Here is a 57,671-nt window from a genome sequence, read left to right on the forward strand (position 1 = left end):
TTTTAGCTTTTAGCTTTTAGCTTTTAGCTTTTAGCTTTTAGCTTTTAGCTTTTAGCTTTTAGCTTTTAGCTTTTAGCTTTTAGCAAAATAGTGTCGTTTTTATTTTCGGTGTGGGAATCGTTCTTTTGGAGGGAGTGATAGTAATATAGATACGTTTTACTGCTTAAAAAACGAAAACAAACTCCCTCTACATGTAAAACCAAATAGTTCGCGCTTTCGCCCAACGCGCTAGCAAGCTAAGCGCCTACAATAAATAACATTGTATTTATCTTTAGCTGTGGCTATTACATTGGCTATGCGTTGGGTTTCGCTTCGCTCAAACCAACCTACGGTTGTTGCATAGCCACAAGCTTGCGTATAATGCCCGCATTCTGGCTGTATGTATTAGCCGCTAATTTGGATTTTAATAATGAAAAAACTCTCTGCAGTGCAAGTAAAACAACAAGCACTTGTGCTTAACGTTGCCGATAAACTAGAAGCACAAGGGCGCGAAGAAATCCCTGGTATGTTGCAGTGCTGGTTTGATGTGGAATATCACTTATTTCCAAGTTCACTACTGCTTTGTTTTCAGTTTGAAAACGAACAAGCTTTAGCAGCCGCAGAGCCTGATTTATTAAAATGGCAAAAGCGCTTAAGCGCCGCAATGCTTAAAAAAGGCGTGATTTTAAAAGATATGCGTAAACACTTAGTGTTTACTTTAAAAGGGCCTGATGATTAAAGAAGGGTTTTAGTTAGCTAAGAGCTTAGCGTTGCCGCAAGCTTGTTAAAACATACGAAAAGCCAAAAATTCACAGCCTTTTATCATGCTATAAAAATACTTAACCCCTCGCAGGGCGCTGAGCTTACGGGTAGCGGGAGGGGTGTTGTTACGCGTAATTATAGAGCTTAAAAGTATAATTTCAAGATATTTATAGCTTGGCTGATATTGGCACAAAACGATGACTGAAATGCAAACCTAGGGCCTTAATTAATCATCAAAGATACTCAAATAAAACGCTTAAACTCATATGGCGCTCTTTATTCAAGCCACGGTGCATATTCACACCAATCGACGTCATTACTCGTTGTATAAGGTACAGTGCGTAGTCATATTTAAATTGAGTTTAAATAATAAGAACACTTGGTTTTTGAATAAAAGATCAAGGAGATAGAGCAGCCTGCTTGACGGGAGTTATCTAATGGGTGCCCCCTTTGCTTTTCAATCAAGTTTTTTCAAAAAGATCCTCGATTTCATTAAACTCAATTTCTGGCGAGGCTGTTGTAGCTTTCTCGTTATCAGCTTCATAGTAATAGTCATCTCTAAACTCTTGTCTTATAGAATCAAAATCTACATGTTTCATAAGGTCTATCGCTGAAAAATCCATTTCAATTTTATATTCTTCAATCATTTCATCGGCAAGCTTTACAGCATCACTATCTAAACTTTCAAAATCAGTAGCACGTTCAGATACATAGTCACTTATATTGTCCACACAATATTCCCATACACACTCCTGAACAACTGTTATTATTTCATCACAGTCAATATCATGCCTATCAGTAAACTCTTCAATCAACTCAGAAATTACTTTGAGAGTATCACTTGACGGAAGGTAATCTAAAACGCCTTGGATTAAACCTAACCAATCTAAACTTTCTATAGTTAAGTCATCATATTCAATTAAATATTTTAATAGCGAAATAGTTTCACTATCAACTTCTTCAAGGATACCTTCAGCCTTAATAATTTTAATTAACTCATTTATAGATGATGCTTTAACATCATCATTTATGTCATTTAAAGCGACATCTTCAAAAACTAGAACGAACAGATAGAAATGCGATGAAAAAGCTTGTTCCTCATTAATTTTCTCTAAAAGCTTTAATTTTACTCTGTTATCAGGTGTTGGTGAATTACTGAGAAATGAAAATACATAAGATGATTTATAACTTTTATATGCTTTCAAAGAGTTTAGTTGAAATAAAATATCTACTATTAAATCAACATCACTTTTACAAATAGAAATAACATAATCATTAATTGATGGATTAAATAGCTCAAAGACTATAGATTCCCCACCAATAACTCTCGTAATTAATGAGCCTGATAACGTTTGAATTGCTTTATCAAATTGAATGTTGGTAGTAAGTATGTTCTTACTTTTGAAGTATTTTTTTACTGTAGTTTTAAGCACTTCCTCTTCTATTTTATTACCAAAATAAACAATAATAAAGATGAGTACTCTTTCATACTCTTTTAATTGATTATGGAAGACATGTTCCCAGATATCTTTAGGGTTATTAATACTTTCTTCAACCTTATCCCAATATTCTGTCGAACTTATTAGATCAAAACGCTGCACATCAGTTATAAACTCGATTAATCTAGGGTTAAAGTTTTTGTGGTTAATAATTTCGAGGTATCTTTTATCAATGTAGAGTTGTTCGATATAACTTTCGTTGAGTTGCGAGAAATATATATGGTTATAGAGAATTCTTGCTTTATCAATGCCCTCAAGTTCTGTTACATCCAGAACATATTCGCGTTGTTCTAAATTTTTATTTTTAAATATTGCTGAAATATTTCTACCTTGATTAAGTATCGAAGATCTTGATGTTAGAATGAACCTTTTGTTATCATCACCTTTGATAGCTTCAATAAATTTCATGATCTTGGAATCTTCTTTATTCTCTATTCCTTCTAGGTAGTTACTACCTAAAAAATCATCAAAATAAAAAATTTGCTTACCCATTTTATTAAATACGTTTTTGGCATCTTTAATGTCATCTTCTATAATAACTAGCTCAAACCCACTAAGAACATATTCAAGGCATAATTGCTCTGCTAGAGTCGTTTTTCCTGCTCCTGGTTCACCTGAAATAATTATACTATGAACTTTTTCCAGTAAGTCCTTTGCCTCATCATGATTACTCGTTCTAGCATAGTATTTACTAAATTTTTTAATTTTTTCTAATCCCCATTCACTATCTAAATAAGTACTTTGGTTTAATAAAATTTGTAACGTATTTATACTTGTTAACCATAATTTATAATGATTTCGTTCAATATCAGGGAAGGCTTTTAAGTAATCATTTAAGTCTTCTTTGCCATAAACATTACTTTCTTTGAGGTATGGGAAAAATGCGCTTGCTAGCTCTTTCTTTTGCATGCGACTTAGTGATTCGGAGCACACAAAAATATAATCAGATGGGTTAAGTTTGTGTACCTTAGCTGCTTCAGTATTCTGACAATGACGTAATAACTTAGTATAACCAGATTTCAAATAATGCTTTGACTGAATAATAACCTCATTATCTGAACTTTGATAAAACCGCCCATCAACACCACCATCTTTACCTGGTTTAAATCGTTCAACTTTAATATTTTTTACTCTGGAAATTACATCATTTGCAAGTTCTTCAAACTCTTTATCATGAAGAGTTTCAAAATTATAATCTGGCATTTAATTTATGTTTTTTATATGAAAAATATACTATATATTACTCCCCTTAACATCAAAAGCACTAGTGAAAATCATTAGATTTAACACCTAAGACACTTTAATTGTACTTTTTTATTACAAAACAACACCGCATCGTTATCATACTTTTAGGCTAGATTAATTTAGCAATTGCCTTATACCTCATTTACTTTAAAAGTAACTAAAGAACAAAAATCTGGTTTTGAAAGAATCTTCCCAAGTCCAGAGAGGGGTCAGCGACAGGCCACCTTTGGCTGCTGTCGCCAGCGCGACAAAACCTTGAATAAGGTTTCTAATCTTTAAAAGTACGAAACGCATTTACATTATCGGTGATGATAACCTCAAACACCTATTCAAATACTTATTCGGGCTGCCGCCCGCGCGTCAGCAAGCTAAACGCCTACAACTAATAACACATACTCTTGGCTTTTGAGCGAGTAAGTATATTTGTGTTTCGTTGGGTTTCGCTTCACTCTACCCAACCTACGTTCATATAATTTATGGCGAATCACCACACACAAAAAAGCCGTTGCATTGCTGCAACGGCTTTTATAATTTTGATAAACTCCCAAACTATAATGGAACTTACTACCCATTAAAGTTCAAAAGTTAGTCTCAATTCTTAGTCGCGATATGTCTCAACCGCTGGGCATGAACATACCAAGTTACGGTCGCCGTATACGTCATCTATTCGTGTAACGGTTGGCCAGAACTTGTCTTTTGCTACTGAAGGCACTGGGAATGCAGCGTAAAAACGGTCGTACGCGCGGTCCCATTCGTTACCTAACACGTCAGCTTGTGTATGCGGTGCAAATACAAGTGGGTTGTTTTCAATTGACCATTCGCCAGAGATTACTTTGTCGATTTCGCCTTTAATTGACACCATTGCTTCGATAAAGCGGTCTATCTCGCCCTTTGACTCAGATTCAGTTGGCTCAATCATCAATGTGCCCGCTACTGGGAACGACATAGTGGGTGAATGGAAGCCGTAATCTTGCAAGCGCTTAGCTACGTCCATTTCAGTAATACCTGATTGCTCTTTAAGTGGGCGTAGGTCAACAATACATTCGTGCGCAACGCGGTTGTTACGGCCACGGTATAAAATTGGGAAGTGCTGGCTTAACTCGTGCGTTAAGTAGTTAGCATTCACAATCGCCATTTCAGTGGCTTGTTTTAAGCCCTCTGAGCCCATCATGGTAATGTAAGCCCATGAAATAGGTAAAATAGCGGCTGAGCCGTAAGGCGCTGCTGATACTGCACCGTTGTTAATGTTTGTACCCGGTACGTTAATTACGCTGTGGTTTGGCATAAATGGCGCAAGGTGCGATTTAACACCAATTGGGCCTACACCTGGGCCGCCGCCGCCGTGCGGAATACAAAACGTTTTGTGTAAGTTTAAGTGCGATACGTCTGAGCCTATAAAGCCTGGGCTTGTTACGCCTACTTGCGCGTTCATGTTTGCGCCATCCATGTAAACTTGCCCGCCGTGCTCGTGCACAATGTCACAAATTTCGCGAATGGTTTCTTCGTAAACGCCGTGTGTAGATGGGTATGTGATCATAATACACGATAAGTTTTCAGACACTTCTTCCGCTTTCGCTTTTAGGTCGGCCATGTCTACGTTACCGTTTTTATCGCAATCAACCACTACAATTTTCATGCTGGCCATTTGCGCAGATGCAGGGTTAGTACCGTGCGCTGAGCTTGGAATTAAACATACGTTACGGTGCGCATCGCCGCGCGACTCGTGGTATTTACGAATAGCAATTAAGCCTGCGTATTCACCTTGTGCGCCAGAGTTTGGCTGTAGTGAAACTGCATCGTACCCAGTAATGTTAACTAGCCAGTCGTGCAGCTCGTTAATCATTATTTGGTAACCTTCGGCCTGATCGAGCGGGCAGAATGGGTGCAAGTTTGCAAATTCAGGCCATGTAATTGGGATCATCTCAGCGGTCGCGTTTAGTTTCATGGTACATGAACCTAACGAGATCATTGAGTGGTTAAGCGCTAAATCTTTGTTTTCTAGGCGCTTAATGTAGCGAAGCATGTCTGTTTCGCTGTGGTAGCTATTAAAGTTTGGATGCGTTAATACTTCGTCATCACGTACTAAACTAGCTGGAATAGAGTCGCTACCGTTTGCTTCAATATCGGCTGCAATACTATCTACGCTTAGGCCATGGCCTTCACCTAATACAATATCAAATAGCTCAGCTACATCGGCGCGGGTGGTGGTTTCTGAAACCGAAATTGAGTATTCACCGTCGTGGTTGGTGGCAAAGTTAACGCCTTTGGCAAGTGCACGCGCTATTACATCATCTTTGCTGTCGCTCACTACTGTTAGCGTATCAAACCAGGTGCTGTGTTTAAGTGCTACACCTTTAGCTTTTAGGCCAGTTGCTAAAATATCAGCAAAGCGATGTATACGCTGCGCGATAGTTTTTAAGCCTTGTGGGCCGTGGTACACCGCGTAAAACGCGGCCATGTTGGCAAGTAGTACCTGCGCTGTACAAATGTTTGAGTTCGCTTTGTCGCGGCGAATGTGTTGTTCGCGCGTTTGCATGGCCATACGTAGTGCGTCGTTACCTAAACGGTCTTTAGATACACCAATAATACGCCCTGGTAATGAGCGTTTGTATGCGTCACGTGTTGCAAAAAATGCAGCGTGTGGTCCGCCGTAACCCATAGGTACACCAAAACGCTGAGCCGAACCAAGTACTACGTCGGCACCTAATTTACCCGGTGCTTTTAATAGTAATAAGCTCATAATGTCGGCAGCAACACAGGCAATGGCCTTTTTGCTTTGTACGCCAGCAATTAGGTCGGTTATATCGACTACTTCACCTGTTGTAGATGGGTATTGGAAAAGTGCGCCAAAAATGTCGTGGTTAACGGCATCTTCTGCTTTACCTACAATTATTTCAAAACCAAACTGCTCAGCACGGGTGCTTACTACGTCAATAGTTTGTGTGTGTACGTCGTCGGCAATAAAAAAGGCATTGGCTTTTTTAGCTTTAGATACGCGTTTTGCAAGGCCCATAGCCTCAGCAGCAGCGGTTGATTCGTCAAGTAACGAGGCACTTGCTAAATCTAGGCCTGTTAAATCTAGGGTCATAGTTTGAAAATTTAATAACGACTCTAAACGCCCTTGCGCAATTTCTGGCTGGTATGGCGTGTACGCAGTATACCAACCTGGGTTTTCTAGTACGTTACGTAAAATTACGTGCGGTACGTGCGTTGGGTGGTAGCCTTGGCCAATGTACGATTTGAAAACTTTATTTTTGCTTGCTACCGATTTTAAGTAGCTTAGTGTTTCAACTTCAGTACGGCTTTCGCCAACTGTTAATGGCTGCGCTAAGCGAATGCTTGCAGGTACAGTTTGGTCGATCAGCTCTTGCACACTTGATACTTCTAAAGCACTTAGCATATCGCTTACTTGTGCCGGGCTTGGCCCAATGTGGCGGCGAATAAAATCTTGCTTTTGCTCTAACTGTTCAAGAGATTTGGCGTTTGACATGCGTCTAGATTCCTATGATCCTAAATACTAACGGGTAATTAGTATTGATTAAAATATGTGATGATTTAATAACGTACTGTGTATGGGAAGTAGGCCGTTAAATCATAAAAGCCCCAAAAACAGTGAATGGGGCTTTTGTCATCTACTTAGAGTATTACTCTTCGTCGATTGTGTTAGCGTAGTCTTCTGCGCTAAGTAGGTTTTCAAGCTCTGACTCGTCAGTTGCTTTAATGCGGAATAACCAGCCGTCACCGTATGGGTCGTTGTTAACCGTTTCTGGTGCGTCTTCTAGCTCTTCGTTAATCGCTACAATTTCGCCGCCAACTGGTGCGTAAATGTCTGATGCAGCTTTAACCGACTCTGCTACTGCACAATCTTCGCCCGCATCTACTGCATCGCCTACTTCTGGTAGTTCTACAAATACCATGTCGCCAAGCAGCTCTTGCGCATGCTCAGAAATACCCACAGTAAATGTACCGTCACCTTCGTTGCGAACCCACTCGTGAGAAGAGGCGTATTTTAAATCGCTAGGGATATTGCTCATTATTTTGTTCCTTTGGTTTAGATTGGGAGGATACCAATCACAATAATTATTGTGATTGGTATAACCAAATTTTTAAATGATTGATTTGCCGTTACGTACAAAGCTAGGCTTTACTACTTTAACGTTAACTAATTTTTTGCGCATTTCTACTTGGGCTGTATCCCCTGTTGAACGCGGTACACGTGCAAGGGCTACACTAAAACCAAGTGTTGGTGAGAAAGTACCTGAGGTAATTACCCCTTCACCACCTTCAACAATTACTTTTGAGCCGCTACGCAATACGCCTTTTTCTTCAAGCACTAAACCAACAAGTTTATGGGTGCTTTTTTCGGCGCGTTGCTTAACAAGTACGTCACGACCAATAAAGTCACGATCTTCTGGTTCCCATGCAATGGTCCATGCCATGTTAGCTGCAAGTGGCGATACGCTTTCGTCCATATCTAGGCCGTAAAGGTTCATACCTGCTTCTAAGCGTAGCGTGTCGCGTGCACCTAAACCGGCTGGCGCTACACCTGCATCTAGCAGTTGTTGCCATAAATCGGCTGCTTGCTCGTTCGGTACTACTATTTCGTAACCGTCTTCGCCAGTATAACCCGTTGTGGCAATAAATAAATCACCTACTTGTACACCAAAAAATGGCTTCATGCCTTCAACGGCTGCTTGTTGCTCGGCATTTAAAAGAGTGGCTGTTTTTGCTTTTGCGTTAGGGCCTTGTACTGCAATCATTGCAAACTCTGGGCGCTCAGTTACGGTTACTGTAAAGTCGGCAGATACTTTAGCTAAGTGAGCTAAATCTTTTTCGCGGGTGGCAGAATTTACCACTAAGCGATAAAACGTTTCGCTAAAGTAGTAAATAATTAAATCGTCGATTACGCCGCCTTGCTCGTTAAGCATGCCCGTGTAAAGCGCTTTACCTGGTACGGTTAATTTTGCTACGTCGTTTGCTACTAACTTACGTAAAAATGCTTTTGCTTGTTCGCCTTCAATATCAACAATGGTCATGTGTGATACGTCAAACATACCTGCATCGGTACGCACTGCATTGTGTTCTTCTATTTGTGAGCCGTAGTTGATTGGCATTTCCCAGCCATGAAAATCAACCATTTTTGCGCCTGCTTCAAGGTGCTTAGCATGTAGTACAGTTTTAGAAGTCATAACATTCCTTCACTTTTAAATTAACCCTGTGCGGGCGTGGCTTAAATAGATTTAACTCAACAGGCAAACACGGTTATGTTTACCGGTTATTTTATGTATTAGGCAGCTTCGTTTTGCATTAGGGCAAAACCTTGTGCTTGTAAGTGCTGTTGCCACTTTTGTAGTTCTTGTTGCTTGGCTACTAGCACAAAGTGCTGTTCGTCGTTTTTATCTATGGCGGTAATAAATACTTCGCCGCTTTGCGCGCCATAGCATAGTTGCGGGTTTGATAAACGCAGCCCTGGCGTTAATTTAAACGCGCTAATTAAGGTATCAAATGCGTTTGCTCCACACAGCGCAAGAGTTGCAAGGTCGCTACGTAGTACATAATCAATATCAAAACGAAGTTGCTGCTCGTTTATCAGTGCTTGTAATTGCAAGCTTGCGCTGTGCGGTAATACAAATCTAAATGCGGTTTCGCTAAAGTAATAAACGGCAAAGCTGTAATCAGAATTTAAATCGCCATCAAGCGTGCCTTTTAGGCCTAAGCCGCTGGCTGTAAGCTTTGTGAGATCTAACCCTAAAATAGTGCTTAAAAATACACTGGTTTCACTGCCACTAAAATCCATTACAACGAGGTTGTTATTTGCTTGCACGGCATTGGTAACTGCACTTGCAGCATTGCTGTGGCGGGCAAACATTATTGGGTTAAAAGTCATAACAAACACCTGTGTATTTTTGATACCAAAAGTATATTGCGCCACTGTGACAACAACAAATTGTAATTATTTATCAATTGATAAATAATACTTATATATGTAGCTATATAAATTGTAATTTTAAATATGAAAAACATATCAACCGACAGTTTGCGTACCTTTGTAATGGTTGTTGAGGTAGGTGGATTTGCAAAAGCCGGCGACCTACTGGGGTTATCGCAACCTGCGGTAAGCTTGCAAATTAAACGCCTTGAAGATTTACTCGGTTATAAATTATTTAAAAAGCAGGGCCAGCGCCAGGTGCTTAATCAGTACGGTGAGCTACTTTTGCCTATGGCAAAACAAATGATGCAGTATAACGATGCTATTTTGCAGCAGTTCACCTCAGAAAGCATAACCGGTAAAGTGCGCTTGGGTATTCCTAGCGAATTTGCAGCACGTATTTTGCCCTCTATTATTGGTGATTTTGTCTCGCTTTATCCTGAGGTATCGCTGGAGGTTAAATCGCGCTTAAGTAAACATTTACTGTCAGCCTCAAGGCAAGATCAATTTGATCTTGTTTTAGCACTTAACGAGCGCCTTAATTCAGACAAGTTCCCTATTTTTATGCAAGACGAACTAGTATGGGTGGGCGATTTAGCACAAGCAAAAAATGAGGTAGTAACCTTAGTCACCGCGCCCGAAGGCTGTATTTATAGGCGCCGCGCTACAGATGCACTTAAAAGTGCCAATATCAAATACCGTATTGTTTACAGTAATGCCGATTTAACCGGATTAATAGCCGCCATAAAAGAAGGCTTAGGTATTACTGTACTGGCTAAAAGTACGGTGCCAAGCGATCTTAATTTTCAGGCGCAAAGTAAATATTTACCAGCTCTTGGTAGCATAGGTATTAGCTTAATAAAAAGCGGTGGGGAGTCGGAGCACGCAGTAGACAAACTCGCTGAGTTTATCGCATTACGTTTAGGCTATTAATGCGCGTTGGCGAGTTGCTTAATCTGTAAAATTACAAACTACGCTACATAAAAAACGCCGAGGTTAAAATAACCTCGGCGTTTTGTAAGCTAAACCTGGCGCTAACTAAAACCCTCATTTAAACGATTAAATAACGAGTTTTTGTCTATCGACACGCTTAGCTGCCTAAAAATAAATATATTAATTAAGCAACTGGATATTAGTTATTTACGTTACGTTGGCGTAGCACTTCAAATAAACAAATACCGGTGGCTACCGATACATTTAAGCTAGAAACACTTCCTGCCATCGGAATTTTAACTAACACGTCGCAATGCTCACGCGTTAAACGGCGCATGCCCTCGCCCTCTGCTCCCATTACTATTGCCATTGGCCCAGTAAGGTTTGCATCAAACACGTGGGTGTCTGTTTCACCTGCGGTGCCCACAACCCATACGCCTGCGTCTTTAATTTCGCGAAGCGTACGCGCCAGGTTTGTTACCTGAATAAGCGGTACAGTTTCGGCTGCGCCACAGGCTACTTTACGTGCTGTGCCGTTAAGCTTGGCCGACTTATCTTTAGGTACAATTATAGCGTGTACACCTGCTGCATCTGCGCTACGTAGGCAGGCACCTAAATTGTGTGGATCGGTTATGCCATCTAGTACTAATAAAAACGGCGTGTCTTCGCGAGCAATGATCTCATCTAAATCTTTTTCGTTGTAAACACGCGCAGCTTTTACATTGGCAATAATGCCTTGGTGCTGTTCATCGTTTGCTTTGTTATCTAGCGCTTTTCGCTGCATAAATTGTACAGAAATACCAAATTTACGTGCTTCATTAATAATCGGGGTTAAGCGCTTATCATCACGACCTTTAAGGGCATAAATTTCTAAAAAACGCTCTGGCTCTTTTGCTAAAATTGCTTCAACAGAGTGAAAGCCAAAAATTAATTCATTACTCACGTATTGTTTGCTCCTGGGCTATTACGTTTACGGGCATTTTTGCCTGGTCTTTTAGGCTTTTTAACTGCCTTTTTTTTCGGTTTTTTCTTAGCGGTGGTTTCAGCGGCTTTTTTACCGGCTGGCTTTGCGCCAGACTTACCCGCTGGTTTGCCTTTACTTTTACTGGCTGGTTTTTTACCAGCTTTGGGTTTTTCATCGCCTGATGTGTTTTTTCCAGGGATTTTACCCGCTTTAAGCTGCGATCTTACACTTGCTGGTGCATGGCTTGATTTACCGCGCCCTGCTCCTTTAGCTGAGCCACGGCGACGCGCGTATCTATCTTGAGCTACATCACCACTGAGCGTTAAATTTATACGGCGCTCATCTAAACTTACCGAAGCAACTTGTACCGTTACTTTATCGCCAAGGCGGTAAACGGTATGTGTATGCTCGCCAATTAGGGTGTGTTTTGCACCATCATGATGGAAGTATTCATCACCTAAATTAGTAACATGGATCAGGCCATCAATTTGTAAGTCGTCTAGGCGTATAAATAAGCCAAAGTTAGTAACGGATGAAATAACCCCGTTAAACTCATCACCCACGTGATCTTGCATAAACTCACATTTAAGCCAGTCGGCAACTTCACGCGTTGCGTCGTCTGCGCGGCGCTCGGTGGTTGAACACTGCTCGCCTAGTTGGTCTACTTCATCATCGGTGTACGCGTATGCGCCCGATGTTTGCTGACCTTGTGCTTTTATTACCGCTTTAATTGCACGGTGTACCACTAAATCAGGGTAACGGCGAATTGGTGAGGTAAAGTGTGCGTACGCAGGCAGCGCTAAGCCAAAGTGGCCTATGTTGTCTGGCTGATAAACCGCTTGCTTCATTGAGCGAAGTAGCATGGTTTGAATAAGCTCGGCCTCTGGGCGGTCGCCTAAACGGGCTAACACTTGGGTAATTTCTTTCGGTGTAGGCTCATCACTTAATGTACTTTGAATGCCAAGCTCACTTAAAAACTGAGTAAAGTTACCTAGTTTTTCTTGATCTGGCTCATCGTGCACACGGTAAAGCGCACTGGCTTCGTGTTTTTCTAATAATTTAGCCGCCGATACATTGGCTAAAATCATACATTCTTCAATCAATTTGTGCGCGTCGTTACGAACAACTGGCACAATTGATTCTATTTTACGGTGTGCGTTAAATACAAAACGCGTTTCGAGCGTTTCAAACTCAATAGCACCACGGGTTTGGCGCGCCGATTTAAGCGCCATATACATTTGCTGTAAGTCAGTTAAATGTGGCACTACGGGTGCGTATTCTTCGCGTAGTTTTTCATCGCCTTGTAAAATGGCATTTACTTTGGTGTAAGTTAAACGCGCATGTGAGTTCATCACCGCTTCGTAAAACTTATAACCCGAAAGCTTACCTGCGTCTGATACCGTCATTTCGGCCACCATACAAAGGCGGTCTACTTTAGGGTTAAGCGAACATAAACCGTTCGACAACACTTTTGGCAGCATTGGAATTACTTGCTCAGGAAAATACACTGAGTTACCGCGAGCAATCGCTTCTTTATTTAGCGGCGTGTTCATACCTACATAATGTGATACATCAGCAATGGCTACCCATAAGCGCCAGCCGCCAGATTTTTTACGCTCACAATATACGGCATCATCAAAGTCGCGGGCGTCTTCACCATCTATGGTGACCAGTGGCAGGTCGCGTAAATCTACACGGCCTTGTTTGTCGGCTTCATCAACAAACTCACCTAAATGAGCTACTTGTTCTTCTACTTCTTCTGGCCAAACATGAGGAATATCGTGATTGCGCAGTGCCACCTCTATTTCCATACCTGGCGCTAAATGCTCGCCCAGAACGTCAATAATTTTACCTACCGCGTTCATGTTGCGGCTAGGGTTTTGAGTGATTTGCACTTGCACCATTTGGTTATGGCGCGCGCCGTTTTCACTGCCTGGCAGAATAATAATATCTTGAGTAATACGTGGGTCTTCTGCTACAACAACTGCAATACCATGCTCAACAAAGTAACGCCCTACAATAGGTGCGCGCTCGTTGGTGAGTACTTTAATTATGCGGGCATCACATTTTGAGCCTGAGCCACGTTTTGTGCCTTTAGCAAGTACGATGTCGCCGTGCAGCACCATGTTCATTTGATGCTTGGCTATAAACCAATCTTTGCTCTCGCCTTCAACTTCTAAAAAGCCAAAACCGTCTCTGTGGCCAATTACTTTGCCTTTGGTTAAACCGGCTTCGTCAATTAGGGCGTAACATTTAAACTTATTAAAATACAATTGGCCATCGCGCTCCATGGCACGAAGGCGGCGCTTAAATGCAATTTGGCGTTCGGTATCGTTTACAGCTAATTCATCACAAAGTTGCGTGAAGTTAGCAGGTTTTGAACGCTCTTGAAGGTGAGTAAGTATAAACTCACGACTAGGGACTGGGTTTTCGTACTTTTCTTGTTCTCGGCTGAGATTTGGATCTTGGTTTGACATTCACTATCTTGTTAGTTGGTTATGTAGGTATTTTAACCCATATACGTAAAATGAGACAGGTAAAAGCGTATGAAACTTTTAATAAACCGCTTTAATAAGTAAAACATACGCTTAATGGCCTTAATCATCACTTAATATAAGCGCAATTATAACCAGCCTTTTTGCTTTGCAATACGCGCTGCATCTACGCGGTTAGTGGCATTGAGTTTTGCGATAGCATCGGATAAATAATTACGTGTTGTGCCTTCACTTATAAACAGCTGTTTGGCTATGTCGCTTGTTTTTAAGCCATCGCTTGCAAGCTTAAGTGCTTTGCGCTCTTTATCGGTGAGCGGGTCGGCATCATCAAGCGCGTTAATGGCAAGCTCTGGGTCTATAACCTTTTGCCCTTGCATTACTTTTTTAAGTGCATTGATAAGCTCATCACTTGGCGCTTCTTTTAAAATGAAACCTTTAACGCCTAGGGCGAGCGAGCGCCTAATATAACCAGCTCGCGAAAACGTGGTCATAATAACCATTTTAATGGTTGGGAACGTGGCCGCTATTTGCTCACTTAGCTCTATACCGCTCATGTGTGGCATTTCAATATCGGTTAAAATTATGTCTGGCAATGCCTCATCGGCCAGTGCTTTTATTGCATTAAGGGCATCTTGGCCGTTACTGGCTTGGCCTATCACTTCAATATTAAAATCAAGGCTTAACAATGCCCCTACTGCGTCGCGCACGAGTGCTTGATCTTCCACTAAATATACTTTGATCATTGTTAATCCTTAGCTGAAATTGGCAGCATTACGTTTAAAGTAAACTTCTCGCCACAGGTAAACGTGGCATGGCCATTAAGTTGCTCTGCGCGCTCTTTAATACCATTTAAACCGTTACCTGCGTTTAACGTGCTGCAAGGTGCGTTATCAACCACATTTATATGCAGCTGATGCTGTGTTTGCTCTATACTTATTTCGCCGTTTTTATTACTGCTATGGCGTAATAAATTAGTTACCGCTTCTTTAATTATAAGCCCTGCGATCCCTTCTACTTTAGGAGGCAAGGTATTTAATACAACATTAAAGTTAACGTTAAAGTCTTGCTCTATTAGCCTTTGTTTAAGCTGGGCTATTTGGCTTATTAAATTAAGTTGTTTTAAATCGCTTACGGCGTTTCTTACATCGCTAAGTAACTGCCTTGCTAGATCTGCTACTTGTGCTATTTCGTTATTGGCTTGTTCGTAGCGCTCTCCTTGATTTAGCTTATTAGCAAGCTCAGCTTTTAAAGCAATAGATGATAGTGAGTGGCCTAAAATATCGTGTAGGTCGCGCGCTATTCGTTCGCGCTCAGCAATGGCGGCCAATTGCTCTAGTTGGTTAGCGCTTTCTTGTTCGCGCTTTTTATGCAGGCGCTCTTTTTGAGTTGCTATGCCAAAGGCCAACAGCGCCCCTGAAATTAATAAAGTGCCGGCTAAAAAGTATTTTATGTTTGCTATATCTGCCAAGTAGGCGCTTAACGCCACCGTAAATATAAGGCTAAAAACGGCATATAATCTGCTTTTTTTAGCGTATGACTCACCAGCTATAAACGCGATAAAACCAAATAATGTAGAGGTACCTGTGGTATAAAATGTGGCGCTAAAACACACCACTAACATAATAACAAACAGCGTTGTTATACGCTTTGTTTCACAGTGCATGGCTTTTATGTAAAGCAAAATAAATACAATATAAAACGCCACGCTCATTACAATGGTATTGACTGGCAAGTTAGATAGATTAAAAAGAGTCGGAAGCAAATAAAACCCAGTAAAAATTAAAGGTGCGTATTCCCAAAACTTTTTATTACTGGGCTTTGAAAGCGTATTTGTTGTACTCATGCCAGAGCCCCTAGTTCATTGTTATTGCTTATAACATTATTTTTATTAATAAATATAAATAACACAAAAATACTAATGAGTATAAAGTAATCATTTATTGAAACACTAAAGCTAAGTGATTCTAAAAACTCGCTAATAGCGAGACTTATTAAAATTAACGTATTCATAGCCACCTCCCATTAAGATAAGTTAACTATGCCAAAGCCAAAAAATAATAAGAGTGTGAAATGTCATTAACTTTGCTGACATTTGTCATGTTTTTAAAATTTCATCCTGTGAGTTCGCACCCAGTGATAAGATAATAAAAAAAGGAGTTCTCATTTAAATGCAGCCACAACAGCAAAGCCTGATTTACTTACATATTGCCGTGTTACTTTTTGGGGGCACCGCCCTTTTTGCAAAGTTAATAGGGTTAAATGCAATTGATATTACGGTGTATCGTACCGCTATTGCTGGTATGGCAATATTGGCTATGCTGTACTTTCAAAAAAAACAAATTAAGTTAAATAAACCAAAAGATTACCTCATTGCGTTATTTTTAGGTGTGGCAGTAGGCATGCATTGGGTTACTTACTTTGCAGGCATGCAAATGGCGGGCGTAACTGTGGGTATGCTGGCTTTTTTTAGCTACCCAGTAATGACGGTATTTTTAGAGCCCTTGTTTAATAAAAGCAGGCCCCAAGCAAAAGATATTATAAGCGCAGCTGTGGTTGTATTAGGTATATATTTACTCGTACCCAGCGCAAATTTAGGCGACGATGTAACCTTAGGGGTTATTATGGGTGTGGTTTCGGCTTTGTTTTTTTCGATTAGAAATATTACCCATAAGCGTTTTTTTAGCCAGTATGGCGGCCCACAAACCATGTTTTATCAAACCTTAGTGGCAAGTGTTATGCTTTGCGCATTTATTAAGGTCCCTGTGTATGAGGTGAGTAACCACGACCTTATTTTAATTGCTGTGGCGGGTATTATTTTTACCGCTACACCGCACTCGCTGTTTGCAGCGAGTTTAAAGCACTTATCGGCAGCTACTGCGGGGTTAATTTCGTGCTTGCAGCCGCTTTACGGCACTTTGTTGGCTATTGTTATTATTCATGAGCGCCCAACGCTACTAACACTTATTGGCGGTGCACTTATAGTCAGTGCAGCCTGTTTTGAAACATGGTCTATTACTCAAAAGGCTAGAAAATGAAAATATTTGCGCACCGAGGGGCAAGCGGCAATTACCCAGAAAACACTAAAAGCGCTATTTTAGAAGCGTTAAATGTAGGGGTAGATGGCATTGAAGTTGATATTCAAAGTGCGCTTGATGACTATATGCTCATACACGACTCGTGGCTAGATAGAACCACCAGCGGGCACGGTAAAGTAAGCGACTTTACGGCGCAGCAACTTAGTCTGTTGGATGCCGGTAACGGCGAGCAAATCCCCACTCTACAGCAATTACTTGATTGGAATAACAATAAAACATTACTCAATATAGAGCTTAAACATACCTTTGAGCTGGAAAAGTTTGCCACTATTTTAAACAACAATATTGCTAAAGGCGTTATTACTAAAGGTAATATTTTAGTGTCGTCGTTTGATCACCATCAAATTCATTGGCTTAAAAATAGGTTACCGTGGTTACACATTGGCGCGTTAACCTCATCAATTCCATTAAATTATGCACAGTTTGCTCAACAGTTAAATGCGTATAGTGTTCATGTAGACAAAAGCTTTGTAAATAAAGCTTTTGTAGATGATGCCATAGCGCGAGGCCTGCAAGTTTATGCCTACACCGTAGATAGGCCAGAAGACATGGATTTTATGCTAAAAATTGGGGTGCATGGTATTTTTACTAATTACCCCGCTCGCTCTAAAAAATATTTAGCAAACATTATTACTTGAGTTAACGGTAACTTAGTCGATAATCTAGCTAGGGCGTGATGATCTTTGCGGATTGAAATTTGTTCAATCTAGGGGCGATTAAATCGCGGCGCGAGGCTTGTAACCTAGTGGGCTAAGTAAAAACCGAGTAAAGCTTCCGTGTCCTGCTCACGCCCCTTACCTACATCCATGTAGGCAACAAAGAGTTTATCGCCCTTAGGCAGAACCCAAAGGGCAGCGCATGTTTGGCATTTATGCAGCGTTATCGCCTATTTATGGGGAATAACCACACTTCATAGGCTCTGCCTTGCCTAAAAGCCAAACATACTGCTGCAAATTCAACCATCAAAGGTCAACACGCCCTAGATGGGTACGCAAAAAATGAGTGGTGTAATGCAATTTTATAATTATATTGAGCAAACATTTTTTTATACGCTTACGCGTAAAATAGTGGGCAACTTAAGCTTTGTTTTTTTGTTTCAGGCCATTACCTTATTTTGGTTATATCAAAGCTTAAGCGAGCAGCACAGTACTAGCGCATTTTGGTTGTTAACCTTGGTTATTGTAGCGGGCTTTGCCTTTACTATTTTTTATATGCGCTATTTAATAGTGCGCCCTGTAAAAGCTATGTGCGACACTTTAGTAAACATAAACCAGCAAGAGGCTAATTTAGCCGCCAACTTACCGCAATTTTCTTTTGACGAATTTAAAGAACTAAGTACGCAATATAACTTATTTACTAACCACTTAAGTGATTTACTAAGTACAACTCACGCCAGCGCTAAAGCCAGCGAGCAAAGTAATGTTGATGTAAATACCGCTATGCAAAATACGCAGCACTTAAGTGAGCAGCAAACTCAGCTAAGCCACAATATTATTAATGCGAGTAACCAAATAGTGCAAAGCTTAGAGGGCATAGTGAGCAATACCGACAGCGTGCATAGCGTTAACAGCGAGCACTTAGACTTTGTTAAGCTTTCGTCGCAAGAGCTTGCAAGCTTAGTCGATAAGGTGTCGCTTATTGGTACCTTGCTGCAAAGATTTTCTAAAACGGTGTCTGGCCTTAAAGAAAACAGCGAAAATATTCGCAGCATTTTAAAAATGGTTGAGGAGTTTTCGGATCAAACTAATTTACTGGCACTAAACGCTGCCATTGAAGCGGCACGCGCTGGTGAAGCTGGCAGAGGATTTGCTGTTGTTGCTGATGAAGTACGTACATTATCGGTAAAAGTAAGTGGTGCAACCCGACAAATAAGCGACTTTATTAACCAAATGAATGAGCTGGTTAACGAAACCAATCAAGAAAGTGAGCAGTTAATTAGCCACTCAAGTACCGCACAAAGCGCCATTAGTAATACCTCTGAAGGGTTTAAAACAATGCTAGGTGAGTTTGAACAAAACCAACAGCAGCTACAGCAAATAGCGGATGCGGTGCATACGCTAGAGCAAGCGCAGCAGCACACTCACCAATCGGTAGAGCAAATTGTTACCTTAGGCGAGCAAGCTAAAAGCGCTATTGATCATGCACTAAGTAATAGCCAGCAATCACATGCACTTAGCCAACAAACACAACAGCAATTAAAGCGTTTTGTGCAATAAGCAATTACAAAACAAAAGCCGAGCGGTATATTGCCTTAATATTTTAACTGGCAACATTCAACAGCGCTTTATAAATATGGTAAATTACGCAGCTAATTATTTAAGTGTGTAATGTGTGTGAGTAACTCAACCCCTAACTATCAACAGCTAGCCAAAAATATTAAAGCCTGGGGCCAAGAACTCGGCTTTAGTGAGGTAGGTATTACCGATATAGACCTATCTAAACACGAAGCACAATTACAGCGCTGGTTAGATGCGGGCTACCATGGCTCTATGGATTATATGGCAGCCCACGGCATGAAACGCGCACGCCCTGCTGAACTAGTCCCTGGCACCCAGCGGGTTATTTCGGTAAAAATGAACTACCTGCCCCCTGATGCTAGTTTTGCCAAAACACTAAAAAACACCGAAAAAGCCTATATTAGCCGCTACGCATTAGGGCGTGACTATCACAAATTAATGCGCAACCGACTAAAAAAGCTGGGCCAAAAAATAGAGCAAGAAATTGGCGATTACGGTTTTAGGCCATTTGTAGACTCTGCGCCTGTGCTTGAGCGCCAGCTTGCTGAAAAAGCGGGATTGGGCTGGCGAGGTAAACACTCTTTATTAATAAACCAAGAAGCTGGGTCGTGGTTTTTTTTAGGTGAGCTTTTTGTTGATTTACCCCTGCCAATAGATAATGAAAACACGTTTGAAGGCTGCGGAAAATGTGTAGCTTGCATTACGCTTTGCCCAACAGGCGCAATTGTAGAGCCGTATGTGGTAGATGCACGCAAATGTATTTCGTACTTAACCATTGAGCACCAAGGCCCTATACCTGAGCAATACCGTGCATTATTGGGGAACCGAGTTTATGGCTGCGACGATTGCCAATTGGTTTGCCCATGGAACCGTTATGGTCAAATTACCGATGAGCAAGACTTTCACCCCCGTACGCAATTAAAAAACAAAGACTTACTTGGGCTATTTACCTGGGACGAACCTACTTTTTTAAAAAATACCGAAGGCAGCCCAATTCGCCGTATTGGTCACGAACGTTGGCTGCGTAATTTAGCGGTGGGTTTAGGCAATGCCGATTTTAGCCCTAGCATTATTAACGCTTTAGAAAGCAAACATGAGTCTAGCTCGCAGCTAGTAAAAGAGCATATAGAGTGGGCGCTTGAGCAACAAAATAATAAACAACGAGAACAACTTCGTAAAACACAGCGCCTAATTAGAATTGTCGAAAAAGGCTTACCTCGTGATGCGTAAATCACTCAGGTGAGCCTTATTGTGAGAGGTTTATTTTTTAAGTAACAAAGATAAATCTTGTTCAATTTCAGCAAAGGCGGCTTTAACTTGTTTAACCGACTCTTCTCTGGCAATTGAATTTTGAATAGTTTCGTCCACTTTTTTATAAATAAATACCTCTTGGTCTTCATCTAACCCCATTGTGGGTATGCGTACTTCTAAGTCTTCTTGTAATTGCTTGAATACCTTTTCGTTACTTTCGCGGTTTTCGTTTAGTAACCCAATCAAGCCATGAAACTTACTATGCACTGTGCTGGCTACATCATTTAGCTTTTGCTGCTGCGACTCAAGCATTTGCTTGGTCATAATTGCACGTAACTGCTGTTCAGTCACACTGACAATAAAGCAAACGTGGTCACGAATACGCCCGTGTTTATCTGGGTCGTGATCTGGCATATTCAGAATTAATAAGCTTATCATCTCGTAGTTAACTAATATTCGGTGAGAAAACTCATGTAAGCGACCTTTGTTTTTAAGCATATCAAACAGCTCAATTACAATAGGCGAACACACTCCGCTAAGAGCAAAGTGCTCTATTGTATCGCCATGTCTAAATTCAACATTACTTTGTAGGTCAAACGTTTGTAAGCAGTCTATTAAGGCTTTACCTAAATCTTGCGGATTATTAATAAAACCAATGTTTTCAATGTAATTAACTATTTGCCCCATTTCGCTACTGTTTGCCATAGCGTTAAATGCCGTAGATGTTGCATCTTCTACTTGTTTTTCAAGGCTTTGTTTTTCTATTAATACTTGGTTTAAGTTTTTAAGTTTTGATTTAAGCTCATCATGCCCAAACGGTTTTACAATGTAATCCTCAGCACCGACTGAGTAACCTTCCATACGCTCTTCAACCGTTCCTCTGGCGGAAACAAACATAACAATTATATGCGCGGTATTCGGATTCGCCTTTAATGCTTTACACACTTCGTAGCCATTCATTTGCGGCATACTTACATCAAGTAAAATAACTTGGGGCATGTAGCCTTCAACCATGGCTAAACACTCAGGGCCGCTTGTGGCAACTTGTAATTCGAAATCAAGATCTTCTAAAATTTCTTCAATAATTTCAAGGTTGAAAGGTTCATCATCTACAGCAAGAATTTTAGTTAAGGCCATATTTTCATCATCCAATTAAATATCATTTAAACATTACTTACACATATAATTAGCTATCTTGCACTGCTAGCTTATCATCGGCTAAATGCTCATCTAAATCTATTTCTAGGGGTACCTGAATCCTAATTGTTGCACCACCATCGCTATTATTACTTGCCGTAATTTCGCCTTGATGAAGTGCTACAAACTCTCTACAAAGCGCAAGCCCTAAACCAGTACCACCAGCGCCACTGTTCGTTTTGCTGCTTTGTACAAATTTAGTAAACACGTGCTCTAATTCATCCTCAGGTATACCTATTCCATTGTCTATTACATCAATAATAGCGCTATCTTGATCAGCCATTAAGTTCACTTCAATACGACTTTTAGGTTCGCTAAATTTAAGTGCGTTACCTAACACATTGCGCAATAGCTGATTAATTTGCTCTTCATCACACTGCACAACCACTGGCCCGGGTTTTGAAAAAACAATTTCAATTTCTTTTTCCATAGCCGTACCAGAGACATCATCAATACTGGTTTTTATAATACTTTCTATATTGTATGGGCGTGGATTAAATGGAAATTTCCCCACATCCAATTTAGATAAATCAAGTAAGTTGTTTAATAACGACAGTAAACGCTCGCCGCTGCTTTCAATACGAGATAAATATTTTAAGAGTTTATCTTTAGCAAAATCGCCCGCTTCTAACTTACTCAAACCAAATCGAGAAAAGCTTAATATAGAGTGCATAGGGGTGCGTAACTCGTGCGACATGTTAGCCAAAAATTCCGATTTGCTTAAATTGGCAGCTTCAGCCACATTTTTAGCATGCTCTAGCTGTGAAGTACGAGCTCGCACTTGCTCCTCAAGTAGGTCTTTGGCTTCAAGGAGTAATTCTTCTTTTTGTTTTAAGTGAGTTACATTTTTAAATATAACCGCCAACGCAATTTCGCCATGGTGGTCTATTTCGTTAAACGAGCCAACCAGCGGAATATACCCGCCGTCTGTTTTTTGCAAACGTAGGTCGCTACTAAATTGGCGGTTACGATTAAGTGTGCTGATTTTATTTTTTATTTCAGCACTTGATTCCTCATCTAAAAATTCAAATACAGAAAAGCCCGCAAGTTTGTCAAAGGGTAGCTTAAACAGCCTTAAGCAGGCATCGTTTGCTTCTATTACTTTGCCGCTGCGTTCAAATAGCATAATGGCGTCAGGGGTATTTTTATAAATAACTTGTAGTAGGCTGTCTTTTTCGATTAATGCATCAACGGTATCTTGTAAACGCTCAACTAGCTCAGCGTTACGGCGTTTTAAAAGCTCTGTTTGCCACAATTTATGTACCGATTGCAGCAGTACGCTATCGGTTAGAGGCTTTATTAAAACATCTTCAACCCCTTTACGAATTGCCTCAATCATTGAAACTTGCTCAGGGCGTGCGGTAAACAATAAGCATCGGCAATCTGGCTGAGACATTTTAATAGCAGAAAAAATATTTAAACCGGTGCCATCTTCAAAGCTAAAATCGCTAATTAAAATATCTATACTGTTTTCATTAGCCACTGCCACCGCTTCGGTTGCGCTGGTTGCGGTTAGCGTTTTGATATGCGCCCCGACTAAATTACTTTTCATTTTTTCAAGGCGCTCAGGCATATGATCAACAAGTAAAATAGTGGGGAGTTTTAAAACGTGGCTAGAGCCAAGCTCTAAGAGATTTTCGAGTAATGAGGTAATTTCTTTATTTGAAAAAAACGGATAAATAACCGTTGCATCTGGGACTAACTTATTAAGCTCGCTAAAGGCGCTAAGTTGCTCACCGCTTTCGGCTTTAGGGGCAAGTAATACACAGCGGTCTTGTGAGATTTTTTGAGCTATCGACTTTACTACTTCACACGGCACTCCGTAAGCACCAATTACCAAGTCATACTGGCTGGTGTTAGAGTATAAATCAATCATAGAGTAATGAACGAGCTCAGCCTCACAACCTATTAATTCTAGTAAAACTTTCACTCTCATTGCGATAACACTGCTGCTATCTACAATTAAAATTTTTCGACTCATTAAGCCACACTATCGTAAACACTTTATATGTTAATAGCGTAGCCTATAATTTCTTAGTTGGTATAGGTTGTTAGACTTAATTTTGATTTTTTTACCGATAAGCTCCACAACTATTTTGGTAGATGCTTACCGAATATTGTTAAACTGTAGCGTGTGTTATCCATTACCGCGATATTAGGCAACTCACCCCATACGCTAAAACCAAAGTGCTTGAATAACTTAATACTTGGTAAGTTGTGGCTAAATATAAAACCAAGCAATACATCAATTCCTAGCTGTTTAGCCTCTATTTGGGCAAACTCCATCAGCTTTTTGCCAAGTCCTTTACCTTGCGCCGCTTTGGTAATATAAATGCTCATTTCGACGGTGCCATCGTATGCGGGGCGCCCGTAAAACGATTTATAACTTAGCCAGGCAAGTACTTGGTCATTTTCGCAATAAACATAAATAGGCCGTTTATCGGTGTGGCTATTAAACCACTCACGTTTGCTCTGTACCGATACTTCTTCGGTATCGGCGGTCACCATACGCGAGGCGATCGTTTCGTTGTATATTGCGACAATGGCAGGTAAATCTTCTATAGTGGCTAAACGTGTAGTCATAACAGCTTAATATTGTTGATCACTTTTGTGCATATTAGCGTAAGATAGACTAGTCAAACAATTATAAATTTAGGCGTTGAGTATGTTAAAAAAAACGATACTAGGGCTCAGTATTTTTATTACGAGCTTAGCTGCCCAAGCAAATGACACGTTACCCAGCAAACAACAGCAGCAACAATGTAAAGACTTTACAAATGTAGAGATACGTAAGCTGCGCTCAAAAGAATCCTTAAACTTATGCCAATTTAAAAACCGCCCTTTGCTCATTGTAAATACGGCTAGCAATTGTGGTTTTACATCTCAATTTGAGGGCCTTGAAAAAGTACACCAACAATACAAAGATAAAGGTTTAGTGGTATTAGGTTTTCCATCTGATGATTTTTTTCAAGAAGAAAACGATGAAAAAGACATAGCAAAAGTGTGTTTTATTAATTACGGCGTTACTTTTACTATGTTTACTACCAGCGAAGTTCGCGGCAGTGATGCAAATCCAATATTTAAACACTTAAACGCGCAAACCAGCTCACCTAACTGGAACTTTTATAAATATTTAGTTTCAGCTGATCGTAAAACAATTAAACGCTTTAACAGTAAAGTAGCTCCTAATTCAAAAGAATTAATTGATGCAATTGAAAATACGCTACTCATCAATTAAGTTTATACTGGTACTGCGAGTTAAAACTAACTAGACTGGCTTTAATGGTTAAATACACCAACTTTAAACAGGAGATTTTATGGCAGTGGCAAGTGCAAGGCACATTTTAGTAGACAGCGAAGCAGAGTGCTTAGATTTAAAAGCTAAGATTGAACAAGGCGAAGACTTTGCAGAGCTTGCAAAAACATATTCAAACTGTCCTTCTGGTCAAGACGGCGGAGCACTTGGCGAGTTTGGCCCAGGTATGATGGTACCTGAGTTTGATAAAGTTGTATTTTCAGCACCAATTAATCAAGTGCAAGGCCCTGTACAAACACAGTTTGGCTATCACTTACTAGAAGTGACAAGCCGCTCAGAATAACGTTGACTTATCGCAACACAAAAAGCCGCTTATGCGGCTTTTTTTAGGAGCAATTATGAAACTTATAGGATCTAACCCTTCTCCATTTGCGCGCAGAGTAAGAATGTGGGCAGCACAAAACAATGTTGACTTAGCGCTAGTAAACCTAGATATTTTTTCTGAGCAAGACCGCCCTACCTTAGCCAGTAACAACCCAGGAAGAAAAATACCGGTTTTAATTGATGGTGATTTAACGCTAAGCGATTCAACTATTATTTTACGTTACCTTATCGCCAAGGCTGGTAAAACACCACTAAGCTGGTCGCAAGAGCACCTACTTAATATTATTAACGCCTGTAACGACTCGTTAGTAGAATTAGCACTTAGCAGACGCTCAGGATTTGATACTAGCGACGATAAATTATTTTTTAATCTGCAAAACGAACGAATTGCACAAACATTAAGCTATTTAAATAGTCATTTAAACGATGATGAATTTAAAGGCTGTGAATGCCTTAACATCAGTTTATACTGCCTACTTGATTGGATTTGCTTTCGTGAATTAACAGACTTTAGCCAACACGCTGCTTTAGTCAGTTTTTATAAAGACTATGGCACGCGTCAAGCTGCAGTAAGCACCGATCCCAGACTCTAAACAAATAAGGTAAACACATGAGCGATATTGAAATTGAATCACAACTAGTTAGCTTTGTAGAAAAAGTACGTTTAAGCGAGCAAGTGTGGGCGTTAGGTGGCGACGACGGCGGCTTTGTAGTGTGCGAATCTAACCAGTTTGCCGAAACGGATGTACTGCTTTTATGGGAAAGCGAAGACGCAGCAAAAGCCCAGTGTAAAGAAGAGTGGCAAGAATTTACGCCTGTAGAAATTAATTTAGATGAATTTTTAGATGAGTGGGTAGAAGATTTAAACGAAGACAGCGCATTAGTTGGTTTAAATTGGAATGACGACCAAGTGTGTGTAGAAATAGAGCCTGTTGGCTTAGCACGCGCACTTAGCGAATAACTGCCACTATAAATTAAATAGTGAATACAACACCTGCTTTTTAAGTGGGTGTTTTTGTTTTGTAGCTAAAAACATAAATACTAAAATCGATACTCGCATGTTTATCTGTTTTAAGTATAAAATATAACATGTCATTAATTTCAAGGGATTACGTTGAAAACCCATCTTGGCCGCCGCCCTTTTTCAGCAATGGAACTGCATACGCTTTATAACGGCTATATTTATGGCGACTTTAAAGTAGCAAGAGAGCAAGCAAAGCATTGGCATTTTTGGTTGCCTTTAATTGCCTATTACAGTGGCGCATATAGCGATGAAATTGGCTGCTTAACGCTTGACGATCTTGAGCTTAAAAATGGCATTTTATGTTTTAATTTTCATACTAATGGAAAAATAAAAGCGCGCTTGGTTCCGGTGCATCAAGCCTTAGTTGATGCAGGGCTTAACGACTTTATTGCCTTTGTTAAAGCACATAATCACACACGTTTGTTGTTTGATTTACCGGCTAAGTCTGGCCGTTACAGCGAAAAAGTACGCATTTGGTTTACTGGTGAAGGTGAACGTGCGGGTTATTTGCAAAAATGTGCCATTCCCACTGTTGATCAACTCGGTATGAAAACCGCTATAAGCAGCCTACGGCTTAATTTTGAGCAACAAGTACGTATTTACGCATTACAGGCTAATTCAAAAGACGCCTTTAATTATTTAATGGGGTTTAACGAATACCCCAATGATAAATTTGACGATACCGCCTTACTAAACAACGTAATACAGCAAATTCGCACCATTAACCCACAGCTGCATTGGCAGCGCTTTAAGCAGCGCCAGAGCCACTGACACTATTTGTTACTATTTTAAATCCAAGCAGCCACTTTATTAAATTACTCTCATAAAAAAAACTGCTAGGATATCTAAATCTCAATTTTTAAGGGCATAGAAATGCCTGTTTGAGTCAGTTTCTAACAACAACAATCTAGGGATCACTATGTTTTTAAAAAGCCTATTAACAGTAAGTGTTGCTTTAGCAATGACTACTGCCAACGCTAACGAGTTCGTTATCGAAAAGCTTGCTAAACCAAGTTCACAAAAGGTGTCGTTAACACTCGACCCAAGCCAAGACACCTTTACAGGGATGACAGAAATAGCCCTAGAAGTGTTAAAACCCACTCATTACATTGAACTTAACGGCGTGGCTTACGCTGTTAAAATGGCGCAGTTACTAGGCGATGAAAACTGCGACTTAAATAACGAAATGCTAAAAACAGAAAAAGTAAAATTTAGCTGTGATGAGCAAATTCAGCCGGGTAAGTACACCCTAAAAATAGATTTTTCTGCGCCGTATAATCGCCAAAGTGTGGGCTTATACAAAACAATTGATCAGGGCACACCTTATTTATTTACTCAGTTTGAAATGAATGATGCACGCCGTGCATTTCCAGTATTTGATGAGCCAAGTTATAAAATACCGTTTCAGTTAACAATTACAGCGCCAACGTCTCAAAAGGTTTATGCCAATACGCCAGAGCTTAAAACCACAGTTAACGGCGAGATGACAACGCATTACTTTGATAAAACGCCACCTATTCCTTCTTATTTAGTGGCTATGGCCGTGGGCCCTTTTGAAGAGCTTGAAATAAAAGACATGCCAATTCCAGGGCGTGTTATTACCCCGCAGGGTAAAATTCATTTAGCTGATTACGCAAAAGAGAACATGCCAAAAGTACTTGCTGCACTTGAGGCGTATTTTGGTATTCCTTATATTTATAAAAAGCTCGACTCGGTAGCAGTACCCGAGTTTCCTTTTGGCGCAATGGAAAACTCAGGCCTAGTAACCTACCGCGAAGATATATTACTGGTTGATTTAGCAGCTGCTACACGCAGTAAAAAACAGCGTAATGTGTCGATTATTGCTCACGAGCTTGCCCATCAATGGTACGGTAACTTAGTTACCATGAAGTGGTGGAACGACTTATGGTTAAACGAAGCATTTGCCAGCTGGATGGCGGCAAAAATTACTAAACAGCTTAATCCAGAATTTGAATCTCACCTTGATTTACCACAAAACAACGTAATGGCATTAGATGCTCGCTTAAGCACTAAGCCGATTCGTAAACCGATTAAAACCGAAGCCGATATTATGGATGGTTTAGGGCTTGCCTACAGTAAAGGCAGCGCTGTACTGGCTATGGTTGAAAACTGGATTGGTGAAGACGCATTCCAAAAAGGGATTCAAAGTTACTTAAAAAAATTCTCGTATAAAAACGCCGAAGCAGCCGATTTATGGGAAGCACTAGGTAAAGCTTCTAATAAAGATGTTGCGAGTGTTTTAAAATCATTTATTGAACAGTCTTCTTTTCCGCTTGTAGATGTAAAACAAGACGGTAAAAAAATTACTATATCGCAAAGTCGCTTTGCTAATGCCGGTGTAGATGCACCCGCACAGCTTTGGAATGTCCCTGTTGGGATAAAATATGGCGCTGGCGATAAAGTAAAAACAGCCAGTATTTTACTCAATAAGCAAAGCCAAACCCTAACACTTGATTTTGAGCCACAGTGGATTTATCCCGATGAAGGGGCGCTAGGTTATTACCGCTGGGTAATGGACGATGCGCAGTTTGATTCACTTATAAAACATGCTCCGCAAGCACTTAATGATCGTGAGCGTTTAGCGCTGCTCTCTGCCACTGATGCACTACTTGATGCGGGTGTAATATCGGCGGCTAAGTTAATGCAAACCTTAGAAGTATTTGTGAGCGATGATCATCCTCGTGTTGCAAATACAGCACTGGGCTATTTGGTATCGCAAAAAAATACCTTTAAAGATGAAAGCAACGAAGCGTTATGGCCTGAGTTTATTCGCAGCGCAGTAATGCCTGCAGCTAAAAAATATTCACTTGAAGCACAAGCTGGCGAAGACGGTGCAGTATCGCAACTACGTGCAGGTGTTGTGTCCTTGCTAGGTTTTGATGGCGAAGATCAACGTGTGATCAGCAAAGCAAAAGAGCAAACACAAGTATACTTAAACGATCCGCAAAAAGTGGATCCGTATTTAGCAGCTACCTACTTAAAACTTGCCGCCTATAATGGGGATAAAGCCTTACTTGATCAATTTATGGCAACCTTTAAAACCACTAAAGATCCACAAGTACGCACAAACATGCTGGCAGCAATGGGCTTTATGGGTAAAGCGCAGTTACAAAAGCAGGTATTAGCGTACACCTTAACCGACGAAGTCACCGCATCTGATATGCGCACTATTTTAGCAGGTCAAAGTTATAGCGAGCCACGCCAAGCATTATTTATTGAGTGGATATACAACAATTACGACAAGGTAACACAAAGCTTACCGCCGTTTTTTGTGCCTAACTTACCGTACTTTACAACCGCGCGTTGTGATGAACAAAGTTTAGCAACCACGCAAGCATTCTTTAAAGATAAAATTGAAGAAACACCGGGCTACGCGCGTACGCTAAGCAAGCTTGAAGAAAGTACCCATGATTGTATTGCGCTTAAAGAGCGTGAACTGGCATCAGTTAATGACTTTTTAAAAAGCAAATAAGCTTAATTAAAAGTAAATATGCATAATTAAAAAAGCCGCTGAGTTATTCACTCAGCGGCTTTTATTTACCCGTTAATAATCTGTGTTAGCTTGGCAATAAAGTCTTTTGCTGCTTGCTCTGAGTTAATTTTAAAGGCCACACCATAGTGAATCGGCTGCGCACTTTTGTGAATACGTGTAGGAAAGCGTGTCATCTCGCTACTATGAAAATAACCTTGTACTCGTGTTACCTCATCAATTGTTGCAAAATCATCGCTAAACACCTCAAAGGCTGGGCGAATAATTATTTTGCCTTTACCCGCTTCGCTGTGGGTATAAATTGCTTCTTTAGAATTTGCTAACATGTACTCAGCAATGTTTTTAATTTTAAAGTTGCTTCTGCACTTTAACTGAATGAGCTGCTCTGTTAACTCATCTGCACTATAAGCCACGTGGTGATCCCTTTAATGTTTAATTGTGCATTACATTAGCCTATACGCGCTGCAAAGTCCGAATTATTTTACATCGCATACAAAGGCAAGTTTGTCGTTTTTATAACTCATTCGCGTTATGTTTGTCTCGCAATATGGGCTTAAGTTAAGCCATTGAGAAACCTCATCGGTGCCACTTAAATTACGCATATATACACGGTTTTTAACCGCATAAGCCACTGTATTAGCATCTTTTAAAATAAAGTCTTGTACTTGCTCTGGCAATCTAAGTAAATCTTCTACCTGTTTAGATTGCGGGTTAAAGCTTGCTAAAGTATGCTGATCATTTTTTGTGTAACTAAATAAAAATGTTGCGGTTTTACTGTTATAAATAAGCGTACGCCCTATGTTACTTGCTACCACCTCGCCTTTTGCCGCAGCAACCGAAGTATATTGCAATGTATGTGGCTCACCTAAAATAAACATCACTAAGTCGCTTTGAGCGCCCCACGCGTGGTAGCCAACAGGTTCAATCCAATCAAAAATACGGCTCGGTGCTTGCTTAGTATCAAGTGGGTATTGCCACAACTTTTGTTTGCTATCTTGCTCTACCACAATAGCCGATAAACTTTGTTTTGAGGGCATAACAGTGGGCGAATATTCGCTCACTGGCGTATTTGTTATGTTGCTTATTTGCTTGGTTGCTAAATCATAATAGGCAATATCGGTTTGACTTTGCTCGCTTGAAATAACTTCATGGGTGAAATAAATACCCTTGTTTGTTAAATTAGGTTGGTTGTTATAGCTATTTTTGTCGCTCACTATACTCACTTGCATACCGTAGGGTGTATTTAAATCAGCAAGTAATATTTGGCTTTTAGGCATGCTAGCCTGCGCTGTAGCAAGGCTTAGCGCCGCTAAAGAGACTAGCCCAAGCCATGGTTTAATAAGTTTCATGCTTTCTCTCGTTTTATTTTTAAGCACCTCATGATAACGTTATTTGCCGATGGCGTCACTTGACCTAAGTCAGTCAACTCTTTATAACTAACTTGGTCCTAAAAAAGAGAAAATACATGTCAGCTAAACATCCTATCATTGCTATTACAGGTTCGTCGGGTGCGGGAACTACCACTACCACCAATGCAATTAAACATATTTTTCGTAGCCTCAACATTGATGCGGCTTTTATCGAAGGAGATAGCTTTCATCGTTACACGCGCCCAGAAATGGATAAAAAAGTACGCGAAGCACAACAAGAAGGTAAACACATAAGTTATTTTGGCCGTGAAGCCAATGACTTTGGCGCATTAGAAACCTTATTTGGTACCTACGGCGAAACAGGCCAAGGCAAATTGCGCCGATACTTACATACCTTTGACGAAGCAGTGCCATACAATCAATTACCGGGGACCTTTACCCCTTGGCAAGATCTTGAAACAAACACTGATTTAATGTTTTACGAAGGCTTGCACGGTGGCGTGGTTGATCAGGATCATGATGTAGCTAAGCACGTGGATCTGCTTATAGGCATGGTGCCTATTATTAACCTTGAATGGATCCAAAAATTGATCCGCGATACGCAAGACCGTGGCCACTCTCGCGAAAAAGTAATGGACTCAATTGTACGCAGTATGGATGACTACATTAATCACATCACACCGCAGTTTTCGCGCACCCATATTAACTTTCAACGTGTGCCAACGGTTGATACGTCAAACCCATTTAGCGCAAAAGATATTCCTTCGCTAGATGAAAGCTTTGTGGTTATTCGCTTTAGAGGAATTGATGACGTTGATTTTCCGTATTATTTACAGATGATTGAAGGCAGCTTTATGTCGCGTATAAATACCCTTGTGGTGCCAGGCGGTAAAATGGGTTTAGCAATGGAGCTGGTGCTTACTCCGCTAATTAAAGACATTATTGTTAAAAAGCGTGCTCTTGAAAACCTAGCCCCTTTAGATATACCCATTTAGCCCCTCTTTTATGATTTACACTTCTGACGTACACTGCTGCTTTTGCTAACAGTGAGGGAAAACGTGTCGCACTCATTAAAAATTATTGTGGGCTCTAAAAACCCAGTAAAAATTAACGCTGCAAAACATATTTTTGCAATGTACTTTCCTAGTTACGAAATTGATTGCCAAGGCGTTGATGCTCCCTCAAATGTTCCCGATCAACCAATTGGCGAGGAACAAACCCGTATAGGCGCACAAAACCGAGTTACTTACTGTAAAAGCATGTACCAAGCAGATTACTACTGTGCAATGGAAGGCGGTGCAGAGCAATTTAGCTATGGTGCTGCCACCTTTGCCTATGTTGTTATTAATAATGGCTCTGAGCAAGCGATAGGACGCAGCAGTAACCTGCCGTTACCGCAAGTGTTATATAACGCGCTGCTAAGCGGAGAAGAGCTTGGCAATGTAATGGATAAAGCATTTAACACCCATAATGTTAAGCAAAAAGGCGGCGCGATAGGGCTTCTCACAAACAATCATGCCACTCGCCAAAGCACCTACACCCAAGCGCTTACCTTAGCTATGGCTCCTTTTTTACACCCTAGCCTTTATCAGGAAAATTAATGAAATACAGTTATGTACTGTTTGATGCAGACGAAACACTATTCAGGTTTGATATTTTAGCGGGGATGACCCGCATGTTTAAAGCGTACAATATTGAGTTTACTCAAGCCGATTACATCCATTACCAAAAAACTAATAAGCAGCTGTGGATAGATTATCAAGATGGAAAAATTAGCGCCGATTACTTACAAGTAACCCGCTTTAACGAGTGGGCTGTAAAATTAGGGGTACCCGCTAAAGAGCTAAACGATGCATTTTTAGATGCTATGGCACAAATTTGTGAACCACTCCCCGGCGCAATCGATTTACTAAATGCACTCAAACCGCATGCACAATTGGGTATTATTACTAATGGCTTTGCCCGTTTGCAAGCCCTGCGCCTAGCGCATACCGGCCTTGAAAACATGTTTGATTGGCTGGTTATTTCGGAACTGGTAGGCATTGCTAAGCCTAACAAGGCTATTTTTGAGCACACATTTGAGCTTATGGGTAACCCAGACAAGAGCAAAATATTAATGGTGGGCGACACTGCCTCTAGCGATATTTTAGGAGGCAATAATGCCGGTATTGATACCTGTTGGCTACAGCACCCAGGCGAGCAGTTACCAGCAGGCATAAGCCCAACCTACACCATAACTGAACTGGCACAGTTACCAACAATTTTAGCGCTTTAAGCTGCGCGTTAATTATTAAAAATTAATAGTAATTAGCTGCAACTCGCTAATTTAAGGCAAAAAAAATGACGCTATTAAGCGTCATTTTTTATAACTGTTTGTGAGCGTGTATTTTTAAAAAATACTAAATTAGGCCGTCGCTAATTCAAGGCCGGGTGCAGGCATCGTAACAGGCGTTTCAAATGTTGCCCACTCCCATGCTGACTCTGTTGCCATAATTTTGCGAAGTAACTTATTATTTAAATCGTGACCCGATTTATAAGCCGTTACTTTACCTAGTAGGTTATGACCTGTCATAAACATGTCGCCCACACAGTCTAATATTTTGTGTTTTACAAATTCATCGCTGTAGCGCAAACCATTTGGGTTTAGTACTTTAAAGTCATCAAGTACTACTGCGCTGTCCATGCTGCCACCAAGTGCTAGGTTATTAGCATGCATGTATTCAATGTCTTTCATAAAACCAAATGTACGTGCACGGCTAATTTCTTCAGTAAAGCTTTGCGCAGTAATATCTAAACCAATGCGCTGGCGGCTTTCATTAATGGCCGGGTGATCAAAGGCAATTTCAAAGTCGATATGAAAACCATCATATGGTTCTACTTCGGCCCATTTATCACCTTCTTCAATACGTACTTTTTCTTTTATACGAATAAAGCGTTTCGCAACATTTTGCTCTTCAATGCCGCCTTTTTGTAACAAATAAATGAACGGTAATGCACTACCATCCATAATCGGCACTTCTGAGCTGTCTAATTCAACAATTAAATTGTCGATACCCATTGCAGCAACCGCTGCAATTAGGTGCTCAGTCGTTGATAAGCGAACGCCATCTTTGTTAATTAAACAGGTACACAGCTGCGTATCACCAACGGCTTCAGGTGTTGTTTCAAAATCAACAACCGGATCAAGGTCGACACGACGAAATACAATCCCGGTATTTGCGCTCGCAGGTCGGAGAGTTATTGTGACCTTCTCACCTTTATGAAGTCCAATTCCTATGGCTTTGACTACTTGTGCAATCGTACGCTGTTTAATCATAGGTTCGCTCACTTTTAAATCAGTTACAGTTAGACGGCGGAGTTTAACATAAATCCTTTTGCCTTTCAATATTTGTACATATTTCAAACAAAAGCATTAGTAAATGTTAATCAGCCTGCTTACGTAAAAAAGCCGGAATATCAAAATAATCTCCGCCTTCTGATTTATCCGCTTTTTTACTGTTTTGCGCTGATGAACTTGCCGTGTTGCTTGAGCTTGTAGATGGCGCTTGTTCTTTGCTTTCTACTTGCGTGCTTGGCGTCGTTTCTTCAGTGCTTGTGCCTTGGCTTGCAAAGCTTGGTACGTACATGCTGCTAGATTGGTTTGATGAACTTGCTACATCAGAACCTGATGCCTTTTTAAAGCCGTTATCAACAATACCAAACTGCGGACGACGATCGCCACCTAAACCCGTAGCAACAACAGTTACACGTAACTCGTCGCTCATTTCTGGGTCAATAACTGCACCTACAACCACAGTTGCATTTTCAGACGCTAGCGCTTTAACGTGGTTACCCACAATTTCAAATTCTTCAATCGCAATGTCCATACCCGCGGTAATATTAACCAAAATACCTTTAGCACCGGTTAAATCAACGTCTTCTAGTAATGGGCTTGAGATAGCCGCTTCTGCAGCTTCTTGAGCACGATCTGGGCCTGATGCAGAGGCTGTGCCCATCATGGCAGTACCCATTGCTGACATTACGGTACGTACGTCGGCGAAATCCACGTTAATTAAACCAGAGCGTGTAATTAGCTCCGCAATACCTTGAACCGCACCAAAAAGTACATCGTTTGCTTTAGCGAAGGCATCTAACAGTGTAGTCCCTTTACCTAAAACTTTAAGCAATTTATTGTTCGGAATTGTAATAAGTGAGTCTACAATTTCTGACAATTCGTTAATGCCTTGTTCAGCAGCTGCTGCGCGCTTTTTGCCTTCAAAGTCAAAAGGACGCGTTACTACAGCAACCGTTAAAATACCTAATTCTTTGGCAATTTTAGCAACCACTGGTGCAGCACCAGTACCTGTACCACCGCCCATGCCGGCAGCAATAAATACCATATCTGCGCCTTCAAGGCTGGCACGGATTGTTTCTGCATCTTCTTCAGCCGATTCGCGGCCTACTTCTGGGTTTGCACCTGCACCTAACCCTGAGGTTATTTGCGTGCCTAGTTGTACGGTAATATCGGCAGCGGAATTACGTAATGCTTGTGCATCCGTATTTGCGGCTATGAAGCGCACGCCTTCTATTTGTTGTTTTACCATGTGCTCAACAGCGTTACCGCCGCCACCGCCCACGCCAATTACCTTAATTACAGCTTCTTCGCTGTGTTGTTCCATCATATCAAACATGTTTACTCTCCGACTTGAGTACTTTAAAACTCGCCTTGGAACCATTTAGTAATGCGGTTCCACCAATTATTATTATCCTCTGCTTTCGACTTTTGTGCATTCATCGATTGCATAGTGCGCCCGTATTGTAACAAACCTACAGCGGTTGCGTACGAAGGATCGTCTACGTAGTCTGTCAAACCAACTATCCCGATTGGTTTGCCTATTCTCACTGGCATTTGGAAAATATCTTCAGCCACTTCCATTGCGCCAGTCATTTTAGCAGTCCCGCCTGTAATAACGAGGCCTGCCGCAATTTGGTCTTCTAAACCTGAGCGACGAATTTCTTCCATCGCTAATTCAAATAATTCTCTAAAACGAGGCTCTACCACTTCAGATAAAGTATGGCGCGACATTAATCGTGCTGGTCGCCCGCCTACACTTGGTACTTCTATGGTGTCTTCGTTACTGGCCATTTGGCTACTTGCACATGCATATTGTACTTTGAGTGACTCAGCATGTGATATAGGTGTACGAAATATTTTTGCAATATCACCGGTTACTTGATTACCCGCCACTGGGATAACCGAAGAATGGCGTAATGCCCCGTTAATATAAATAGTGATATCCATTGTACCACCACCAATATCAAGTACCGCTACACCAAGCTCTTTTTCGTCATCGGTTAAAACCGAGTAACACGATGCAAGTGCGGTAAATATAAGCTGATCAACCTCTAAACCACAGCGCTCAACACATTTTTCAATGTTTTTAGCCATGTCGTTTGAGCAGGTAATAATGTGTGCACGTGCTTCCATACGTACGCCGCTCATCCCAAGGGGGTTTTTAATGCCCTCTTGCATATCAATGCTGTATTCTTGCGGTAATGCATGCAGCATTTTACGCTCGGCCGAAATGGGCACAGAGCGCGCTATATGAATTACATTTTCAATGTCTTCATCGGTTACTTCTGTATTATTGATAGCAACCACGCCGCTTTCGTTTTGACATTGTATGTGCTTGCCAGAAATCCCTAAGTACACTGAGCTAATACGACAATCAGCCATTAACTCGGCTTCATCTATTGCTCGGCGAATCGACTCAGACACTAAGTTTAAATCGTTAACGCCGCCTTTATCCATACCATGAGATACTTGGCTGCCCACACCAACAATGCTGAGCTTGTTATCTGCGGTGATTTCACCTACCGTGGCCACCACTTTTGAGGTACCAACGTCTAATCCAATCACTAGGTTTCTTTCTGCTGACTTAGTCATGCCTTACTCTTATTTTGTAATTGCTGTTCTTGCACAGGCTTATAGCTAACTGCAAGGCCGGTATCATAGCGTAAATCTATTGCATCTATTTGTGCATCTGCACGCTTTTCCATGCGCGGGTACACATCTATAAACCGCTGTACTCGCTTTGCTTTGTCTTTGCGCCCTAAATTTAAGCGCACACCATTATCTAACCATAACTGCCACGAAAAACGCTCCGAAAGGGCTAAGCTTTTTAACGTTAACGCATTTACCTTTAGCATTTCGTCAAACTGCTTAAAGGCAATCCACGCTTCTTTTTCGCTGCCTTCTGGGCCGTAAAGTTGCGGTAAATCATTGGCGAGTTTATCGCTACTTGCTTCAAAGGCATCGCCACTTTGGTTTAGCAGTAAATCGCTATTCCAATGGGCTACGGCTTCGTGTTCAACTACGTACACTTGTATTGTATCGGGCCATTGCTTGCGTACCGATACGGTTGCAACCCAAGGTAAATCTTTTACCAGTTGCTGTACGCGTTTTACATCTAGCTCAAAAAAACTGCTTAAATCGGCCTTTTTTATTGCTTTTATTATGGCCTTTTCGTCAGTGTATTTGGGCTTTCCTAGCACTGTTAAGTGCTTTATTTGTGCATCTTTGTTCTCTACTAACCAATCAGATACACCGGTAGTTATTTGCACGAGCCCAATCACTACCACCAGAAAAAAGCTCACACCAAAAATTAGCGACCAATTAAAGTTAAGTTGCTGTTTTAACAGTTGAGCTTTTTCTAAAAGGGGATGCATATTAAAGCGTTTGCCCCAAAATGCGAACAACTAATTGCTCAAATGTTGCCCCGTTTGCTTTTGCCGCCATGGGCACCAGCGATTTTTCGGTCATGCCAGGGACTGTATTTACTTCTAATAAATAAAAATTCCCCTGCTCATCTTGCATGGCATCTACACGGCCCCAGCCGCTTGCACCCACTAAATCAAACGCCTCTAACGAGATAGCCTGTAAGTGCTGTGTATCTTGCGCCGATAAATCTGCAGGGCAATGATACTGTGTTGTATTTGATTGATACTTAGCTTGGTAATCGTAAAAACCATTTGGAGTCGTCATTTCAATCACAGGCTGTACTTCATCGCCTAATACCGTCACGGTAAATTCGCGCCCAGTTATCCACTGCTCTACTAATACTTGGCTATCAAACTTAAAAGCGTGTGTAAGGGCATCTTCAAGCTCTTGAGCGGTACTTGCTTGCGCCATACCTATGCTTGAGCCTTCGTGCGATGGCTTAACCATTACTTTTTTAAACTCATCCATAATGGCTTTTGCATCAAAGCCTTTTTTAGCATCAACAACTGCATAAGGCGCTGTGCTTAGCCCTGCAGATTTAAATAAATGCTTACAACGGACTTTATCCATTGCCAAGGCTGAGCCTAATACAGTGCTGCCCGTGTATGGCAAGTTCATAAATTCAAGTGCGCCTTGCACTGTACCGTCTTCGCCACCACGGCCATGCAAAGCAATAAAAACACGATCGACCTTTAATTCTTTTAGCTCCCACAAAGAGCGATTTTGCGGGTCAAAAGCAATGGCATCAACGCCGGCATTTTGTAGTGCATTAAGCACCGCTTGCCCTGAACGTAGTGACACTTCGCGCTCTGCTGAGTTACCCCCAAGCAGTACTGCTACTTTACCAAATTGCGCGTTTTCTTGCGTCATACTTCACCTTGCTTTAATTTTTCCACCGACATACCTGTTGCCGCTAATGTTTTAACCAATTGTCCTATATTACCAGCGCCTTGCGTTAAAACTAAGTCGTTATTTTGTAAGTTATCTGCCAATACACCAGCAAGCTCTGCGCTCGTTGCTACATGTAGAGGCTCTTTTCCGCGCTGACGTAAGCTGCGGCACAAGCTTTTACTGTCTGCGCCAACAATAGGCTCTTCGCCGGCACTGTACACATCTAGTAATAAAAGTTGATCTACATCTGCTAATACTTTTACAAAGTCTTCGTATAAATCGCGTGTACGGGTAAACCTGTGCGGTTGATAAACCATAACTAAACGCTTTTCTGGCCAGCCTTCGCGTACCGCTGCAATGGTGGCAGCAACTTCTGATGGGTGATGTCCGTAATCATCCACCAGCATGACATTGCCGCGCTCATTTTCAAAATTGCCATAATGCTGGAAGCGTCGTCCTATGCCTTCAAATTTTTGCAGCGCCTCTAAAATTGCGTGGTTAGCAATGTTTTGATCTTTAGCCACTGCAATTGCCGCCGTGGCATTCAGTGCGTTGTGCTTACCTGGCATATTAAGCGTTGCACTTAAGCTTTCACCGCTTTTATGTGTCACTGTAAAAGTACAAGTACTTGCTGATTGGCTAAAATCGCTCATGCGGTAGTCGGCATCTTTTGACTCGCCATACGTGATCACAGGGCGACCAAAACGCGGGATCAACTCACTTGCTACCTGCGAGTCTATGCACACTACGGCTAAGCCATAAAATGGCAGATTATGAATAAAGTCCACATAAGTGTCTTTCATTTTCTCAAGGCTGCCGCCATAGGTTTCCATGTGATCTTCTTCAATATTGGTGATCACCGATACCATAGGCTGTAAATGTAAAAACGATGCATCGCTTTCATCTGCCTCAGCAATTAAAAAGTCGCTCTTGCCCACTTTTGCGTTACTGCCCGCACTATTTAATAAGCCGCCAATAATAAAAGTAGGATCAAGCCCTGCCTGAGCATAAATGCTGGCAATTAAACTGGTTGTAGTGGTTTTACCATGTGTGCCCGCAATAGCAATGCCATGGCGAAAACGCATTAATTCGGCAAGCATTTCTGCACGGCGAACTACCGGTATACGCGCTGCTTTTGCAGCAATAATCTCAGGGTTTGTTTCATCAATAGCACTTGAAACAACAACTACGTTGGCATCTTTTACGTTGTTTTCGTGATGGCCTATAAATACTTCTGCACCGGCTTTAATTAAGCGTTCGGTCATTGCGCTGTGCGCTATATCTGAGCCTGTAATGCGATAGCCTTCAAAAGCCAGTACTTCAGCAATGCCGCCCATACCCGCACCACCAATACCAATAAAATGGATGGTTTCTATTCGACGCATAGCAGGTCGAGTTTGTTGTTCTTGTATTGACTTATCTTTCACTTATTTTCTCTTATTTGTTACTTGCTCACAGTGCGAAGCAACGCTTGCTGTGGCATCTAAAATGGCTTGCTGCTTAGCATTGCTGGCCATTTGTTTAATTAATATAGGCTTTGCCAAATACGGGTTTAATAGCTCAACTATTGAATCTTTATTAAACTGCGGCTGAGGCATTAAAAGCGCGCCATTTGCGGTTACTAAATATTTTGCGTTGGCGGTTTGATGATCGTCTACCGCATGTGGAAACGGCACAAACACAGCCATTTTACCCGCGGCGGCAATTTCACTAACAGTCAGTGCACCAGCACGGCAAATAACAATATCGGCCCACGCGTAGGCGGCGTCCATATCATCTATAAATTCAGCAACTTTTAGGTCTTCATCTGCAATGTTGCTTTTCGCATACGCGCTTTTTACGCCCTCAATATGGCCTTTACCTGTTTGGTGCCACATTTTAATTGGCGCTGTTTTAGCAAGTAAATTAAACGCCTCTGGCAGTGTTTGGTTAAGCACTTGTGCGCCTAGCGAGCCTCCCACCACTAAAATATTAATAGGGCTTGAAACATCACGTTTAGCTACATTAGCAACGCTTGCACGTACTGGGTTACCGACTAATTCGGCTTGCCCTGGTGCAAAGGCGCTTGGAAACGCAGCAAGTACTCTGTTAGCAAATTTTGCCAACCACTTGTTGCTCATTCCTGCTACTGCATTTTGCTCATGAATCACCAGTGGAATGCCTAAACTTTTAGCGGCAATGCCGGTTGGCCCGGTTACATAGCCGCCCATAGCAAGCACTACATCAGGTTGCTGAGATTTCAATACCTTACGCGCCTGCAATATTGCATTAAGTACCATGAATGGGGCTTTAATAAGACGCTTTAAGCCATTACCGCGTACGCCCTTTACATTAATAAAATCAATTTCAATGTTGTGCTTTGGTACAACATCCGCTTCCATTCTGTCTGGCGTGCCTATCCAGCTTACTTGCCAGCCTTGCTCTTTTAAATAATCGGCTACAGCAATACCTGGGAATATATGCCCGCCTGTACCACCGGCCACAACTACTAATTTTTTACTCATCGCTTACCTCCGCGTGAGGTGGCTTGTTTGGTTGCCATTTTGGTTTCAAAATCAACACGCAATAAAATACCGGTGGCAATCGTCATTATTAATAAACTTGAACCACCATACGAAATAAACGGCAAGGTTAACCCTTTAGTCGGTAATAACCCTGCACTGGCGCCTACATTAACCATGGTTTGAAACGCAAACCAAATGCCAATAGCAAACGCAAAATAGCCTTCGTATTCTTTGCCACATTTTAAAGCTTGTTGGCCTATTAAAAGCGCCCTAAATACAAACACAGCCAACACACATAAAATACTTGCTACACCTACAAGGCCTAGCTCTTCACCTATAACGGCAAAAATAAAATCGTTATGCGCCTCGGGTAAATACTGTAACTTTTGCACGCTGTTACCTAACCCTTGGCCAAACCAGCCACCTTGGCTGTAGGCCATAAGCGACTGCACTAACTGATACCCTTTACCAAATGGGTCTTCCCAAGGGTCTAAAAAGCCCACCACTCGCGCCATTCTGTATGGCTCTACAATAATCAGTAATACAACAAGCCCTACGCCCGTTAAAATAAGTACAAAAAACTGCCATAACTTTGCGCCGGCCAAAAATAACAGCCCCACTGTTGTTACAAACATAACCACCACGGTTCCTAAATCGGGCTGCAGTAAAATAAGTAAGGCATAGACCGCAAATACAGCGATAGGCTTAGCAAAGCCTTTAATATTTTCTTGTACTTCTTCGCGCTTTCTTACCAAGTAGCCTGCTATATAACTGAAAAAGTATAATTTAGCGGCCTCGGCCACCTGAAAACCAACAGGCCCAATGGGTATCCAACGCTTAGCGCCGTTGACTTCGCGGCCTATTATTAACACAGCAATAAGTAGCACCATACCAAGCAGCAACAAATACGGGTTTGAGCGTTTCCACCAATCCATAGGCACGCTGGCAGCAATCCAAAATAAAACAAATGCCATCGCTAAAAACATGCTGTGGCGAATGGTAATATGGTATGAGTTATCAAACAGCCTTTCGGCTGTAGGCATTGAGGCGCTGGTCACCATTATAAAACCCACCCCTATAAGCATTAACATGCAATAAAGCAGTGGCACATCGTAAAGCTGTGCTGAGGGTTTTGGGGTGAGTGTTTCTTTTAAATCGGCAAAGGCAATCATAATTGCCCTTCCATTACACATTGCACAAAGTCATCACCGCGTTGCATGTAGTTGTTATACATATCAATGCTGGCACAGGCAGGGGCAAGTAATACAATGTCACCGCGTTTGCTAAGTACTTTAGCGAGCGATACCGCCTCTTGCATTGTTTTTACTAAGTGCGATTTACTCGTTAAAGCAGCAAGCTCTGCTGCATCTTTACCAAAGCATACAAGCGCTTTTACATGACTTTTTATATATGGCTTTAACGCACTTAAATCAGCGCCTTTAGCATCACCACCGGCTATAACAATCAGGTTTTCGTGATCTGTGGCCAAACTATCTATTGCCGCTATAGTGGCGCCAACATTGGTGGCTTTAGAGTCGTTAAAGTATTGAACACCATGTTGCTCATCAACAAACTGGCAACGGTGCGCTAAACCATTAAATTGACAAAGCGCCGCTGCGTACTGCTCTTTACTAATATCAAACGGGCTTAATAACGCCATAACCGCAAGTGTATTTAAGTAATTGTGCTTACCAACGACCGTAAGCGTGCTAACAGGTAAGTACGCCTCGCCTTTTACTATAAAGTGCAGCTCATTATTGCGCTCAGCTAAGTGGTAATCACCTTGGTCGGTGCCAAAGCTCATTTGCGGCGCTAAAGCGCGACTAATAGGCTTAGTTTGAATATCATCTGCGTTGGTTACTAAAAGCTCAGCATTGTTATAAATACTTAATTTAGAGTTGATATAAGCTTGGTAGCTGTCGTATCGATCTAAATGATCTTCAGATATATTTAATACCGCTGCGCTTATTGGTTTTAAACTTGAGCAGGTATCCAGCTGAAAACTCGAAAGCTCCAGCACATACACATCAAAATCATCACTTAGTAAATCCAATACCGCAGTGCCAATATTGCCACCTAATGCCACCTTATAATCTGCTGCTTTTAATACCTCGTAGGCCAAGGTAACAACGGTTGATTTACCATTAGAGCCTGTAACAGCAACAACCGGTTTTGTATTTATACGAGCAAACAGCTCTACATCACCAATTACTTCAATGCCTGACTCTATTGCTTGAGCAATTGCGGGAATTTTTAAGCTAAGCCCGGGGCTTATGATGATCATGTCGGTTTTACAAAGCGCGGCGCTAGCTAAATCACCAAAATGCGTATTAAGCTCAGGAGCATGCTCGTTAAGCCAATCCATACCTGGTGGCGCAACACGGCTATCAACGACTTTTGGTGCAAAACCATGAGATAATAAAAAACGCACAATGCCCAGACCGGTTACACCGAGTCCGAGCACTGTTATATGTTTGTTTTTTATCTCGTTTAAATACTGCATTTATCGAATCTTTAATGTCGCAAGGCCAGCAAGTACTAGCACAATTGAAATTATCCAAAAGCGCACAATAACACGTGGCTCTGGCCAACCTTTTAGCTCGTAATGATGATGAATCGGCGCCATTCTAAAAATGCGCTGTCCGCGTAATTTGTATGAGCCCACTTGTAAAATTACCGATAAAGCTTCCATTACAAACACGCCGCCCATAATAATAAGCAGTAACTCTTGGCGTACTAAAATAGCAATAATGCCCAGAGCGCCGCCAAGTGCCAGCGACCCTACATCACCCATAAACACTTGTGCTGGGTATGTGTTAAACCATAAAAAGCCTAACCCAGCGCCAACAATAGCGGTACACACAACCACCAGCTCACTAGCAAGCGGTAAATGCGGGATATGTAAGTAAGCCGAAAAGTTAATGTTACCGGTTAAATAAGCAATTATCGCCAGTGCAGCAGCCACTAAAATAGTCGGCACAATCGCCAGGCCATCTAAGCCATCAGTCAGATTTACCGCGTTTGAAGTACCCACTAATGCAAAGTAAGTAATTACAATGTAAAACAAGCCTAGTTGTGGCAATACATCTTTAAAAAATGGCACCACAAGTGAGGTTTCTGATGCTTGTGTACTCGTTGCATACAGTGCAGTTGCCACCACTAGAGCAATAACCGATTGCCAAAAATACTTCCATTTAGCAATTAACCCTTTAGGGTCTTTGCGTATTACTTTGCGGTAGTCGTCTATAAAGCCCACTAAACCTAATGAGCCAATTACAAATAAGGTTGCCCATACGTATTTGTTTGATAAATCAGCCCATAATAAGGTGCTGGTAAATATGGCGCCTAAAATAAGTAAGCCTCCCATAGTAGGAGTGCCTTTTTTAGATAAGTGAGATTCGGGGCCATCATCACGTACTACTTGGCCAATTTGCATTTTTTGTAACGAACGAATTAGCTTAGGGCCAAAATAAAGCGACATCATTAACGCTGTTAATATGCCTAAAATGGCACGTAAGGTTAAATACGAAAAAACATTAAAGCCACTGTAATATTGGGTTAAATACTCTGCCAGCCAAACTAACATTATGATACTCCATTGATGGCTTGTTGCTGGCCATTTACTAAATCGGTTACTAATAATTCCATGCGAGAACTGCGCGATCCTTTCACCACAAGCGTGGTTTTATTGTTTGTGTTATTAAGACTGGTTTGAATTTGCTTGAGCATCTCTTCTCGGTTAGAAAAATGACGGTTTGGCTTATCAAATACATCGCTTGCGTATTTACTTAACACACCCAGCGTATACAGCTCATCAATGCCTTGTTGTTTTGCGTATTCGCCTACTTCTTGATGATAAGTTCTGGCTTGCTCACCAAGCTCTCCCATATCGCCCAGTGCTAAAATACGGTGCCCTTGAATATCACTTAATAAATCAATTGCTGCTTTTACCGACTTAACATTTGCATTGTAGGTATCATCAATAACGGTCAGTGAATCACTTACTTTTATTAAGTTTACCCGCCCCTTCACATCGCCCATGGTGGCAAGTGCGGTGGCTATCTCTTCAAGTGATACATCAAACTCGCTGGTTAAAGCCGCGGCAATAAGCGCGTTGCTCACGTTGTGCTTACCAGGAAGAGCAAGCGTTACTGGTACTTTTTGATCTTGTGTACACAATAAAAAGCTCGCGCGAGCGTTTTCGTCTAGGCTGATATTTTCAGCCCAAATATCAAGTTTTTCAGTACTTGAAAAACATTTAACAGTGCGCCCTTTTAATTTATCAAGCCAGTATTGGCTAAATTCGCTATCGCAGTTAACAATGGCAACGCCATCGTCTTTTAGGCCATCAAAAATCTCACCTTTTGCCTTAGCAACCCCCATTAGGCTACCAAAGCCTTCTAAATGCGCAGCGGCCACATTACACACCACAGCTACATCGGGTTTTGCCATGGCGGTAGTGTAAGCAATTTCGCCTAAATGATTAGCGCCAAGCTCTATAACAGCAAAACGGTGCTGTGGCTCTAAACGTAATAGCGTTAGCGGTACGCCAATATCGTTATTAAAATTACCTTTTGTAGCAAGCACATCTCCGTGCACCGATAAAATAGCGCCGCACATTTCTTTTACCGTTGTTTTACCCACGCTGCCAGTAATGGCAATGGTTTTAGGGTTAACCTGCGCCATAACTGCTGCACCTATATTGCCTAATGCAATACGGGTATCGCTAACAACAAACTGCACAATATCTACATCTACTTTATGCTGAACAATAACGCCAATAGCGCCTTTTTGTTTAGCGTCAGCAATAAATTTATGGCCATCAAAATTAGGCCCTTTTAAAGCTAAAAACACCTCACCGTCGCAAATGCTGCGGGTATCGGTATTAATATTTACTACATTGAGATTATCACCTTGATAATCGGTTGCTAGCACATTTGCCAGCCAATCAAAGTCCATTGGGATCATTGAGTTATCCCTCTTACTGCTTTTTTTAGTTGTTCTTTTACATAACTGCGATCGCAAAAGTCGATACGTTGATCGCCAATAATTTGGTAATCCTCGTGGCCTTTGCCGGCAATTAAAATAACGTCATCCGCATTTGCATTTTCTATTGCATAGCGAATGGCTTTTGCTCTGTCAGCCTCTAAATGGGCTTTTTCAGGCTGCGATAAACCCGCTGCCACATCTGCCAAAATAGCATCTGGGTTTTCTGAACGCGGATTGTCGCTGGTAACAATAACCTTATCTGCATTTTGCTCTGCCGCTTGCGCCATTAAGGCACGCTTACCTTTATCTCTGTCGCCGCCACAACCAAAAACACAACTAACCCCACCAGGCACATGCTTTTGCAATGCTTGTAAAGCCAGAGCAAGTGCATCAGGCGTATGGGCGTAATCAACAACGCACGTGGGTAAATTAACTTCGCTAAACGCTTGCATACGCCCAGCAACGGAGTGCAAATGCGCGCATCCGGCGGCTAACTGCTCAAGCGGATAACCTAGCCCCAACAATGTTGCCAGTGCCGCAGTTAAATTATATAAGTTAAACTCACCAAATAGAGGCGATGTTACGCTAATATCGCCCCAACTTGTGCTCAATTGCGCCGAAATACCATTTTTAGAATATTCAACATCAGAAAAATACACATACTGTGCATTTTTAGGTGCTAAATTTTTACGACCATAACAAATGAGATTATTAAAACTGTATTTTTCAAGCCATTGCTCTGCTTGCCCATCGTCTTGATTTAGCACCACTAACTGTGGGTCAAAATCGCGAAACAGCATAAGCTTGGCGTCGCCATAACTTGCCATATCGCCATGGTAATCAAGGTGATCGCGCGATAAATTAGTAAATACCGCCGCTTTAAATTGGCATTGTGCCACACGCTGTTGCACTAACCCGTGCGATGAAACCTCCATCGCCACAAGCTTTTTATGCTGCTGTTTTAAGTCATGCAATATGTGCTGCAAGTCAACAGCCGAAGGCGTGGTATTAATAAGTGGCGTAAGTGTATCGGGGTGGCCATAACCTAATGTGCCTATAATGGCCGAAGGGGTACTACAAAACTGCGCTAAATGCGCCATCATAGCCGTTGTTGTAGATTTGCCATTAGTGCCCGTTACACCAATTAAATCGAGAGATTGGCTTGGGTTTTCATAAAATTGACTCGCTAGCTCTGGGAGTTTTTTATCAAGCTCAGTTACTAAATACAGTGGCTCAAAAGTGACATCAAATTCGCACAGTCTATCGGCAATAATGGCTGTAGCGCCGTTTTCAATTGCTTTGGCAATAAACTGTCCGCCATCAAGCGCATGGCCTTTTATAGCCACAAATACATCGCCAGGGGTTACATCACGGCTATCAAGGCGTAAATCTTTAACTAGCTGCGAAGGTGCATCTATGTCGATGTATTTTAAAATAGCCTTTAAATCACGCATCGTTATCTTTACCTTTTACGTAAGCCACTTCTTCCTTATCAGGGGCTACGTTTAATATTCTTAATGCGTTAGAGACGATTTCTGCAAATGCAGGGCCTGCGGTGGCACCTCCATAGTACACATCGCCACCGGGCTCATTTATCATCACTACCACAGCCAAGCGTGGATTACTTGCCGGTGCTACACCTGCAAAATAACCTACGTATTCATCACCGTAACCACCAGCAACCGCCTTTTTAGAAGTACCGGTTTTGCCTGCCGCGCGATAGCCATCTACTTTTATGTTTCGGGCTGTACCGTCTTTTTCAAACACGCTTTCCATCATGTGAACAACGGCTTCTACGTCTTTTTGTTTAAAAATACGCTCGCCTTCTGGCACACCGTCTTGCTTTAAAATCGTTAACGGACGATTAATCCCACCGGCACCTAACATGGTGTAAAAACGGGCCATTTGCGCCGTACTTACCGAAATAGCATAACCAAACGATAACGTGGCAATTTCAAAGTCAGACCAGCGGCGGTTTGGATAAAATAAACCACTACTTTCGCCAACCATGCCTGTGCCGGTATCGCTACCAAAGCCCACTTTTTGATATAAGCCAACTAAGTAATCTTTAGGTACTTGCTGCGTTACCTTTGCGACGCCCATGTTTGATGAATACTTTAAAATTTCGCGAAGCGTCATTTCACCGTGGTTACGGGTATCTTTTACTAAACTGCCGCCTAAACGCATCCAACCTGGGTAGGTATCAATGGTGTCGTCGGCTTTAATTGCGCCGTAGTCTAGCCCAGCTAAAATGGCTAGTGGCTTAACGGTTGAGCCTGGTTCAAACAAATCGGTAATTGCGCGGTTACGGCGCTTATGTGGTTGTGCATCGTTCAAATTATTTGGATTAAATGATGGGCTATTTACCATGGCCAAAACTTCACCGGTTTTAACATCAACCACCATGGCCGACCCCGATGTCGCTTTATAGGTGAGTACAGCAGATTTTACTGCTTTATAAGCAATTGCTTGAATACGTTGATCAATACTCAGCTGAATATTTTCAGGCTCTACACGCTCACGCTCATCTAATACTTCAACTTCGCGGCCTTGAGCATCTTTACGAATAGTGCGACGGCCTTCTTCGCCTGTTAAGGCATTTTCGTAGAGTTTTTCAATGCCTTCTATGCCTTTTCCATCAATATTTGTAAAACCAATAATGTGGGCCGTTACCTCTCCCGCGGGGTAATAACGTTTAGACTCATCTAACAAATGAATACCAGGTAAGCGTAATTGGCTAATGTAGTTGGCAACAGCCGGTGTAACTTGGCGCTTTAAATACACAAAACGACGGGTGGGATCATTTAATAAACGCGAATTTATTTTTTTAGGATCGATACGTAATACATCTGCCAGCTCACGCCAACGCAGATCATTTTCATAATAAACAGAGGTACGCTTATCAAGCTCAGCGGCATTTTCTGCAAGCGTTTTATGATCTTCACCGTTTTTACGTGCTTGTTTTATAACTTTAGCAACAAGTGACTTATGCAATGCTTTAGGATCGGCATACACACTGACTACAGGCACACTTACAGCAAGCTCTTTGCCTTGACGATCGAAGATCATACCGCGTTGTACATGTAGTTTTTCTACACGCACGGTGCGTTTATCGCTTTCTGAACGGGCTTTATCTGGCTCAATAACTTGTAAATAGGCAGCACGCGACACCAGTGTTACAAACACTAAAAACACCACAGTGCACACCAACATAAAGCGCCATGTGATTAAGTTATTGACCTGTTTTTTGCCGCGATTTCTCATTGTATTATTATTACCTGTTCATCCTGACTGGTAGGGCGCTTCATTTGAAGCTGCGTGGTAGCAACTTCTTCAATGCGCGCATGCTGCGAATAAAACTCTTCTTCTACAAGTAAATAACGCCATTCAAGGTCGAGCTCATCTCGCTCTTGTAGCAGCGTATCTTGCTTAATTAGCTGCGCGCGAGCCGAGTGCGTAACCTGCACTACTGCAAAGCTTGAAGCGAATATCACAACCAACAAGGCCGAGGTTAGCTTGTTAGCTCCTAGGCCTTTTAATATTTCTAAAAATAAATTGGGTTGGCGATGATTCGCTTTAGTGTTCATCCAAGCCTCTGTGCAATCCTAAGTACTGAGCTGCGAGAGCGTGGATTACGCTCAATTTCTTCAGCACTTGGTTTAATAGCTTTACCCACTGCTTTTAACGTCAGGTTTTTATTTATTTGTGCGTCGGTTAAAGGCAGACCTCTGGGTATCGCTTCTCCCTTACTCTGTTTTCTAATAAATTGCTTCACTATTCTGTCTTCAAGTGAATGAAACGAAATAACCACTAAACGCCCACCTGGCTTTAATACTTTTACAGCGGCTTGCAGTGCGGTTTGAATTTCTTCCAGTTCACTGTTTATGTAAATTCTGATTGCCTGAAATGTACGTGTGGCTGGGTGTTTAAATTTATCTTTAACGGGCACCGCTTCATCGACTAAATCGGCAAGTTGCTTGGTTGTAGTAATTGGCGTGTGCTCTCTTACCTCAAGTACTTTGTGGGCAATACGCTTACCGAATTTTTCTTCACCGTAGGTTTTAATTACATGGGTAATGTCTTCAAGCTCAGCTTCGGCTAGCCACTGCGCTGCACTGCGCCCACTTGTTGGGTCCATGCGCATATCAAGAGGGCCGTCTTTCATAAAGCTAAAGCCACGCTCTGCGTCATCAAGCTGGGGTGAGGACACGCCAATATCTAATAAAATGCCATCAACTTTACCTAACAGATCGTTTTGCTCTGCTACATCGTATAAGTTAGAAAAGCGGGTGTGAGCTATAGCAAAGCGTGCGTCATCGGCAAATTTTTCAGCCGATTTTATTGCTTGTGGGTCTTGATCAATGGCCTGTAAACGCCCTTGCTCACCAAGTCGAGCAAGTATTTGACCTGAGTGTCCGCCACGTCCAAAAGTACCATCCATGTATATGCCGTCTGGCTTAATTGCAAGAGCATCGATGGTTTCGTCCATTAATACGGATACGTGTTCAAATTGCGCAGTCATTAGCTTGTGTTTGCCTTTTTTAGTGCCGTCAGAGTGTGAAATTATCTAAATCTTGGTTTGCTTCAAAATCGCCGAGCCTTTCCAGCTCAGTGTCTTGGCGCATTTGTTCGTGCCAACGCGCTTCATCCCAAATTTCAAATTTATTCATTAAACCAACTAGCATGATCTTTTTGCCAAGTTCTGCGTGGCTACGCAATGAAGGCGCCAGCAAAATTCGACCATTTTTATCAAGTTGATACTCTGTGGCATTACCTAACAACATACGTTGCATTCGGCGAGCGCGTGGATTCATATTAGAGATTTTAGATAAGCGGCTTTCTATTTCTTGCCACTGTGCAAGAGGATACAACCATAAACACGGCTCGTTTAGCGCAATGGTACATATTACCGTTCCTTGATCTTCAGACAGCAAAGCGTCTCGGTACTTAGTCGGTACCGCAAAACGTCCTTTATCATCCAAGCTCAGTGAACTAGCGCCACGAAACATAAAAAGCCTACTTTTAAATTGTGTAATCGAGTTTCGATTAATTTGATCCAGTTAGATCCACTAAAAACCACTTTTTACCACAGTGCTCCAGTTTAGGGCTTGACAAGCCTTTTTGTCAAGTAAGCTGACCAGCTTTAACGTCTCGCTAAGCTAGAAAAAATAAGGCTTTACGCAAAGCGATTGAATTACGTGGGAAAAAGTGGAGGTAGTAGATAAAATTTTTTTAAAGCGATGCTAATAACGTTTGGTTTACATAATTTGCTTACTGAATAATCAATGAATAATTACAAAAAAATGAATCTAGGGCCTGTTGACCTTTAAGGATTATAATTTGTTCAATCTAGGGGGTATTTAATCGCGGCGTGAGGTTTGTAACCTAGTGGGCTAAGTAAAAACCGAGTAACAGAGAGTAAATGCCCCCTAGGCAGAACCCTTCGGGCAGCGCCTGTTTGACATTTATACGTCGTTATCGCCTATTTATGGGGAATAACCACACTACATAGGCTCTACCTTGCCTAAATCCCAAACAGACTGCTGCAAATTAAATCTCGAAAGGTAAACAGGCCCTAGGTTTATAGCCATGTAAAATTTACTTAGCACAGCAGCAATACTTACTTCATGCTGCTTTTTATTTAATCTACCGCACCCTACCTTAAATATATAAAAACAATAAAATCAAGTGGTTAAATTATTTTTAATGATTGGTTTAATCGTTGCTTCTGCTATAGCACCAGTTAAATTTTTTTATTTTATTTATTAAGGATTGATTATGGCTACTGCAACAAATACAAAACCGAATACTGAAACAAACATGAAACCTGATCTTAAACAAAAAGAGAGTGAGGCACCGTTGACTGAAAAAGCAACGTCTGTAGCACACGATGCAGTAGATGCACTTTCAAGCAAGGCATCAGTTGCTGAGTCAAGCGTACGTAAAGGCGCTTCAAGCTCTGCAGAAGCACTAAGCGAAAAACAACTTATTGCTCGTGAAAAACTAACTGAGTGCAGCGCAAAAACGCGTGCTTTTGCCTCAGAAAATCCGCTAGCAACAGCGGGTATTGCTTTTGCGGCGGGTATGCTTGTAACGTCATTATTTCGTCGTAAGTAATAAATAATGAGTAGCTCACAAACAACAGCAACCACGGACGGTAATGCTCAAAATCAAACAACTGATGACCCTAGCCAAAAGGATGATTGGCAGGATCATATAGCAAAGATCATTGAATACTCTGACCAGCTCAAGGAGGATTATAAAACGCAAGGAAAGCTTACCCACCAACTTGCAAAGGCTGAGTGGAAGCTGTCGTTACGATCAATGGCGTTGATCACTATATTTTTAGGATGTTTTGCCAGTGGTTTGATTTTGTTGTGGGCCGGCTTATTAGGTGCAATTGGCTACGGTGTATATGATTTATTTGGCTCGGTTTGGCTTAGCTTTGCTACTGCTGCACTCGCGCAAATAATTTGTTTAATTTGGCTTTGGCGAAATACCGTATACCTAAGCAATAAAATTGGCTTTAGTAAAACGATTAAAAGTTTAAAGCAACTTTTAAATCTATAAGGAAATAACCATGCTCGTTAATTTTCTAATTAAAGAACCCAATGAGAACGTTGACACGTTAAATAAGCAAATGGATTTACAGCATGCATTAAAGCGCCAGCACCATGCAGCAATAAAGTATCGCTTTAAGCGCTTTGCAGCCACCAAGGTAGGATTGGCATCAGCCTTTTTAGCCGGAGCAACGGTTCAAGCTGGCAAAAGCGAAACCAGCTTTGTGCGAAAATACGGCTGGCTGGTAAAGTTATTTGCATAGCAGCAATTGCATTTATAAAAGCTTTTTTAAAAGTGCAATTGCCGCTTACTTTAATGCCTTCTAATACCTCTTAGCCCAACTCGTCTCTATTATGGTTTTGGCTAAAGTTTAACGCCGGCCCTTTTGGTATAATTTGCGTTGGGTTGATCATTGTGTGGCTAAAATAGTAATGCCGCTTAATATGCTCAAGGTTAACCGTACTGGCTACTCCCTCTATTTGGTATAACTCACGTACATAGTTACTCAGCGCTGGGTAGCTTTCAATGGTGCGTAAATTACACTTAAAATGCCCTACATACACGCTATCGAACCGAATGAGTGTGGTAAATAAACGCCAATCCGCTTCAGTTAACGTGCCTCCCATCAGGTAGCGATTTTTACTTAGTATGCCCTCTACTTTATCAAGTGCTTTAAATAACGCAGTAAATGCATCTTCGTATGCTGTTTGTGTGGTTGCAAAACCCGCTTTATATACCCCATTATTAATATTGGTATAAACAAGGTCGTTAATTTCGTCAATATCAGCTTGTAGTGATTGTGGGTAATAGTCACCCGTATTATTCGTAATTTCATTAAATGCGGTATTAAACATACGAATAATATCTGCAGATTCATTACTAACAATTTTATTTTGCTGCTTATCCCAAAGCACAGGCACAGTTACTCGCCCACTGTAATTTTCATCGTGCTTAGTATAAATTTGATGTAAGTATTCACTATTAAATAAATCATCGCCGCTACTGAGGTTATCTTTATCAAAGCTCCACCCCTTATCTAACATATCTGGGCTGACTACCGATACGCTAATAATATCACTTAGGCCTTTTAGCTGTCTGAATATAAGTGTGCGGTGCGCCCACGGGCACGCTAAGGCAACATATAAGTGGTAGCGATTTGCTTGCGCTTTAAACCCACCACTTCCTGTAGGTCCAGGGCTGCCATCTTCTGTGATCCAATTACGAAGCTGCGCTGCTTCGCGTTTGAATTTACCATTATTCGAGTCGGTGTCGTACCATTTGTCTTGCCATTGACCATCAACTAATAAACCCATAATAACCTCCTCAATTAACTATTAAATGTTGCCAAATTCACCGTTTTGATAATCGCGCACCGCTTGTTTAATTTCCTCTTGCGTGGTCATTACAAATGGGCCCATATGTGCAATAGGTTGCTCAAGTGGGTCACCCGCTAAAATAAGCATCCCCGCCCCCTTTTGTGAAGATATATCAATGTCACTGTTTTCACTTAATATAAGCAACTTGCCAGCATTAAATGTTTGCTCGTCACCTGTAATAAGCTCACCTGTATGAACATAAATCATCACTTTACGTTGTTTAAGCCCTGCTAACTGCATGCGTGTATTAACGGGGAGAGTAACATTGGCCAGTGCAGCATTGGCCGCTAAGCTTTGCAAACTCGACGTTAACGTACAATCTTCAAACTGCCAATTACCCGCAAGAGCTTTAAAGCTCACGCCGTGCTTGTTAGTGACTTCAGGCGCTGGATTTTGTGTAGTATCTTGATAACGTGGCGCACGCATTTTTTCGCCACTGGGCATATTGATCCAAATTTGAAAGCCATGCAGCCCCTCTTTTGCATCTGTCAGTGGCATTTCACTGTGCATTACGCCTCTACCTGTACTCATCCATTGTACATCACCAGATCGGATCGCTTTTTTGTTACCCATTTGATCTTGGTGTTCAAAGCCACCTTTAATAATGTACGTAAAGGTTTCAATGCCGCGATGAGGGTGCGGTGGAAAGCCACCAATATAGTCACTTTCATTGTTAGACTTTAGCTCATCAATCATTAAAAAAGGATCGAGATATTTGCCATCAAAACCAGCTATCCGACTTATGTTTACACCATCACCATCTTGGGTGGCGTAAGCAGTTAACACTTTTGCTATGTTCATATTTAAAATACTGTAGTAGATTAATTAATGAGCTTATTAAAGCATTCATAAAACAATACGACTATGTCTTTAAATCGAGCAAAACATTCTATTTTTTAGAAAGTTGAGTGCTTATTTTGATAATTCGTTTATTTGGTATAATAAGCTCCATGATTAAAAACACAGACTTAAGCTGATTTCTAATAACTTTTTAGTACAACCCTATATTTTGTATGGTTATTTTTGGCTTTTATGTCTACAATCACTTTTTAGGGACGCAGAACTTAAGGAAATCTTATTTTTACTTCATCGCTTAAAAGCCAGCTTTACAGGTTACTCATCCTACTTAGCATTCCCGGCGCCGCTGTGACGGTATTTACGCTATGGTATGAACGTGATGCTGCCATTGAAAAAAGTGAAGAAAGAATAGTAAATATAGCTAAGCAATTGACACAACATCAAAAAACAATGGTTGATGATGTTAAACGTATTACTATTTATTTAGCCGATAAAGCAGCAAAAAATGAAACACTCCCCACAACCTGCCCTAATTACTTTTACGAAATAAAAGCCCTTTATAAGAATATTGCAAATATAGGTATTGTTGATAAAAATGGCGACCTACAGTGCGTGACAAATGGTCGTAGTAAAAATATTAATATTAGCGATCGTACTTATTTTCAAAATGCCATTAGTAATAAAAGTTTTTCGGTGGGGTATTTTCAATACGACCGAAGTATTCAAGCGCAAAGTGTCAATTTTGCCTACCCAATTATAGATAGTAATAACCAACTAAAAGGCACACTGGTTACCGTTATTGCATTGAATTGGTGGAATATCGCCTTAAGCGAAGCAAAATTACCTAACAATGCCAAGGCCGTTATTGCCGACTCTAATGGCTTAATACTGGCCAACTACCCTAATCAACCACGTAATTTAGGCCAAAAAATTACTGACATAGATTTACTTCACGATAAAAGCTCGTTAACCGTGTTCGAAAATGCAGAAGGCGAAAACCAGGTTTTTCATCGCTCAGTAATATACAAAGACGGCCATGATAATAATTTAGATATTTATATAGCCGTTTCGGTTGAAGATTTTATTAATAAAGTGAATGAAAGCTTTGCTAAAACCATTTTTGCGTTTTTATCGGCTATTGCCCTGTTGGTGTTGCTAGCTAGACGCTTAATTAAACAAAGTATATTTAAGCCTATCGCTAATTTAACCAAAGCCACAGATGAACTGGCAAATGGCACTATGCCCAAACATATTAAAAAGCCCAACAGCCCAGAGCTGCGCGCGCTTTATGACCGTTTTGCTGTTATGGCACAAACCCGGTTATCTGCAGAGGCTAAATTAAAAAATAAGCACAACGAGTTAATGAGCTTATTAAATGCTTTACCCGATACCTACATACGTATAAATGCCCAAGGCAAAATCCTTTATATTGGCGGCTATATTAGCCCTGTGCTAAACGTTGAGACAGGCAAAGCTTTAAAATTAGTGGATGTACTCTCTGAGGCCAATGCAGAGTTACTGCTTTCTCAATTAGGTACTTTAGATGGCTCACAAACCATTGAGTTTACATTGTTTAAAAAATCTAAAGAGCACTTTTTTGAGGCAAGAATCAATGCACTCACTAATAATGAATACATTATTGTTCTTAGAGATATAAGCCAAAAAAAGGTCAACGAAAAAGCACTTCATTTAGCGTCGCTTGTTTACAGTAATAGTAGTGAAGGGATGATGATTACAGACCCCGACGGCATTATTTATGACGTAAACCCTGCTTTTTGCGAAACAACCCAATACAGCAAAGAAGAAGCGATAGGTAAAACCAGCCGTATTTTAGCATCTGGCAAACACTCAAAAGCATTTTATGAAAAAATGTGGGCAGAGCTCAGAGAAACTGGCCGTTGGCAGGGTGAGATAATTAATCGTAAAAAAAATGGCGACACCTATAGCGAATACCTCATTATAGATACCGTGTACGATGATAAAAATATGCCTACTCGCCGGGTGGCCATTTTTACCGACCTAACAGAAAAAAAACAAGCCGATGAAACCATATGGCGAAAAACTCACTTCGACCACTTAACTGATTTACCAAATAGGCTAGAGCTTAAAGAGCGTTTAAATAAGCGTTTTGATGAAGTAACAGGCGACAAATGCGAACTTGTTGTGATGCTGCTCGATATTGATCACTTTAAAGATATTAACGACACGTTAGGCCATCATTATGGCGATAATCTACTTAAGTTAGTTTCTCAACGGATAATTCAAGCTGCAATAAACGCCAGTTTTGTCGCACGTATTGGCGGTGATGAGTTTGTGATTGTATACGACCATGTTAAAAGCAGTCGCCATATAAACCAAATTGCCAGCAATATATTGCAAAGCCTTTCATCAAGTATACAGCTTGAAGACGAGGAGCTATTTATTAGCGCTAGTATGGGCATTGCATGCGCACCTAGCGATGGCCAAAGTACAGAGCTGCTATTAAAAGCTGCCGACCAAGCCATGTATAAAGCTAAAAATAACGGCCGTAATGGGTTTGAGTTTTTTTCAAAAGATATGCGTATTCATGCGCAAGCGCGTATGCAGCTATTAAAAGATTTACGCTCCGCCATAGAGCTTGAACAATTTGAGCTATTTTATCAGCCTATTGTGGCATTAAAC

The 57,671-nt window shown here is 41.3% G+C and carries 52 protein-coding genes (1 of these 52 running past the window's edge); 19 read left to right on the forward strand and 33 right to left on the reverse strand.

All coding sequences use genetic code 11. The annotated features are described in order from the left end of the window. Positions 1-409 precede the first annotated feature (409 nt). Positions 410-718, forward strand: coding sequence for a hypothetical protein (locus tag MTF64_RS09695; RefSeq protein WP_004587588.1), 309 nt, complete (start codon positions 410-412; stop codon positions 716-718). Between the two features lie 484 nt (positions 719-1,202). Here the strand turns inward: MTF64_RS09695 and MTF64_RS09700 are convergent, their stop codons facing one another. From MTF64_RS09700 to MTF64_RS09720, 5 genes are all read right to left on the reverse strand, one after another. Continuing rightward, positions 1,203-3,443 (reverse strand): restriction endonuclease, encoded by a 2,241-nt coding sequence (locus MTF64_RS09700; protein WP_248451244.1) that lies wholly within the window; start codon positions 3,441-3,443, stop codon positions 1,203-1,205. A 640-nt stretch (positions 3,444-4,083) separates the two neighbouring features. Further along, positions 4,084-6,975 (reverse strand): aminomethyl-transferring glycine dehydrogenase, encoded by a 2,892-nt coding sequence (gcvP, locus tag MTF64_RS09705; RefSeq protein WP_248451245.1) that lies wholly within the window; start codon positions 6,973-6,975, stop codon positions 4,084-4,086. A 154-nt stretch (positions 6,976-7,129) separates the two neighbouring features. Further along, positions 7,130-7,519, reverse strand: coding sequence for a glycine cleavage system protein GcvH (gene gcvH, locus MTF64_RS09710; protein ID WP_004587592.1), 390 nt, complete (start codon positions 7,517-7,519; stop codon positions 7,130-7,132). Between the two features lie 72 nt (positions 7,520-7,591). Further along, positions 7,592-8,674, reverse strand: coding sequence for a glycine cleavage system aminomethyltransferase GcvT (gene gcvT, locus MTF64_RS09715; RefSeq protein ID WP_004587593.1), 1,083 nt, complete (start codon positions 8,672-8,674; stop codon positions 7,592-7,594). Positions 8,675-8,772: 98 nt separating this feature from the next. Further along, positions 8,773-9,372 (reverse strand): hypothetical protein, encoded by a 600-nt coding sequence (locus tag MTF64_RS09720; protein ID WP_004587594.1) that lies wholly within the window; start codon positions 9,370-9,372, stop codon positions 8,773-8,775. Between the two features lie 126 nt (positions 9,373-9,498). Here MTF64_RS09720 and MTF64_RS09725 point away from each other — a divergent pair, with 126 nt between their 5' ends. Further along, a complete protein-coding gene (locus tag MTF64_RS09725; protein WP_054982828.1) occupies positions 9,499-10,347 on the forward strand; it encodes a LysR family transcriptional regulator in 849 nt (282 codons plus the stop codon). Between the two features lie 199 nt (positions 10,348-10,546). On the opposite strand, the gene rlmB is transcribed toward MTF64_RS09725, so the two are convergent. From rlmB to MTF64_RS09750, 5 genes are all read right to left on the reverse strand, one after another. Then, a complete protein-coding gene (gene rlmB / locus MTF64_RS09730) occupies positions 10,547-11,290 on the reverse strand; it encodes a 23S rRNA (guanosine(2251)-2'-O)-methyltransferase RlmB (protein WP_024033280.1) in 744 nt (247 codons plus the stop codon). Continuing rightward, positions 11,287-13,788, reverse strand: a complete 2,502-nt coding sequence (gene rnr / locus MTF64_RS09735; protein ID WP_029772011.1) for a ribonuclease R — start codon at positions 13,786-13,788, stop codon at positions 11,287-11,289. Before rnr ends, rlmB begins: the two co-directional genes overlap by 4 nt. Before the next feature lie 146 nt (positions 13,789-13,934). Further along, a complete protein-coding gene (locus tag MTF64_RS09740; RefSeq protein ID WP_004587598.1) occupies positions 13,935-14,549 on the reverse strand; it encodes a response regulator transcription factor in 615 nt (204 codons plus the stop codon). Positions 14,550-14,551: 2 nt separating this feature from the next. Next, entirely contained in the window at positions 14,552-15,649 is a 1,098-nt protein-coding gene (locus MTF64_RS09745; RefSeq protein WP_248451247.1) for a histidine kinase, read from the reverse strand. Beyond that, a complete protein-coding gene (locus tag MTF64_RS09750) occupies positions 15,646-15,816 on the reverse strand; it encodes a hypothetical protein (protein ID WP_024033282.1) in 171 nt (56 codons plus the stop codon). Before MTF64_RS09750 ends, MTF64_RS09745 begins: the two co-directional genes overlap by 4 nt. Before the next feature lie 158 nt (positions 15,817-15,974). Here MTF64_RS09750 and MTF64_RS09755 point away from each other — a divergent pair, with 158 nt between their 5' ends. The 4 genes from MTF64_RS09755 to queG all read left to right on the forward strand — a co-directional run bounded on the left by MTF64_RS09755 (position 15,975) and on the right by queG (position 20,368). Beyond that, positions 15,975-16,841, forward strand: a complete 867-nt coding sequence (locus MTF64_RS09755; protein ID WP_024033283.1) for a DMT family transporter — start codon at positions 15,975-15,977, stop codon at positions 16,839-16,841. Beyond that, positions 16,838-17,539 carry a glycerophosphodiester phosphodiesterase family protein gene (locus MTF64_RS09760; RefSeq protein ID WP_055252750.1) on the forward strand — a complete coding sequence of 234 codons (702 nt, stop codon included), beginning with the start codon at positions 16,838-16,840 and terminating at the stop codon, positions 17,537-17,539. Before MTF64_RS09755 ends, MTF64_RS09760 begins: the two co-directional genes overlap by 4 nt. Positions 17,540-17,899: 360 nt before the next feature. After that, positions 17,900-19,117, forward strand: coding sequence for a methyl-accepting chemotaxis protein (locus MTF64_RS09765; RefSeq protein ID WP_248451249.1), 1,218 nt, complete (start codon positions 17,900-17,902; stop codon positions 19,115-19,117). Between the two features lie 117 nt (positions 19,118-19,234). Continuing rightward, positions 19,235-20,368 (forward strand): tRNA epoxyqueuosine(34) reductase QueG, encoded by a 1,134-nt coding sequence (gene queG / locus MTF64_RS09770; RefSeq protein WP_248451251.1) that lies wholly within the window; start codon positions 19,235-19,237, stop codon positions 20,366-20,368. Positions 20,369-20,398: 30 nt separating this feature from the next. Here the strand turns inward: queG and MTF64_RS09775 are convergent, their stop codons facing one another. The 3 genes from MTF64_RS09775 to MTF64_RS09785 form a co-directional block, all read right to left on the reverse strand. After that, positions 20,399-21,526 (reverse strand): response regulator, encoded by a 1,128-nt coding sequence (locus MTF64_RS09775; protein WP_064384744.1) that lies wholly within the window; start codon positions 21,524-21,526, stop codon positions 20,399-20,401. A 49-nt stretch (positions 21,527-21,575) separates the two neighbouring features. Beyond that, on the reverse strand, positions 21,576-23,567 hold the full coding sequence (locus MTF64_RS09780) for an ATP-binding protein (protein WP_096740160.1): 1,992 nt from the start codon (positions 23,565-23,567) through the stop codon (positions 21,576-21,578). A 110-nt stretch (positions 23,568-23,677) separates the two neighbouring features. After that, positions 23,678-24,169: a GNAT family N-acetyltransferase gene (locus MTF64_RS09785; RefSeq protein ID WP_248451253.1), complete on the reverse strand. Its 492-nt coding sequence runs from the start codon at positions 24,167-24,169 to the stop codon at positions 23,678-23,680. Between the two features lie 82 nt (positions 24,170-24,251). On the opposite strand from MTF64_RS09785, the gene MTF64_RS09790 reads away from it, so the two are divergent. The 6 genes from MTF64_RS09790 (at position 24,252) to MTF64_RS09815 (ending at position 29,743) form a co-directional block, all read left to right on the forward strand. After that, positions 24,252-24,824, forward strand: coding sequence for a glutathione peroxidase (locus MTF64_RS09790; RefSeq protein WP_248451254.1), 573 nt, complete (start codon positions 24,252-24,254; stop codon positions 24,822-24,824). Between the two features lie 79 nt (positions 24,825-24,903). Further along, positions 24,904-25,185 carry a peptidylprolyl isomerase gene (locus MTF64_RS09795; RefSeq protein WP_004589432.1) on the forward strand — a complete coding sequence of 94 codons (282 nt, stop codon included), beginning with the start codon at positions 24,904-24,906 and terminating at the stop codon, positions 25,183-25,185. A gap of 55 nt (positions 25,186-25,240) precedes the next feature. Next, positions 25,241-25,819 (forward strand): glutathione S-transferase family protein, encoded by a 579-nt coding sequence (locus MTF64_RS09800; protein ID WP_248451255.1) that lies wholly within the window; start codon positions 25,241-25,243, stop codon positions 25,817-25,819. A gap of 17 nt (positions 25,820-25,836) precedes the next feature. Beyond that, the gene (locus MTF64_RS09805; RefSeq protein WP_004589430.1) at positions 25,837-26,187 is read left to right on the forward strand and encodes a DUF2750 domain-containing protein; all 351 of its coding nucleotides are present in this window, start codon (positions 25,837-25,839) and stop codon (positions 26,185-26,187) included. Positions 26,188-26,340: 153 nt separating this feature from the next. After that, on the forward strand, positions 26,341-27,021 hold the full coding sequence (locus MTF64_RS09810) for a hypothetical protein (RefSeq protein WP_004589429.1): 681 nt from the start codon (positions 26,341-26,343) through the stop codon (positions 27,019-27,021). 148 nt (positions 27,022-27,169) lie between these two features. Next, a complete protein-coding gene (locus MTF64_RS09815; protein WP_024033294.1) occupies positions 27,170-29,743 on the forward strand; it encodes a M1 family metallopeptidase in 2,574 nt (857 codons plus the stop codon). Positions 29,744-29,808: 65 nt separating this feature from the next. Here MTF64_RS09815 and MTF64_RS09820 read toward each other — a convergent pair whose 3' ends face one another. Together MTF64_RS09820 and MTF64_RS09825 are read right to left on the reverse strand one after the other, a co-directional pair. After that, positions 29,809-30,174 (reverse strand): hypothetical protein, encoded by a 366-nt coding sequence (locus tag MTF64_RS09820; protein ID WP_004589427.1) that lies wholly within the window; start codon positions 30,172-30,174, stop codon positions 29,809-29,811. Positions 30,175-30,237: 63 nt separating this feature from the next. Then, positions 30,238-31,110 carry a hypothetical protein gene (locus MTF64_RS09825; RefSeq protein ID WP_248451256.1) on the reverse strand — a complete coding sequence of 291 codons (873 nt, stop codon included), beginning with the start codon at positions 31,108-31,110 and terminating at the stop codon, positions 30,238-30,240. Between the two features lie 116 nt (positions 31,111-31,226). On the opposite strand from MTF64_RS09825, the gene MTF64_RS09830 reads away from it, so the two are divergent. The 3 genes from MTF64_RS09830 to yjjG all read left to right on the forward strand — a co-directional run bounded on the left by MTF64_RS09830 (position 31,227) and on the right by yjjG (position 33,406). Then, entirely contained in the window at positions 31,227-32,126 is a 900-nt protein-coding gene (locus tag MTF64_RS09830; protein ID WP_004589425.1) for a phosphoribulokinase, read from the forward strand. A gap of 63 nt (positions 32,127-32,189) precedes the next feature. Further along, the gene (gene yjjX / locus MTF64_RS09835) at positions 32,190-32,732 is read left to right on the forward strand and encodes an inosine/xanthosine triphosphatase (RefSeq protein WP_248451257.1); all 543 of its coding nucleotides are present in this window, start codon (positions 32,190-32,192) and stop codon (positions 32,730-32,732) included. Continuing rightward, complete coding sequence (yjjG, locus tag MTF64_RS09840; RefSeq protein ID WP_054982322.1) at positions 32,732-33,406, forward strand: pyrimidine 5'-nucleotidase; 675 nt, start codon at positions 32,732-32,734, stop codon at positions 33,404-33,406. The genes yjjX and yjjG overlap by 1 nt, the downstream gene beginning before the upstream one ends. 129 nt (positions 33,407-33,535) lie before the next feature. On the opposite strand, the gene lpxC is transcribed toward yjjG, so the two are convergent. The 16 genes from lpxC to mraZ form a co-directional block, all read right to left on the reverse strand. Continuing rightward, on the reverse strand, positions 33,536-34,447 hold the full coding sequence (gene lpxC / locus MTF64_RS09845; protein ID WP_004589422.1) for a UDP-3-O-acyl-N-acetylglucosamine deacetylase: 912 nt from the start codon (positions 34,445-34,447) through the stop codon (positions 33,536-33,538). Positions 34,448-34,553: 106 nt separating this feature from the next. Continuing rightward, a complete protein-coding gene (ftsZ, locus tag MTF64_RS09850) occupies positions 34,554-35,801 on the reverse strand; it encodes a cell division protein FtsZ (RefSeq protein WP_004589421.1) in 1,248 nt (415 codons plus the stop codon). Between the two features lie 23 nt (positions 35,802-35,824). Then, complete coding sequence (gene ftsA, locus MTF64_RS09855) at positions 35,825-37,057, reverse strand: cell division protein FtsA (protein WP_004589420.1); 1,233 nt, start codon at positions 37,055-37,057, stop codon at positions 35,825-35,827. Next, complete coding sequence (locus MTF64_RS09860) at positions 37,054-37,839, reverse strand: cell division protein FtsQ/DivIB (protein ID WP_248451258.1); 786 nt, start codon at positions 37,837-37,839, stop codon at positions 37,054-37,056. The genes ftsA and MTF64_RS09860 overlap by 4 nt, the downstream gene beginning before the upstream one ends. A 1-nt stretch (position 37,840) precedes the next feature. Continuing rightward, positions 37,841-38,761 (reverse strand): D-alanine--D-alanine ligase, encoded by a 921-nt coding sequence (locus tag MTF64_RS09865; protein WP_126008179.1) that lies wholly within the window; start codon positions 38,759-38,761, stop codon positions 37,841-37,843. Beyond that, a complete protein-coding gene (murC, locus tag MTF64_RS09870; protein WP_004589417.1) occupies positions 38,758-40,209 on the reverse strand; it encodes a UDP-N-acetylmuramate--L-alanine ligase in 1,452 nt (483 codons plus the stop codon). The genes MTF64_RS09865 and murC overlap by 4 nt, the downstream gene beginning before the upstream one ends. Beyond that, on the reverse strand, positions 40,210-41,286 hold the full coding sequence (gene murG / locus MTF64_RS09875; RefSeq protein ID WP_248451259.1) for an undecaprenyldiphospho-muramoylpentapeptide beta-N-acetylglucosaminyltransferase: 1,077 nt from the start codon (positions 41,284-41,286) through the stop codon (positions 40,210-40,212). Then, entirely contained in the window at positions 41,283-42,458 is a 1,176-nt protein-coding gene (ftsW, locus tag MTF64_RS09880; RefSeq protein ID WP_004589415.1) for a cell division protein FtsW, read from the reverse strand. Before ftsW ends, murG begins: the two co-directional genes overlap by 4 nt. Continuing rightward, entirely contained in the window at positions 42,455-43,789 is a 1,335-nt protein-coding gene (gene murD / locus MTF64_RS09885) for a UDP-N-acetylmuramoyl-L-alanine--D-glutamate ligase (protein ID WP_248451260.1), read from the reverse strand. Before murD ends, ftsW begins: the two co-directional genes overlap by 4 nt. After that, the gene (gene mraY / locus MTF64_RS09890) at positions 43,790-44,872 is read right to left on the reverse strand and encodes a phospho-N-acetylmuramoyl-pentapeptide-transferase (RefSeq protein WP_004589413.1); all 1,083 of its coding nucleotides are present in this window, start codon (positions 44,870-44,872) and stop codon (positions 43,790-43,792) included. Next, positions 44,872-46,254, reverse strand: a complete 1,383-nt coding sequence (gene murF / locus MTF64_RS09895) for a UDP-N-acetylmuramoyl-tripeptide--D-alanyl-D-alanine ligase (RefSeq protein WP_248451262.1) — start codon at positions 46,252-46,254, stop codon at positions 44,872-44,874. The genes mraY and murF overlap by 1 nt, the downstream gene beginning before the upstream one ends. Beyond that, the gene (gene murE / locus MTF64_RS09900; RefSeq protein ID WP_248451263.1) at positions 46,251-47,729 is read right to left on the reverse strand and encodes a UDP-N-acetylmuramoyl-L-alanyl-D-glutamate--2,6-diaminopimelate ligase; all 1,479 of its coding nucleotides are present in this window, start codon (positions 47,727-47,729) and stop codon (positions 46,251-46,253) included. Before murE ends, murF begins: the two co-directional genes overlap by 4 nt. After that, on the reverse strand, positions 47,722-49,539 hold the full coding sequence (locus MTF64_RS09905; RefSeq protein WP_024033305.1) for a penicillin-binding transpeptidase domain-containing protein: 1,818 nt from the start codon (positions 49,537-49,539) through the stop codon (positions 47,722-47,724). The genes murE and MTF64_RS09905 overlap by 8 nt, the downstream gene beginning before the upstream one ends. After that, positions 49,536-49,862, reverse strand: a complete 327-nt coding sequence (ftsL, locus tag MTF64_RS09910; RefSeq protein ID WP_024033306.1) for a cell division protein FtsL — start codon at positions 49,860-49,862, stop codon at positions 49,536-49,538. The genes MTF64_RS09905 and ftsL overlap by 4 nt, the downstream gene beginning before the upstream one ends. Then, positions 49,859-50,797, reverse strand: coding sequence for a 16S rRNA (cytosine(1402)-N(4))-methyltransferase RsmH (gene rsmH / locus MTF64_RS09915; protein WP_004589408.1), 939 nt, complete (start codon positions 50,795-50,797; stop codon positions 49,859-49,861). Before rsmH ends, ftsL begins: the two co-directional genes overlap by 4 nt. A gap of 28 nt (positions 50,798-50,825) precedes the next feature. Then, the gene (gene mraZ / locus MTF64_RS09920; RefSeq protein ID WP_004589407.1) at positions 50,826-51,284 is read right to left on the reverse strand and encodes a division/cell wall cluster transcriptional repressor MraZ; all 459 of its coding nucleotides are present in this window, start codon (positions 51,282-51,284) and stop codon (positions 50,826-50,828) included. Between the two features lie 769 nt (positions 51,285-52,053). Between mraZ and MTF64_RS09925 the strand changes: the two genes are divergently transcribed. The 3 genes from MTF64_RS09925 to MTF64_RS09935 are packed head-to-tail and all read left to right on the forward strand — an operon-like array spanning position 52,054 to position 53,098. Continuing rightward, positions 52,054-52,392: a hypothetical protein gene (locus MTF64_RS09925; protein ID WP_004589131.1), complete on the forward strand. Its 339-nt coding sequence runs from the start codon at positions 52,054-52,056 to the stop codon at positions 52,390-52,392. 6 nt (positions 52,393-52,398) lie between these two features. After that, positions 52,399-52,845: a hypothetical protein gene (locus MTF64_RS09930; RefSeq protein WP_004589130.1), complete on the forward strand. Its 447-nt coding sequence runs from the start codon at positions 52,399-52,401 to the stop codon at positions 52,843-52,845. Between the two features lie 10 nt (positions 52,846-52,855). Further along, positions 52,856-53,098: a hypothetical protein gene (locus MTF64_RS09935; protein WP_004589129.1), complete on the forward strand. Its 243-nt coding sequence runs from the start codon at positions 52,856-52,858 to the stop codon at positions 53,096-53,098. A gap of 70 nt (positions 53,099-53,168) precedes the next feature. Here MTF64_RS09935 and MTF64_RS09940 read toward each other — a convergent pair whose 3' ends face one another. Both MTF64_RS09940 and MTF64_RS09945 read right to left on the reverse strand, forming a co-directional pair. Beyond that, on the reverse strand, positions 53,169-54,149 hold the full coding sequence (locus tag MTF64_RS09940) for a glutathione S-transferase family protein (RefSeq protein WP_248451264.1): 981 nt from the start codon (positions 54,147-54,149) through the stop codon (positions 53,169-53,171). Between the two features lie 21 nt (positions 54,150-54,170). Then, positions 54,171-55,013, reverse strand: a complete 843-nt coding sequence (locus tag MTF64_RS09945; RefSeq protein ID WP_248451265.1) for a pirin family protein — start codon at positions 55,011-55,013, stop codon at positions 54,171-54,173. A gap of 345 nt (positions 55,014-55,358) precedes the next feature. Here MTF64_RS09945 and MTF64_RS09950 point away from each other — a divergent pair, with 345 nt between their 5' ends. Further along, positions 55,359-57,671: the 5' portion of an EAL domain-containing protein gene (locus tag MTF64_RS09950; protein ID WP_248451266.1), read on the forward strand. The gene runs 708 nt beyond the window's last position; 2,313 of the gene's 3,021 nt are visible here — the first part of the coding sequence; the start codon lies at positions 55,359-55,361; the stop codon falls past the right edge of the window.

Source organism: Pseudoalteromonas sp. 2CM41L, assembly GCF_023161905.1.
In the GTDB taxonomy this organism is placed as follows: domain Bacteria; phylum Pseudomonadota; class Gammaproteobacteria; order Enterobacterales; family Alteromonadaceae; genus Pseudoalteromonas; species Pseudoalteromonas atlantica.

Bases quoted from the DNA above. Each gene is read 5' to 3' on its own strand.
- MTF64_RS09695 (WP_004587588.1), top strand. From the start codon at position 410: ATGAAAAAACTCTCTGCAGTGCAAGTAAAACAACAAGCACTTGTGCTT.
- MTF64_RS09700 (WP_248451244.1), bottom strand. From the start codon at position 3,443: ATGCCAGATTATAATTTTGAAACTCTTCATGATAAAGAGTTTGAAGAA.
- gcvP (WP_248451245.1), bottom strand. From the start codon at position 6,975: ATGTCAAACGCCAAATCTCTTGAACAGTTAGAGCAAAAGCAAGATTTT.
- gcvH (WP_004587592.1), bottom strand. From the start codon at position 7,519: ATGAGCAATATCCCTAGCGATTTAAAATACGCCTCTTCTCACGAGTGG.
- gcvT (WP_004587593.1), bottom strand. From the start codon at position 8,674: ATGACTTCTAAAACTGTACTACATGCTAAGCACCTTGAAGCAGGCGCA.
- MTF64_RS09720 (WP_004587594.1), bottom strand. From the start codon at position 9,372: ATGACTTTTAACCCAATAATGTTTGCCCGCCACAGCAATGCTGCAAGT.
- MTF64_RS09725 (WP_054982828.1), top strand. From the start codon at position 9,499: ATGAAAAACATATCAACCGACAGTTTGCGTACCTTTGTAATGGTTGTT.
- rnr (WP_029772011.1), bottom strand. From the start codon at position 13,788: ATGTCAAACCAAGATCCAAATCTCAGCCGAGAACAAGAAAAGTACGAA.
- MTF64_RS09740 (WP_004587598.1), bottom strand. From the start codon at position 14,549: ATGATCAAAGTATATTTAGTGGAAGATCAAGCACTCGTGCGCGACGCA.
- MTF64_RS09745 (WP_248451247.1), bottom strand. From the start codon at position 15,649: ATGAGTACAACAAATACGCTTTCAAAGCCCAGTAATAAAAAGTTTTGG.
- MTF64_RS09750 (WP_024033282.1), bottom strand. From the start codon at position 15,816: ATGAATACGTTAATTTTAATAAGTCTCGCTATTAGCGAGTTTTTAGAA.
- MTF64_RS09755 (WP_024033283.1), top strand. From the start codon at position 15,975: ATGCAGCCACAACAGCAAAGCCTGATTTACTTACATATTGCCGTGTTA.
- MTF64_RS09760 (WP_055252750.1), top strand. From the start codon at position 16,838: ATGAAAATATTTGCGCACCGAGGGGCAAGCGGCAATTACCCAGAAAAC.
- MTF64_RS09765 (WP_248451249.1), top strand. From the start codon at position 17,900: ATGAGTGGTGTAATGCAATTTTATAATTATATTGAGCAAACATTTTTT.
- MTF64_RS09775 (WP_064384744.1), bottom strand. From the start codon at position 21,526: ATGGCCTTAACTAAAATTCTTGCTGTAGATGATGAACCTTTCAACCTT.
- MTF64_RS09780 (WP_096740160.1), bottom strand. From the start codon at position 23,567: ATGAGTCGAAAAATTTTAATTGTAGATAGCAGCAGTGTTATCGCAATG.
- MTF64_RS09785 (WP_248451253.1), bottom strand. From the start codon at position 24,169: ATGACTACACGTTTAGCCACTATAGAAGATTTACCTGCCATTGTCGCA.
- MTF64_RS09790 (WP_248451254.1), top strand. From the start codon at position 24,252: ATGTTAAAAAAAACGATACTAGGGCTCAGTATTTTTATTACGAGCTTA.
- MTF64_RS09795 (WP_004589432.1), top strand. From the start codon at position 24,904: ATGGCAGTGGCAAGTGCAAGGCACATTTTAGTAGACAGCGAAGCAGAG.
- MTF64_RS09800 (WP_248451255.1), top strand. From the start codon at position 25,241: ATGAAACTTATAGGATCTAACCCTTCTCCATTTGCGCGCAGAGTAAGA.
- MTF64_RS09805 (WP_004589430.1), top strand. From the start codon at position 25,837: ATGAGCGATATTGAAATTGAATCACAACTAGTTAGCTTTGTAGAAAAA.
- MTF64_RS09815 (WP_024033294.1), top strand. From the start codon at position 27,170: ATGTTTTTAAAAAGCCTATTAACAGTAAGTGTTGCTTTAGCAATGACT.
- MTF64_RS09825 (WP_248451256.1), bottom strand. From the start codon at position 31,110: ATGAAACTTATTAAACCATGGCTTGGGCTAGTCTCTTTAGCGGCGCTA.
- MTF64_RS09830 (WP_004589425.1), top strand. From the start codon at position 31,227: ATGTCAGCTAAACATCCTATCATTGCTATTACAGGTTCGTCGGGTGCG.
- yjjG (WP_054982322.1), top strand. From the start codon at position 32,732: ATGAAATACAGTTATGTACTGTTTGATGCAGACGAAACACTATTCAGG.
- lpxC (WP_004589422.1), bottom strand. From the start codon at position 34,447: ATGATTAAACAGCGTACGATTGCACAAGTAGTCAAAGCCATAGGAATT.
- ftsZ (WP_004589421.1), bottom strand. From the start codon at position 35,801: ATGTTTGATATGATGGAACAACACAGCGAAGAAGCTGTAATTAAGGTA.
- ftsA (WP_004589420.1), bottom strand. From the start codon at position 37,057: ATGACTAAGTCAGCAGAAAGAAACCTAGTGATTGGATTAGACGTTGGT.
- MTF64_RS09860 (WP_248451258.1), bottom strand. From the start codon at position 37,839: ATGCATCCCCTTTTAGAAAAAGCTCAACTGTTAAAACAGCAACTTAAC.
- MTF64_RS09865 (WP_126008179.1), bottom strand. From the start codon at position 38,761: ATGACGCAAGAAAACGCGCAATTTGGTAAAGTAGCAGTACTGCTTGGG.
- murG (WP_248451259.1), bottom strand. From the start codon at position 41,286: ATGAGTAAAAAATTAGTAGTTGTGGCCGGTGGTACAGGCGGGCATATA.
- ftsW (WP_004589415.1), bottom strand. From the start codon at position 42,458: ATGATTGCCTTTGCCGATTTAAAAGAAACACTCACCCCAAAACCCTCA.
- murD (WP_248451260.1), bottom strand. From the start codon at position 43,789: ATGCAGTATTTAAACGAGATAAAAAACAAACATATAACAGTGCTCGGA.
- mraY (WP_004589413.1), bottom strand. From the start codon at position 44,872: ATGTTAGTTTGGCTGGCAGAGTATTTAACCCAATATTACAGTGGCTTT.
- murF (WP_248451262.1), bottom strand. From the start codon at position 46,254: ATGATCCCAATGGACTTTGATTGGCTGGCAAATGTGCTAGCAACCGAT.
- murE (WP_248451263.1), bottom strand. From the start codon at position 47,729: ATGCGTGATTTAAAGGCTATTTTAAAATACATCGACATAGATGCACCT.
- MTF64_RS09905 (WP_024033305.1), bottom strand. From the start codon at position 49,539: ATGAGAAATCGCGGCAAAAAACAGGTCAATAACTTAATCACATGGCGC.
- ftsL (WP_024033306.1), bottom strand. From the start codon at position 49,862: ATGAACACTAAAGCGAATCATCGCCAACCCAATTTATTTTTAGAAATA.
- rsmH (WP_004589408.1), bottom strand. From the start codon at position 50,797: ATGACTGCGCAATTTGAACACGTATCCGTATTAATGGACGAAACCATC.
- mraZ (WP_004589407.1), bottom strand. From the start codon at position 51,284: ATGTTTCGTGGCGCTAGTTCACTGAGCTTGGATGATAAAGGACGTTTT.
- MTF64_RS09925 (WP_004589131.1), top strand. From the start codon at position 52,054: ATGGCTACTGCAACAAATACAAAACCGAATACTGAAACAAACATGAAA.
- MTF64_RS09930 (WP_004589130.1), top strand. From the start codon at position 52,399: ATGAGTAGCTCACAAACAACAGCAACCACGGACGGTAATGCTCAAAAT.
- MTF64_RS09935 (WP_004589129.1), top strand. From the start codon at position 52,856: ATGCTCGTTAATTTTCTAATTAAAGAACCCAATGAGAACGTTGACACG.
- MTF64_RS09940 (WP_248451264.1), bottom strand. From the start codon at position 54,149: ATGGGTTTATTAGTTGATGGTCAATGGCAAGACAAATGGTACGACACC.
- MTF64_RS09945 (WP_248451265.1), bottom strand. From the start codon at position 55,013: ATGAACATAGCAAAAGTGTTAACTGCTTACGCCACCCAAGATGGTGAT.